We start from the raw sequence: 57671 nt of genomic DNA on the forward strand, positions 1-57671 counted from the left end.
CAAAACTTGAGGCACTTCCGGAGGAGTGCGAACAAAGCTTGAACAATTTCAGTCAGACCTCTTGGGATTACCGGGCAATCAGGTCACACTTCTCCGTTAGAGAATCAGGCTGATCTGACCAATGTCCAATCTTTCCATTTCCGACATGGCGCGCCCGGCGCCGCCCTCGCCCTATCTTGACGGGCTGAATGCCGAACAGCGTGAAGCGGTGGAGGCGATGGACGGTCCCGTTCTGGTCCTGGCCGGAGCGGGCACCGGCAAGACCCGGGTTCTGACCACGCGCCTGGCCCATATCCTGGCGACCGGGCGGGCGCGGCCGTGGGAAATCCTTTCGGTGACCTTCACCAACAAAGCGGCCCGGGAAATGAAGGAACGCGTCGGCAAGATCATCGGAGAGGCCGTCGAAGGCGTTCCATGGCTGGGAACCTTCCACTCGATTTCCGCGCAGATCCTGCGCCGCCATGCCGAATTGGTGGAACTCAAATCGAATTTCACCATTCTCGACACGGATGATCAGCTGCGCCTGATGAAGCAGATCCTCCAGGCCGAAGGTGTTGACGAAAAACGCTGGACCCCGCGCCTGCTCGCCGGCCTGATCGATGGCTGGAAAAATCGCGGCCTGCTACCCGAGCAATTGGGCGAAGAGGACAAATGGGCGTTCGCCGACGGGCTGGGCGGCAAGCTCTACACCCTGTATCAAGAACGTCTGCGCACGCTTAATTGCTGCGATTTTGGCGACCTCCTGCTGCACACCCTGCACATTTTCAAGAACCATGCAGATGTCCTCGCCGAATACCATCGCAAATTCCGTTACATCCTGGTCGACGAGTATCAGGACACCAACGTCTCGCAGTATCTGTGGCTGCGCCTTCTGGCCCAGGGCACAGGCAATATTTGTTGTGTGGGCGATGACGACCAGTCGATCTATGGCTGGCGCGGCGCCGAGGTCGACAATATCCTGCGCTTCGAAAAAGACTTTCCCGGCGCCCACGTCGTCCGCCTGGAACGCAATTACCGCTCGACAGAACACATACTCGCCGCAGCCTCCGGTCTGATCGCGGCCAATCGCTCGCGCCTGGGCAAGACCCTGTGGACCGAGGATAGTGGCGGCGAGAAAGTCCGTGTCAGCGGGATCTGGGATGGCGAGGCCGAGGCCCGCTTCATCGCCGAGGAGGCCGAGAACTGGGCCTCCAAGGGCCGCGAGTATGCCGATATCGCAATCCTGGTCCGTGCCGCCTGGCAGATGCGTGCGTTTGAGGACCGCTTCATCATGCTAGGCCTTCCCTACAAGGTGATTGGAGGCCCGCGCTTCTTCGAACGCGCAGAGATTCGCGATGCTCACGCCTATCTGCGGCTCGTCCGCTCACCGGAGGACGATCTGGCCTTTGAGCGGATTGTGAACACGCCCAAACGCGGAATTGGCGATACCACTGTCCAGAAAATCGCAATCACGGCACGGGATATGGGCGTTCCCATGACCGAGGCCGTACGGGTCATGCTGGGTACGGACGAGATACGCGGCAAGGCCAAAACCGGATTGCAGGTATTCCTGCGCGATCTGGAACGCTGGCGCGACCAGTCCAATCATTCCCGCCTCGATGAGCTCGCCGAGGTCGTGCTGGATGAAAGCGGCTACACGGCCATGTGGCGCGAGGACAAGACGCCCCAGGCTGCCGGGCGACTGGAGAACCTCAAGGAACTCGTCCGCGCCATGGGTGAGTGGGATACCCTGGAATCCTATCTGGAACACGTTGCGCTAGTCACCGATGCCGATCGCGCCTCCGACGATGGCAGCGAGATTTCACTGATGACGCTGCACGCCGCCAAGGGTCTGGAATTCCCGCTTGTCTTCCTGCCCGGCTGGGAAGAGACGGTCTTTCCTTCCCAGCGCTCCCTGGACGAAGGCGGCACACGCTCGCTGGAAGAGGAGCGGCGCCTGGCCTATGTGGGCATCACCCGGGCGCGCGAACAGGCCGTGATCACCTTTACCGCTAACCGAATGATCTATGGACGCTGGCAGTCGGTCATTCCCAGTCGCTTCATCGATGAGCTTCCGGCCGAACATGTCGAGGCCAAGTCGGAGACGGGTTATTATGATGGCGGCCCTGGACGCGAGAGTTTTGTCGCCCAGGCCGATCCAATGGACTCGACCTATTCCTCACCGGGCTGGAAACGCTATCAGGCCAACAGCCAAGGCGGTCGGCGCAGCGAGCCTCCGACCATCAACGCCAAGGCCACGCTGATCCAGTCCGGCGGTGGCGACAAGCAGGGGCAATACGCCTCCGGCGACCAAGTGTTTCACGACAAATTCGGCCCCGGTGTTGTGATGAAAGCGGATGGCGAGAAACTGACTGTGGCCTTTAAAAAGGCCGGCACCAAAAAAGTCGTGGCAAGCTTCCTCAAGGCTATGCCCTAGCCCCATCTCAAACGACACCTCTTGAGCGGAAGGCATGGTTTTCCCGGTTCGCCCCTTGACGCGCGAAAGCAAACCGTCACGCTCTGCATCCCGTGTCCGTGGAGGGATGCCCCACCGCTGCCGCGCGACCCAACCGGACTGGCTCAACGCCCTTGTGCACTCTGATCCTGCGAGTTTGACACTGTGCTCCTCTCCCTGATTGCTGCTGTCACCCTGGCGTCTGACACGCCGTATTCGGATCCGCATGCAGACGCCCGCCCGATCAGCTGGTCTGATCTGCTGGATCGACCGCGCGAAAACGCCAATGTTCGCATCCCCTATGGCGGGGGCGAGCATGAGTTCGGCGAGCTCTGGCTACCCGACGGCGAAGGGCCCTTCCCGCTGGTTGTCATGATCCATGGCGGGTGCTGGCTGTCGCAGATCCCGGGTACAATCTTGCAGGATTATCTGGCTGCCGATTTGCGGGCTCGGGGCGTTGCGGTGTGGAACCTGGAATACGCCCGGATCGGCCATGACACCGGTGCCTATCCCGGAACCTTCCTGGATGTCGCTGCAGGTGTCGACCATGTGCGGGAACTGGCCCAAGCCTTTCCGCTCAAGACCGACAACATCGTGTTCACAGGACATTCCGCCGGAGGGCATCTGGCCTTGTGGGCCGCCGCCCGGGAAACACTGCCTGACGATCATCCCTTCCATTCCGATGATCCGGTGGGGGCGAGCACGGTGATCACACTGGCCGGGATCAATGATCTGGAGGATTATCGGGACAACGGCCCCGGGCGCTGCGGCGAACCGGCCACGGTGGATAATCTGATGGGCGGCCAGTTTAATCCGGCTCTCCTGTCCCAGATCTCACCGGCGCATATGCCACTTGTCAGCGCTGAGCTGATTGTCATCTCCGGTGAACTTGACCCGATCGTTCCCCCTGAGTTTGGCGAACGCTTTGGAGAGCATGTCCGCAGCCAATCGGGTGAAGCACGGACCCTCACCCTGGACGGCGCCGGCCATTTTGAACTCATCGACCCGACCTCCCCGGCCTGGCAGACGATCGTCGACCACCTGCTGGATGCTCTCTCTGTCGACACGCCTGCAGGGGATAACTTGCCTTAGAGCACGTTCGGCGTCATTGCTGCGCCCCACCCCACGGCCGCAAACCGTCACCGCCTTGAAGACAGGACAGACCCATGACAACCCTCTGGCGCGCCACCGCGTTTGGTACCTTTGCCGACCTGGCTACGGCCACTGAAACGCTCGATGCCGTGGGCCTGGCCATGTCTTGGTCACTCTTCGACGATAGCGATCCGGCCCGTCTGGACATGTATTTCGACATCAAACCGGATCCCGTCGGACTGCGCGATGTGCTGGCCCTGTCCGCGGTGCCCGATCTGATCCCCGTGCCTGACGAAGACTGGGTGCGTCTGTCACTGGAAGGCCTGCAACCCGTGGCGGCAGGACGTTTCAAATTGTTTGGTGCCCATAATGCAGACGGCCTGTCGCTTGAGCCCGGAGAGATCGGCCTCGAGATCGAAGCCGGTCCGGCATTTGGCACAGGCCATCACGGCACCACGCGCGGCTGCCTGATGGCGTTTGATGCGTTGCTGAGTGCAGGTGTGCGTCCGGATACCGTGTTTGATCTGGGCTGTGGCACGGCGGCGCTAGCGATTGCGGCCGCAAAAACTCTGCCCGACGCGCATATCCTCGCCTCCGACATCGATCCGGAGGCCGTTAGCGAAAGTCAGGCCAATTGCGAGAAGAACGGCACGCCTGATATCGAGTGCTTTGTCGCGGATGGTCTCGACCATGCCAAGCTGGCCGGACGAGAGTTTGACCTAGTCTTTGCTAACATCCTGGCGGGACCGCTGGTCTCCCTGGCCGAGGGCATTGCCACCTTGCTGGCACCGGGCGGACGGGTCATCCTGTCCGGATTGCTGACCGAACAGGAAAGCTGGGTGCGTGAGGCCTATGAAAAGGCCGGTCTGAGCGTAGCGCGGCAGACACCGATCGAGGGCTGGGAAACGCTCGTCGCGTCCAGACCCTGATTAACTTCGCTCACGAAGCTTTAAACAGCAATGCCGCCCTTGAAGCCCAGCTTGGCCCACAAAGCCGACCAGTTGATCTTGCGTGCGGGCATATTGCGCGCCTTCTCCGCTTGCTGGCGGGTGGGCAGAAACACAACATAACCGCTGTTAAAGCGCGGGAAATCATCCATCGAGTACATGGCTTGCCTCCATCTTTCGCAAGTGTAATACCACCCGGATTATGTTAGCGCTATCATGATTTTCGCATTTCAGCTTTGCGCTTTTGCATGGACGATGTGGCACAAGCGCTCTGAATGATTGCAACCGTCATGTCGCAGGCCTAGTGTCGCGCCATGACCCAGATGATTGCCCAGACCTTTGACGTGAAGGGCGGCCCGCACATGGGCCGAGACAACCTTCCCAAGCTGCGCGAGGCCTTGAAGGCCCTGTCGCTCGACGGTTTTCTTGTTCCCCACGAGGACGAGTACGACAATGAATACCTGCCCGATTGCAATGAGCGCCTGCTCTGGTTGACCGGCTTCTCCGGTTCCGCAGGGGCGGCCATTGTCATGCAGGACCGGGCCGCAGTGTTTGTGGACGGGCGTTACACCTTCCAGGTCCGGGACCAGGTGGATGGTGATCTGTTTGCCTATGAAAGCCTGATCGAGAATGCAGGCGCCGCAGGCTGGCTGGAGCGTAATGGACGCTCGGGCGAACGTGTCGGTTATGACCCGCGCCTGCACAGTCCCGATGCCATGGACCGTTTCCAACTGGCTGCAAGTCGCGCCGGTGTGGAGCTGGTCGCCGTTGACCAGAACCCCATTGATCACGCCTGGACTGACCGTCCGGCCGCTCCCACGGCGCAAATCATCCCGCATCCCGACTATTTGTCGGGAGAAGCTCATACCTCCAAACGCGAACGCATCGGGATTGCCCTGCAAAAGGGACGAGCCGATGCGGCCGTCATCACGGCTCCGCCCTCGATCGCCTGGTTGTTCAATATTCGCGGCGGGGACGTCTCCCGTTCACCGCTGCCCCTGTCCTCTGCCATCTTGAATGCAGACGGAACGGCGACCTTGTTTGTCGCGCCGGAGAAGATCTCCGACGAAACCCGTGCCCATCTGGGCAATGAGGTCTCCCTGCGACCGGAAAGCGAATTCGCCGCCGGGCTCGCCGAATATGCGGACAAGACCGTTCGTGTGGATCCCGCATCGGCCTCGGCCTGGGTGTTCGACACTTTGACTGCGGGCGGCGCGCGGATTCAGAAACTGGATGACCCTGTTCTTCTGCCCAAGGCCGCCAAGAATACCACCGAGGTCGAAGGAGCCCGTCAGGCTCACATTCGCGACGGAGCGGCCATTGTCCGCTTCCTGCACTGGCTCGATACCGAAGCCCAGTCCGGCGAGATTGACGAGATCCAGGCCGCACAGAAACTGGAGAGTTTGCGCCGCGACCTGCCGGAACTGCGTGATCTGTCTTTCGACACGATTTCCGGCGCCCAAGGGAATGCGGCCTTCGCTCATTATCGCGTCTCCGAGGCAAGCAATCTGAAACTGGCGCGCGGCTCGCTCTTCCTGGTGGATAGTGGCGGCCAGTATCCAGACGGCACGACAGATATCACGCGTACCATTCCCATCGGGGATCCGACATCAGAGATGGTGACGCAATTCACCCGGGTTCTGAAAGGCTATATGGCGTTGGCGCGTGTGCGTTTTCCCAAAGGCACCACAGGCACCCAGCTGGATATCCTGGCGCGCTACCCGCTCTGGCAGGCCGGTTTCGATTACGACCATGGTACCGGACATGGCGTGGGCAGTTTCCTGGGCGTGCATGAAGGCCCGCAACGCATCGGCAAGGCCCCCAACAGCGTCGCCCTGGAGCCGGGCATGATCGTGTCCAACGAGCCGGGATATTATAAGCGCGATGGATTTGGCATCCGCACGGAAAACCTCCAGGTCGTCTCCGAGGCCACCCCTATCGCCGGTGGTGAGCGCGATATGCTGGGCTTTGAGACACTCACGCTTGCGCCCATCCATCGGGGCCTGATCGATGTCACCTTGCTCTCGCCGGACGAGCTGGCCTGGCTGGATGCCTATCATCTCGATGTACGCACCAAGCTGACCCCGCTTCTGGACGACATCACCGCAGAATGGCTGCGCAAGGCCACGGAGCCGCTCTACGGAGCGACACCCTGATTCATGGCACGCCTGGCTGTTCTTCTGGCCTGCCTGTGTCTGGCGGGATGTTTTTACTCGGACGATCCGCTGATTGGTCGCTTCCAGGTCGATCTCCCGCTGGAGCCCGGTGTCTATTCGCACACCCCTTATGACGAAACCGGAGCGCCCTGGCCCCGACCGACCTGGGAAGGGAGAATTCAGCGCCGAGGCGGCCGTTATGTGTCCGATGTACCGGACTTCCCACACAACGCTGTTCGCCTGCGGGAAATTGCGGACGGCACCTATGCGGCCATGGCCATGTCTGAAAGCGCGGATGGTCGCACCGAGTATGGTTATGGCCTGGTCTTCCTGTATCCGGGCAATATTGCGACCTATCACAATCCCGACTGCAGCGCGCTAAGCGCGGATGATCGCTCGACCTGGTCCATCACCCGGGATGAAGAGGGGTTCTGCAAGGTCGAGAGCTGGGCCTCACTGGAAGCCGCTTTGGTGCTCTATCTTCGAGATCATGGCGACAACCTGCGGATCGATGGCGTTTATCGCCGGATCGCCGACTAAAACCAGTCAATTCGCCTGTCCAGACAGGGCTTGGGCTCATACAATATGAGCGCCATGCATGCCATATTCATTCCCCTAATGCGTGAATTCGCCGAAAACGCCTGCACTCAACCTGTGCGGACAATCCTTCTCGATGCGAGACATGCCTCTGACCCCGTGGATTTCCCCGGCGGACAATGTTGCCGACGGGCGACGAGTCCCTGAACAATCCATCGCCTATTCGCGCTATGTCCATCACCCGGACGGTCGCCTCGAAGAGATGGGAGCCTGTGTGCTGACCATCAGCCGGGCTGTACGCCAGGGCCAGGCCCTGTTGCGCCGCGAACGCATCTACACGCACCGGACCGGTGAAACGGAAGTGCGGTTTGATGAAGCCCAGCTTTGCAATCTCCAGCCTGTCTCCACGGCTGTGGACCATGACAACAACCCGGTCATTCGCACAGAATATGATGGCCGCGTGATCCATTCAGCGCATCCGGTCTGGCCGGCCGGACCTGAAGAAACAGAGACGCGCCTGACGTTGGAAAGCACGCTCTCCGCTCCGCGCCCGGTCTTTGAAGGCTCATCCCTGGGCATGATCATTGCCGCCCTCCCCCTCGCGGTCGGCTATTCCACGCGTCTTTTGACCTTCATGGCTGATCTTAAACCGGGCGCGCAATTCCTCTTCGCCGATGTCACGGTGATCGGCGAGGAGACCTGCACCACGCGCGAAAACGAGCCCCTGCCGTGCTGGCTCGTCCGCGTGGATGCCGACCGGCGCTGGACCTTCTGGATCAACCAGTCTGACGCCGCGATCAGCCTGGTTCGTGTGTGTGAAGATCTGCCGGATGGCAGCGAAGACATCTATCAGGCCTGATCCCCGATCAGCTGGAACCACGCTTTTTCCGTGAGCGTCTCCACACCCAAATCTGCCGCCTTGCGGGCTTTCGACCCCGCACCGGGGCCAGCCACCAGATAATCCGTGTTTTTCGACACCGATCCCGCCACTTTTGCGCCCAGGGCCTGGGCCCGAGCCTTGGCCTCATCGCGGGTCATGCGTTCAAGTGTCCCGGTAAACACCACGGTCTTGCCAGCCACCGGCGAATCCGACGCCACCTGTTCGGCATCACGCGGATCGATCTGAGCGATCAGATGATCGAGCATGTCGCGATTATGAGGCTCGCTGAAATACTGCTCCAGCGCCTCGACCGCCGCTCCGCCAATCCCGTCAATGCCCATCATCTCCTCGCGAACCGCTGGCTCGGAGAGTGTTTCACAGGCCGAACGGAACGCTGTCCAACTGCCATAGGTCCGCGCCATAAGTGCCGCCGTATTCTCCCCCACATGGCGAATACCCAAGGCATTGATCAAACGCGCGAGAGCGATGGCGCGGCGTCCCTCGATGGCCGAGAAGAGATTGGCCACAGATGTCTCCCCCCACCCCTCGCGGTCCTGCAGGGGCGGACGAACCGCCCCTGCAGCATTGCGCTTGGCCAGTGTGAAGATGTCAGCCGGCGCGGTCACCAGCCCCTCTTCACTAAAAGCTTCAATCTGTTTCGCGCCCAAGCCCTCGATATCAAAACCCTTGCGGGCCACAAAATGCTTGAGCCCTTCCACACGCTGTGCCGCACAGATCAGCCCCCCGGTACAACGGCGGACCACATCCAGCTTGCCGGTCTTTTCGTCGTGCTCACGCACGGCCTGGCTGTTGCAGATCGGGCAGACATGGGGAAATTCGAAGGCCGGACCGCGATCAACCCGATCGGGATCCACAACGCGCACGATTTGCGGGATCACATCACCGGCACGCTGGACAATCACCCTATCCCCCACACGCACATCCTTGCGGAGAATCTCGTCCTCATTGTGAAGTGTCGCATTGGACACCACGACACCCCCGACCGTGACGGGTTTCAGGCGAGCCACCGGCGTGAGGGAGCCGGTTCGTCCCACCTGGATATCAATTCCCTCCAGGATCGTGCTGGCCTGCTCGGCCGGGAATTTATGCGCCACAGCCCATCGGGGTTTGCGACTGTCAAAACCCAGACGCTCTTGCCAGTCCAGACGGTTCGCCTTGTATACGACACCATCAATATCATAGCCCAGCTGGGCACGATCGGCTTCAATACCGCGATAGACGGCCAGCAGATCGTCCACACTCGAACAGAGCGCCGTTCGCTGATTGATCACAAACCCCCACCCGGCCAGTCTTTGTACACTCTCATACTGGGTCGGGGCCAGCGGCGCCGAAACCTCACCCCAGGCATAGGCGAAAAAGCGCAAAGGCCGGTCTTTTGTTTTGGCCGGGTCGATCTGGCGCAGGGATCCGGCAGCGGCATTACGGGGGTTCTTGTACTCTGGCTTGCCGACGTCACGCTGGCGCGTGTTCAGGTCAGCAAAATCCGCGTGGCTCATATAGACCTCGCCGCGCACCTCAAGCACCTCCGGCCAGTCCGAACCGGGCAAACGCCGGGGCACATCATCCAGCGTCAGGAGATTGGCGGTTACATCCTCACCCGTCACGCCATCCCCGCGCGTCGCACCGGACACCAGCACGCCGTTTTCGTAGCGCAAACTGGCCGATAATCCGTCGATCTTGGGCTCCGCGGTCAGCTCGACCCTGTCCTCGGCGTTCAATCCGAGAAAACGCCGGATCCGCTCAACAAAATCAGCGACATCCTCATCCTTGAACGCATTGCCCAGCGAGAGCATCGGTACTGCATGTGTGATCTCGCCAAACTTCCCTGACGGTGCCGTGCCCACACGCTGGGTCGGACTGCTGGACGTCACCAGATCGGGAAAACGGGCCTCGATCACCTCAAGCCGCTGGCGCAAGCTGTCATAAACCGCATCGGAGATCTTTGGCGCATCGTCCTGATAATACGCCTTGTCGTGTTTCGAGATCTCGCGAACGAGCCGGGCATGTTCGCTGCCAGCTTCAGCCTCGCTGAGGGCGGACACATCTTTCAGGGCGGCGCTCATCACACTCTCCAGAATCACCACAGATCACGCGCTGCGGATATTGGGTCAGCGCACGCAAGAGGTCGAGAGAGGAGATACAGGTGCCGGGCTAGAGCAATTGCCCGGAACCGACAGACAGCAGCGCATCGGCCTGGGCCCGGGCGGCATCCGTAATGTCTGCACCCGACAGCATGCGCGCCACTTCTTCACGCCGATGATCGCCCTCGAGCCGGACAAGCGTGGTTCGGGTCTGACCGTCCTTGCCGTCGGTCTTCTGGATCTTCCAGTGATGGTCCGCCAACGCGGCCACTTGCGGCGAGTGGGTCACGACGAGGATCTGGGCCTGGTCGGACAGGCGCTTCAGACGGCGCCCCACGGCATCCGCCACAGCGCCGCCAACACCCTGGTCCACCTCGTCAAAAATCATCACGCCCGGTTCGTCTTCACCCGCCAGAGCGACTTTCAGCGCCAGGCTGAATCGGGAAAGCTCACCCCCGGATGCAATCTTGTCGAGCGGGCCAAAGGCTGATCCAGGATTGGTTGAAATCTCGAACCGCACACTGTCAACACCGCCCGGTCCGGGTTTTGTCGTCTCGAAACTCACCTGAAAGCGCGCCTTGTCGAGCTTGAGGTCGGGCAGCTCATCCATCACCCGTTTGACGAGCCCCTTCGCGGCTTTCTTGCGCGATGCCGTCAACGCATTGGACGCCGCCTCATAGCCGTCACGGGCGGCACGCAAGGCGTTCTCCGCCTCCGACACACGCTGCTCGGAATGATCAATCGCATCAAGCTGGGTCGCAAACCGCTCACGCAAAGCCTCCAGCGCCTCGACTTCCACACCGTGTTTGCGCGCCAGTGCACGCAAGGCGAAGAGGCGTTCCTCGACTTCGTTCAATCGTCCCGGCTCAACGTCAAACGCGCGCGAAGCCTCGCCCAGAGCCTCATTAGCCTCTTCAAACTCGATAAGCGCGCGGTCAATGGCACCGGCAGCCCGGTTCAACGCCTCGCCGGCCGCGCCGCCAGAGTTTCCGATATGCTCGCGCACACGCTCCAATCCCCGCAGTGCTGTTGTCAGACGCTGTTCCAGACCCTCGCCGTCACCGGACAAGGCCTGTTCCGCCTCCTGCAAATCCGTCAGAGCACGTTCGGCATGCATCAGGAACTGGCGCTCGGTCGACAGCTCGGTGTCTTCTCCCGGCTGCGGGTCGAGCGTGTCGATCTCCTCGAGCGCATGGCGCAGAAAATCTTCCTCCTCCGCAGAGGACTGGCTGGCTGCCAGCAGGGTATCATATCGCTCCTGGGCCGAGCTCAGAGCCTTCCAGGCTTGTTTGACCGTGTTGATCCGGGTGTCATGACGGGCGAAGCGATCAAGCAGACCAAGATGGGTTCGAACATCCATCAAACCCCGACCATCATGCTGGCCGTGGATCTCGACCAGGCGCTCACCGACCTGCCGCATCAGCGTGATCGAGGCGGATTGATCATTGATATAGGCCCGGCTCTTGCCATCGGCCGTCAGGCGACGCCGCAGGATCAGCGGATCTTCATCGGACACATCGACACCGGCATCCAAAAGCGGAGCAAGGGCAGGATGCTGAGACGGTAGATCAAATTCGGCAACGGCGCTGGCTTCATCCGCGCCGGTCCGCACCTGGCCGCGATCCGCACGTTGGCCCAGAGCCAGCCCCAGTGCGCCCAGTAGTATGGATTTACCCGCGCCGGTTTCACCGGTCAGAGCACATAGTCCAGCACCGAAACCCGCATCGAGCGTGTCAATCAGAACGACATTCCGGATCGACAGGGTGTTGAGCATTAAAGGTCGCGCTCTCCCGCCGATCAACCGAACAGACGCTGCCAGGCACGACGCCAGTAAGCCGGATCATCCTGATCCACACTGTCTTCAAGGGTGATACCTTCGCGGGTCAGAAGATCATAGCTGTCTTCATACCACTCGCTGCCCGGGAAATTGTGACCGAGAACCGAAGCGACCTGTCGGGCTTCCTCATCAATACCCAGAGCGACATAGCTTTCCGTCAGCCGGTGCAGGGCTTCCGGCACATGCGAGGTCGTGCCGTAATCCTCAAGGACATTCTGGAAACGGTTGATCGCAGCGAGATGGAAATTGCGGCGCAGATACCAGCGGCCCACTTCCATTTCCTTGCCGGCGAGCTGATCACGCGCCATGTCAATCTTGAGGCGTGCGTCCGTGGCATAACGCGAATTGGGATAGCGACGCACCACTTGTTCCAGAGCGGCGAGTGCACTTTGCGTGCCTTGCTGATCCCGGCCGACATCCATGATCTGTTCAAAATTACAGATCGCGATTAGGTAATACGCGTAAGCCGCATTGCGATTACCCGGATGCAGCGCGATGAAACGCTCGGCATCGGAAACCGCTTCCTCATAGGAGTTCGACTGATAATTGGCATAGGCTGCCATCAACATGGAGCGGCGCGCCCATTCCGAATAAGGATGTTGACGCTCCACCTCATCGAACATGGCAGCAGCCAGACGATACTGGCGCCTTCCCAGGGTCTCATAGGCTTCCAGATAGATCGTCTCGGCCGGACGCTCGACATAAGCCAGATCCGCTTGCGGACGATTGGCGCAAGCGGCCAGAGCCAGCGGAACCAGAAGCGCAATTACGGGGCGCAGGGACATCTTCATGAACGCGACTCTCATACTGAACGGCGAATTGCCGGGTCGTTGGGAGGAGTTGTAGCGGATGCCTGCGCCTTGCAAAAGAGCTGCGACAGCAATCTCTCACATTTTCAAGGAAAAGGCAGGGATTTAGCGGCTGACCTGAAGGCGAGCTTCGGCTTCCATCTCACCCAGGCTGATCATGGTCCAGGCCGTCGGATCGTCCAGAAGGGCGCGCACAGCCTCGTTATTAATAGCATGGCCCGGGCGACTGGCGATGTAGCGACCGAGAATCGGCGCACCGGCGAGATAAATATCACCCAGAGCATCGAGTGCTTTGTGACGGACAAATTCATCATCGAAACGCAGACCGTCCGGATTAGCCACGCCGGTTTCATCGAGAACGATCGCATTGTCCATCGAGCCACCGCGCGCGAGACCCGCAGCAAGCAGGGCATCAAAATCTTTCTTGAAGCCGAATGTGCGAGCGGCTGCGATCTGTTCCGAGAAGATCCGGTCCGTCACTTCGAATGCGTAGGACTGACGCCCCACCGCCTGGTGTTCAAAATCAATATCGACTTCGATCACGGACGAGAGTGACGGCATGAAACGCGCCTGGCGCCCTTCCGTACCGACAACAATCGGTTTGAGAACCTGGATGGCACGACGCGCAATGCCATGAGATGTGAGACCGACATGCCGGATAAGCTCGACAAACACAGCCGAGGATCCGTCCATGACCGGGACTTCCGGACCATCAATATCAATCAGAACGTCATCCACGCCCAGACCCGCCAGTGCGGCCAGCAGGTGTTCCACCGTCGCCACGGAGGCACCATCGGAATTGGAGATCGTGGTGCCCAGACGCACACCGGTGACATGATGAGCCTTGGCTTCAACGATCGGGTCACGATCCGTGAGGTCAGAACGCTTGAAGACGATGCCGTGACCGGCAGGAGCAGGTTGCAGGACCAGACGCACACGCTCGCCGCTGTGGAGCCCCACGCCCGCGCACACAACAGGTGCTGCCAATGTTTGCCGGTAAGTCACGATACTCACACTATTCCCAGTCAGCCTTTGGACAGATGCTCTGACCTGTCCGGCCCCGTTAACCAACCCCAAGACTACGGCCTGAGCCGTCCCTTGCGTGCACAAGACGACAGGCCGGTCCACATCACAATTAAAGCTTTGTTGCGCTTTGTTACGTGCGCAAAGAAAAAGGCCCGTGATACGCGATCACGGGCCGTTTCTGTTCGCCTAGGAGGCGATTAATTGGCCTGACGTCGCAGGAAAGCGGGAATTTCCAGATCACCCTGGTCCAGTGAGTCACCAAACAGATCACCGCTGACCGGTCCGTTGGGCTTCGGCGTTTCCTCAACCGGGCGAGCCTGGGTCGTCGGGGCCGCTTTCGGAGCCGGGTCCATCGGCTTGCGGCGGCGACCAAAGAAAGAAAATCCGCCCTTGCGCTCATCATCCTTTGGCGCTGCGGCCTGTTGGGCAGACGGAGCCGAGCTGCGAGGCGCCTCGGACTGACGACGCGCTTCATAGCGAGAATTCAGAGCCGCGGCTTCCTCAGCCAGTCGCGCCTGGTCCTGAACAACTTGCGGCGCTTCGGCCGTTACAGGCGCAGGCTCTGCTGCGGGTGTCGACACAATGCTTTCCGTACGGTCCGCCTGTTGTTCGGCAGCCGTCGGACGCAGGATATCCGCGCGGACCATGCCACTCATGTGCTCCGCACCGGCGGCTTGACGCATCGGCTCGCTGTGGGCCTCGACCTCATGCGTCTCAGGCTCGCTGGGGGCCGGTTGGGGCTCACGCCCGGCACTGGTCTCCGTGTCAGCCTGCATGCGCGCACGCTCGGCCATGACACGGCCCGGCCGGTCATTGTTTTCACGCTTCCACGGCAGGATGTGATCATTCTGCCCGCGCTCAGACGCCTGCTGGACAGGTGTTGAAGCCGGTGTCCGGGCCAGCGGGGCGCCTACACGCGAGCGCGGATCCTGGACTTGGACTTCAGCATCAATGCCGGTTGCCACAACAGACACCCGCATTTTGCCATCCATGGTCTCGTCAAACGCCGAACCCACAATGATATTGGCATCTGGATCGACTTCGGCGCGGATTTCCGTCGCTGCTTCATCGACCTCGTAGAGGGTCATGTCGTAACCACCGGTGATGTTGATGAGCACGCCCGTGGCGCCCTTCATCGAGACATCATCAAGCAGCGGATTCGAAATCGCAGCCTGGGCGGCTTCGATGGCGCGTTTCTCGCCCTCGGCCTCGCCCGTTCCCATCATGGCCTTGCCCATCTCATTCATCACGGACCGCACATCAGCGAAATCCAGATTGATCAGGCCGGGCATGACCATCAGATCGGTAATACCACGCACGCCGGAGTGCAGCACTTCGTCGGCCATGGAGAAGGCTTCGGCAAAGGTTGTCTTCTCGGTCGCGATGCGGAACAGGTTCTGATTGGGGATAACAATCAGCGTGTCCACATGTTCCTGCAATTGCTCGATACCGGACTCGGCGAGCTTCATGCGGCGCGAACCTTCAAACTGGAAGGGCTTGGTGATCACACCAACCGTCAAAATACCCATCTCGCGGGCTTCGCGAGCAATGATCGGTGCCGCACCGGTCCCGGTACCTCCGCCCATACCGGCTGTGATGAAGACCATATGCGCACCAGCGAGGTGCTCACGGATCTCACCAATGGAGTCTTCGGCAGCCTGCTGTCCAACTTCCGGACGCGCACCCGCCCCCAGACCTTCGGTGATGGCCGCACCCATCTGAACTTGTTTATCCGTGCGCGCACGGGTGAGCGCCTGGGCATCTGTGTTGGCCACAACAAAATCGACGCCTTCCAGATCGGCTTCGATCATGTTGTTGACCGCATTGCCACCGGCACCGCCGACCCCAAAGACAACAATGCGCGGGCGCAGTTCAGTGGTTTCGGGCATGGAGAGATTGAGCGTCATGGCTGACCCCGTAAACGGTCGATCAAGGTTAATAGCGATTCAACCGACATGATCGCGCCAAGGCACTTAAGCGAGTGTTAAGCATGACCCGCTGAAACATTAATTTCTGTGTTAAACACACAAGCGTCTGCACAAGGCCCGTTACGCTCAGAAACTCTCGGCGAACCAGCGCAACATCCCGCCTGATGACGCTTTCTCAGGTGCTTCAGACACCGCGCCCTGTCGGGAAGACCCAACCTGAGGCGGGCCGGAAATGGCTTCGGCGGCACCGCGGGTTTCACGACGCACCACACCCGCAACGGCACTGAAGGCCGGACCGGACACGGCATCTCCCAAACCCGAAACTCCTCCGGGGCCCGCCGTGCGAACCTGTTTCGCGAACACACGCGCGGCGAGTTCTGCTGTGCCGGGCATTTGCGATGCACCGCCGGTCAGCACCATGCGCCGCCCGGCCAGATCAGACACACCCGCCGCGTCCAGACGATCGCGAATCAGTTCGAACGTCTCTTCCAGGCGAGGCCGGATAATGGAATTGAGCAGGCTGCGCGGTGCAGATCCGTAACCCTGATTGATCTCGCCACTCACCGGGGGAACCTCGATCATCTGCTGATCATCATCCGGACTGTCGAGTACAGACCCATAGAGTGATTTCAGGCGTTCGGCGGCAGACAGGGGCGTGGACAGCCCCCGCGCCACGTCCGACGTCACATGCGATCCGCCGACCGGTACGCTGTCAATATGCACCAGCGCACCCTCGGCGAAGACCGCCGCCGTCGTCGCACCCGCGCCCATATCGATCAGCACAGCGCCGAGCTGCACCTCATCATCGCCCAGAGCCGACAGGCCGGACGCATAGGGCGTGGCCACGACGGATTTAAGATCCAGATGACAGCGCTCGACACAGGACAGAAGATTGCGCAACGGTCCAACGGCTGCCGTGATAATATGGACGTCCACACCGAGACGATGCCCGAACATGCCGCGCGGATCGCGAACACCGCGATGATCATCGACGGACCAGGCCAACGGGATAGCGTGCAATATTACCCGGTCCTGCGCATCGAACTGGGCCAGCGCGCCGTTCAGCAGGCGACGCAGATCCCGGTCGGTGACCTGACCTTTGGAAAGCTCGATCTCGGCTGCCACACGTGAACTTGTCGGCTGTCCGGACGAGAGGGTGACGGAGACAGAGGACACCGCCAGGCCGGCCATTCGCTCAGCTTGCACGACCGCGTCGCGCATAGCTTCCGCGGCAGCCTCCATATCAACGACGGCACCCGCCCGTACGCCCTTGCTGGACTGATGCCCCACCCCCACAACGCGCGGGCGCGGACCGGCAATGGTCTGGTCCGTCCGGGAAATGAAACAGGCGATCTTGGACGTGCCCACATCCAGCGCGGCGCAGACACCGGGCTTGCCCTGGGCCGTATTGGCAGACGAGGACGAGCGGAAAAAGCCGAACAAACTCATGCGTCACGCTCCCGTCCTACCGTGTCACGATCCGGCAGGGCACGCACGACGAGATCTCCCTCGCCGCGCAGATCAAAACTTTCGGCCGCCAGACGCAGAATTCCGCGCTCGGCCTGGAGATTGGCCAGAATGGCCAGGCTGGCTGCCACATCCCCCTCGGGCAGGCGCACATCCGCACCGCTCTTGAGGCGCAGATTCCAGCGACGCTCACCCACCCGGATCGCGCCAACCACGCGCTCGCTGATGATCGGATGACGGCGCAGAGCCTCGACAATTTCCGGTGCGGCGGTGTTTGCCCCCGTATCGACAACCAGCGGCAGGTTTGGCGGATTGGACATATCCGCCTGGGCCATCACCGCTCCATCCTGGTCGATCACATGCAGGGCGCCATCCATCTGCCACAGGGCATAGGCCTCGCGCATCTCGACAAGGATCGACACCCGATTGGGCCATAGCCGCGCGACCGACGCCTTGCGCACCGGCGGCAGAGCCTCCACACGCACACGCACCTGGTCGGGATTAACCGCAAAGATCGACTCACCGGCCAGAACGCCCGAGGCGGCCGCAATCTCGTCTGCGTCGAGACGGCCCGCACCGGCCACATCAATGACATCAACAGCGAAACCCGCATCCGCGAGACGGGTCTGCGCCTCGGCCACCAGGGCAAGACGCACATCCTGGGCCCGCCCGGTGGCAATCATCAAAACGGTCGACAGCGTCAGAATGCAGGCAAGCGCCAGGGCGCCGAGCCGCGCCGCATTGGCCAGCCGGTAGCGCGCACTGCGAAGCTGGGCATCCGCCCAGTTACGCAAACGCCGCGGTGCAGACACCGCGGCGGACCGACGATTTGCCCTGCGCCGGGTCGATGCTCCCGACCCCGCACGTTTTACCTTGGGCATGACGCATTCTCCGCCATCCACATGACGAGGTCTTCAAAACTCATCCCGTCATGGAGCGCCTGTTCTGGCGCGAGTGATGTAGGAGTCATGCCCGGCTGGGTGTTAATTTCGAGTAACCATAGCGGTGGATTTGCTGATTCGTCATAGCGGAAATCCGAACGCGTCAAGCCCTTGCACCCCAGCACCTGATGGGCCTTGAGTGCGAGTTCCTTCGCCATGATTTCAATGTCTTCCGGGATCTGAGCCGGAATGATGTGATCCGACCCGCCTGCCGAGTACTTGGCCTCATAGTCATAAAAGCGGGTGTTTGGAATAATTTCAGTGACAGCTAGGGCCCGGTCGTCCAGCACCGCGACAGTCAGTTCACGCCCAGCAATGTAACGTTCGACAAGGATCTCCTCGCCCAGCTGGTCTTCTTCTCCCGCCAAACCGGCCGGCGGACGATTGGCGCCCTCTAGAACGATATGCACACCCACTGATGACCCCTGCGCGTTGGGTTTGGCCACATAAGGCGGCGGCAGGACATGATTGGCCGCCGCTTCGCGCCGCTCCACGATCACGCCCTCCGGGCAGGCAATGCCCGCCGCACGCAGGACATCCTTGGTCATCTGCTTGTTCATCGCGAGTGAGGACGCCAATACACCGGAATGTGTATAGGGCTTGCCGAAATGTTCGAGCACACCCTGGACCCGGCCATCCTCGCCCCACTCGCCATGCAGGGCGTTGAACACGACGTCCGGATCCGCCTCGGCCAACTGGTCGAACAGATTCCGGCCGGCATCAATCTCGACGACGTCATACCCCTTGGCCCGCAACCCATCTGCGACGGCCTTGCCGGACACCAGTGAGACCTCCCGTTCCGGCGAAAGGCCGCCGAGAAGAACAGCGATACGTTTGCTCATGACGCGATGCCCTCACCGATGCGTTTCACTTCCCAGCGCAGATCAATATCGTGCTGGTGTTTGACCCGGGCCCGGATATCCTCGCCCACCTGTTCCAGATCGGCGGCGGACGCCGTTCCGTCGTTAATCAGGAAATTGCAATGCTGCTCGGAGAAATGGGCGCCTCCGACCCGATAACCGCGCCCGCCCACACTGTCGATCAACTGCCAGGACTTGCGGGGATTGGGTGTGCCCGGTGCATCGGGATTGGCAAATGTCGAGCCTGAGGTTTTCTCACGGATGGGCTGCGTGCTTTCCCGCCGTGCCGTAATCGCGTCCATGCGCGCACGAATGGCGTCCGGTGCATCCGCCTGCCCTTGAAACACGGCTTCGGTGAAGATCCAGTCCGCCGGAGCACCGCAATGGCGATACCCATAGGCCAGCTCGTCCGGCGTTGCGACGATCCGGCGTCCCAGCCGGTCCAGCGCCACCACTTCCACGACAATATCGGCCGTTTCCTGATCATAACAGCCCGCATTCATCCGCAGGGCTCCCCCGATTGTGCCCGGCACGCCCACCAGATATTCCAGCCCGGCAATCCCTGCATCGGCAGCGGATTTGGCCACCCGCTTGTCGAGGGCTCCGGCCCCCGCACGCAAGCGGTTATCGCCAAGCGCTTCGGTCTGCACAAAGGGGCCAGCGAGACGGATCACGACACCGCGCACACCGCCATCACGCACCAGCGTATTTGACCCCGCGCCGAGCACATGCACCGGCACATCTTCGGGCGTTTCGGCGAGAAAACGTGAGAGATCCGCTTCATCGGCGGGCACGTAGAGCACATCCGCCGGGCCGCCCACACGCAGCCAGGTCAGGTCTTTCAGCGGAGCCTGTTCGATATATTTCCCGCGAACGGTTGGGAGACGATCAACAAGGCTCATGCCAGCGCCTTCAGCTCGTCCGGTGCCGCATAGGCCCACTGGGTGATGTCGCCGGCGCCCAGGAAGATCACGACATCACCTGTGTCGGCGCGGCGGGCGATCTCGCTCATGACGCTGTCACGGTTCACACCGATTGTATCGCGATGACCGTGTGCCGCGAGGCTGTCCACCAGATGATCGCGATCAATGCCCTCGATGGGGTCTTCGCCGGCGGCGAAGACATCGGTGATCATCACACTGTCGGCGTCGTTGAAACAGGTCGAGAAGTCTTCAAACAGGTCGGCCAGACGCGAATACCGGTGCGGCTGCATGATGGCGATCACCTTGCCGGTCGAGGCCTGGCGTGCTGCCTTGAGCACCGCCGAGATTTCCACCGGATGATGGCCGTAATCATCAATGATACTGGCGCCGTTAAACTCACCGGTCTTGGTGAAACGACGTTTCACACCGCCAAATCCGGCCAGCGCCGATCTTGCCGCTGCTTCCGTCAGCCCGAGCTCTCGTGCCGTGACAAGCGAGGCCAGCGTATTGAGCACATTGTGTTCACCCACCATCGGCAGATGGATATCGGTCCAGACCACCGCATCCTGGCCGCGCAGGCGGAATTCCACATCAAACAGGGTGCCATCCGGTCCGGTGCGCAGGTTCACACCGCGAACATCCGCCTGAGGGTTGAAACCGTAGGTGATGACCCGTCGATCCTCAATCTTGCTGGCCAAGGCCTGGACCTCGACATGATCGGTACACAGGACGGCAAAGCCATAAAATGGCAGGTTTTCGACAAACTGGTAGAAGGCGGCGCGCAGCGTGTCGAAATCGCCGTAATGCTCCATGTGCTCCGGGTCGATATTGGTCACGATCGCGACCGTTGCCCGCAGTTTGAGAAAGGAGCCGTCACTTTCATCCGCTTCAACCGCCATCCAGTCGCCCAGCCCCACTTTCGCATTGGAACCATAGGCCGAGATGATCCCGCCATTGATAACGGTGGGGTCGACCCCTGCCGCATCCATCAACACCGAGACCAGCGAAGTCGTTGTCGTCTTGCCATGCGTACCACCCACGGCGACGGCGAATTTGAGACGCATCAGCTCAGCCAGCATTTCCGCCCGACGCACCACCGGAATTTTCGCTGCGCGCGCCGCGACCAGTTCGGGATTGTCCGGCCGGATCGCCGAAGACACGACGATCGCACCGGCGCCCGCCACATTCTCCCCGTCATGACCGATCATCACGCGCGCGCCCTTCGAGCGCAGACGTTCGACATTGGCGCTGGCCTTGATATCAGAGCCCTGCACCTCATAGCCGATATTCAGCATGACCTCGGCAATACCGCTCATACCGATACCGCCAATACCGACGAAATGAATGGGGCCTACAGGGAAAGGCAGGGCGGAAAACTTCATACTACAGCTCCACGCATCAGGCCGTTGACGGCCTTGGCAAAGGTCTCTGCCGCATCAGGACGTCCCAGCGACCGGGCAGCGCGGGCGCGCTCGGCGAGATCATCCGGATCGGACAGGCGGGTTTCCAGAAGTTCGGCCACAGCATCCACCGTGAACCGGGCTTCCGGCAGGCAATCCGCCGCCAGCGCCTGGACCAGGCCCTCGGCATTGGCGCTCTGGTGGTCATCCGTGGCGATACCGAGCGGGCAGAACAGGGCCGGACGCCCCACACCCGCAATCTCGGAGACGGACGAGGCCCCGGCCCGTGAGATCACAAAATGCGCATCCGCATACAAATCCCCTACCTTCTCGAAGAAGGGTTCACACACGGCCCGCACACCGGCCTCGCTATAGATTTCCCGCGCCATGGGGAGGGATTCCTCACGGGTCTGTTGGACGACATCAAGGCGAGAACGCAGCGATTCCGGGAGTTTTGCGACCGCTTGCGGCACGGTTTCAGACAGGAGGCGGGCGCCCAGAGATCCACCCAGCACCAGAAGACGCACAGCCTCGCCTGTTGCAGGCGGTGTGTATCCTGTCTGCCGGGCCTCCACGATGGGTGCGCGCAGAGGATTGCCGGTGACCAGGCGTTTGGCCTTGTCGGACACTCGGTCGAGACGATCAAAACCGGACGCCACGAAGGCGGCCTGCCCGGCAAAGACCCGGTTCACCCGGCCCAGCACGGCGTTTTGTTCGTGGATGGCAAAGGGAATACGCATGGATTGCGCCGCCGCCAGGGCCGGAAAGGCCGGATATCCGCCAAATCCAGCCACGACATCGGGACGCCAGTCCATCATGATCTTGCGGGTCTGGGCGACACCACCGGTCAATTCGAGGGCCGCCTTGACCAGTTTGATCGGATTTTTTGTCGACGGGCTCGCCGCCCGGATCACATCCACGGCCACAGCAGGAAAGCCGTCCGTATGGCGCTGGCCCCGCGCATCGGTGATCAGACGCACCTCCCAGCCCAGTGCGATAAGCGTCTCAGCGGTGGCCCGGGCGGGAAACAAATGCCCGCCAGTGCCTCCGGCAGCAATTAAACAACGGCGTGGTGTCATAAGGTCAAACTGCGGAATAAGCGCCGGGACGGCGTTGGGTGAAGGCGAGCATCAGACCAGCCCCGAACGCCAGAGCCAACATGGACGACCCGCCATAGGAAACGAATGGCAAAGTCATGCCCTTTGGCGGGATCAGGTGCAAGTTCACGGCGATGTTGATCAGCGCTTGCAACCCGAATTGCAGGGCCAGTCCGGAGACGGCCAGCTGTACAAAATGATCATTGAGCCGCATGGCCTGGGTCCAGGCGCGCGCCAGCAGGATAGAAAACAGCCCGATAATGGAGAGCGAGGCGAGCAGTCCAAACTCTTCGGCCGCAACCGAGAAGATGAAATCCGTGTGTGCGTCGGGCAAGACATGTTTCACCTCACCCTCGCCCGGGCCGACACCCGCAATCCCGCCGCGCGAAATGGCCTCCACCGCGCGATCAGTCTGGGTGGGCCCGTCGGAGGACGGATTGAAAAAGCCCTGCACACGGTCAGTGATGTGCGGAAATGTGAAATAGGCACCCACCGCGCCCACGATCGACACGCTGCCAAACCCCACGACCCACAGCCAGGGCAGGCCTGAGGCGAAAAATAGACCGCCAAAACACGCCGTGATCAGCAAGGTTTGACCGAAATCAGGCTGGCGCATCAGCAAGATCACACAGACCAGATAAACCAGTACCGCGATGAGCCGTCCGGGAACAGGGGCCCCGCGCTTTTCCTCCGCCAGCAACCAGGCAAACGTGACGATCAGACCCGGTTTGAGGAATTCCGATGGCTGAAGGCCAAAACTGCCCAGGCGAACCCAGCGTGTCGCCCCCTTCACCTCATACCCGATGAACGGCAAGAGGATCATCACCACCAGTGCGCCCAGCATGGCCAGCATGGCCAGACGCCGCGCATCCTTCACACTCAGCGCCGAAAGCCCCAAAACGACGAGGACGGACAATCCGGCAAACAGGCTCTGACGGTAGAGGAAATAGAAGGGGTCACTCAGGTTCAAACGATCAGCTGCCGCCGGACTGGCCGCCATGGCCAGGATCAGACCGGTCGCGATCAGCGCCAGCACCACAAACATCAAGGTCCGGTCCACACCGCGCCACCAAAGTGTCATGCGACGAACAGGTGTCATGCGGGTTCTCCCTGCCATGCAGCCAAGCGGTTGTGGACCGCTGTCCGGAATGCGTCACCGCGCGCTTCAAAACTCGAGTATTGATCAAAACTCGCCGCAGCCGGTGACAGGAGCACAACTCCGCCCTCGCCATCGGCCCGCGCGGCGGCGATGGCCTTGTCGAGCGCCTCATCCAACGTGGCACTGATATCCGCCTCGACCCGCCCGATCAGGGCTGTCGCGAAACTCGGGCCGGCTTCACCGAACAGGAAGGCCTGTTGCACCCCGTCCAGATGATCCAGCGTGCTCTCCAAACCATCTGTTTTCGCCTGTCCGCCCGCCAGCCAATAGATGCGCGGATAACAGGTCAGAGCCTGAACAGCTGCCTCGCCATTGGTCGCCTTGCTGTCATTGACAAAGACCACACCATCGCGTTCGCCGACACGTTCCTGACGGTGGGCCAGACCGGGAAAGGTTTTCATGGCCGCCACAGCCGTCTGCGGGCTCAGGCCCAGATGTCGCACGACTGCCAGAGCCGCTGCGGCGTTTTGGGCGTTATGCCGACCGGGCAGAGCGGGTGCATCCTCGAGCGTCATAACGGGCTGGGATACGCCGCCCATGGCATCATAGAGCGTGCCGGAGAGTGCGTAGACGCCATGGCTGAACACCCGTCCGGACGCGATCGGGGTCACCCAGTCACGGGCTCTCGACCGGGTAAGCCCGGTCATCATCGCCTGGCAGTGCGGATCATCGACACCGATCACCGCCTTGCCGGTGGTGGATTGCATCGAGAAGATCCGGGCCTTCGCTGCCGCATAACCTTCAAAACCACCATGACGATCGAGATGATCCGGCGACAGATTGAGACAGACCGCAACATCACAGGCCAGGGTGTGGGTCAGATCGAGCTGATAGGACGACAATTCGATCACATAAACCGTGCCTGGGCGGGGCGGATCCAGCGAGAGGATGGCGGTCCCGATATTGCCGCCGACCTGAACCCGTCGACCCGCTTCGGCCAGGATATGTGCAACCAGGGCAGTGGTCGTCGACTTGCCATTGGTGCCGGTAATGCCGACAATTTGCGGACGTTTCTTCTCCGGCAAGGCCGCGATGGCCTGGGCGAAGAGTTCCGTGTCTCCGATGACCGGAATATCCACTGCCCGTGCCAGTTCGACAACGGGATGTGGCGCAGGATGGGTCAGCGGCACGCCCGGCGACAGGATCAGGGCGGAGATATCACCCCAATCCCGGCGCCGCAGATCGACCAGTGTGAGCCCGGCCTGTTCCGCTGCAGACCGTCCTGCTGCACCATCATCCCAGGCAATCACATCGGCGCCGGACGCCTGCAAGGCCCGGGCGGTCGCGATGCCGGTCCGTCCCAGACCGAAAATCGCCACCCGACGTCCTTCATATCCTGGGATACGGATCATGCGGGTCCTATCTCAGCTTCAGTGTGGCAAGGCCGATCAGTGCAAGCACCACAGCGATGATCCAGAAACGGATCACGATCGTGGGTTCGGCCCAGCCCTTCTTTTCGAAATGGTGGTGGATCGGCGCCATGCGGAAGACGCGCTTGCCGGTGAGTTTGAAACTGGCCACCTGGACCATCACCGAGACGGCTTCCAGCACGAATAATCCACCCACAATGCCCAGAACGATCTCGTGCTTGATGGAGACCGCGATCGCACCGAGCGCTCCGCCCAGAGAAAGGGAGCCGGTATCCCCCATGAAAATCATGGCGGGCGGCGCATTCCACCACAGGAAGCCCAGCCCAGCACCGATGAGCGCCGCACAGAACACAAGCAGCTCCCCGGTCCCCGGCGTGTAGTGGATCTGGAGATATTCGGTGAAATCGACCCGCCCGACCACATAGGCGATCACGCCAAAGGTCGCGGCAGCGATCATGACCGGCACAATCGCCAGTCCATCAAGCCCGTCTGTCAGGTTGACGGCATTGCCGGCCCCGACAATGACCAGACAGCCAAAGATGTAGAAGAGCGGACCCAGATTCAGCAGAAGATCCTTGAAGAAGGGGAAGGCCAAAGACGTGTCGACGCCCGGCTCGACCCCGTAGGACCGAGCCGCATGGGTCGACCAGACCACGGCAATCAGGGCAATGCCGAACTCGCCCATCAGCTTGATCTTGCCGCCCAGTCCGTCCGTCGTCTGCTTGGTCACCTTGCGGTAGTCATCGATGAAACCGATGGCGCCATAACCCGCCGTCACGAACATGACGATCCAGATATAGGTATTGCTCAGATCCCCCCAGAGCAGGGTGCCGACACTGACGCCCAGCAAGATCATGAAACCGCCCATCGTCGGCGTTCCGGCCTTGCTGATAATGTGGCTTTCGGGACCATCGGCGCGGATCGGCTGCCCCTTGCCCTGTTTGCGACGCAGCCAGCCGATCATGGGTTCACCAAACAGGAAAACCAGGACCAGGGCGGTCATCAAGGCACCGCCGGAGCGGAAGGAAATATATCGGAACAGATTGGTGAGCTGCCACTCACCGAAAAAGGACTCAAGCAGGAGATACAACATGCCGGTTAGGCCTCCGTCACAGTGAATGCGGATCCATCAGCCAAAACCGAGGCAATCTTGTGGAGACCGGATGCATTTGAGCCTTTCAGCATCACTACATCGCCCTCCCGGATCGCCGTTTTGATCTGCTCCAGCCCCTCGCCCGCATCATGCGAATAGCCCGCTCGCAAGGCGTCCGGCAAGGCATCATATAACGCACGCATCAGCGCGCCACACGTGTACACCTGATCAATACCCGCTTCAGTAAGAGGCGCAACCAGATCAGCATGAAGTTGCGCACTTTTCGGGCCGAGCTCAAACATATCGCCCAGCATGGCAATCCGGCGTCCACCCGGACCGGGCGCAACGGATCCCAGCGCGGAAATCGCTGCCCGCATGGAGACCGGATTGGCATTGTAGGAATCATCCAGCAGGGTGAACGCGCCCTTTCCAGGCAGGGTCACACGCACGGCTTGCCCGCGTCCGCGTTCCGCATCCACATCGGCCAGCGCATCCGCTACGTCACGCGCATCCAGACCCGCACCCGCACATGCGGCAAAGATTGCGCCGGCATTCCACGCCCAGTGCGCGCCAGAAGCCGCCAGGCGAAAATCGATCTGCGCGCCCAGAACATCCACCCGGCCGCGCGATCCCTCCACGCCCGTTTCAAAATCGAGAATCCGAACGGCGGCGTTCTTGCCCGTTCCGAAATCAAGCATGAACGCCGCGACCGACTGGCGGATATGTGACGCAAGACGCGGCGCGAGTTCGTCATCGGAAGGATAGATCGCCACGCCATCCTGTTCGAGACCTTCGAAAATCTCCGACTTGGCATCGGCGATAGCCTCGATCGATCCCAGATTTTCCAAATGAGCCGGTGCAATCCGGGTGATCAGCGCCACATGTGGTTTGACGAGGTCGGACAAATCCCGGATCTCGCCGGCATGGTTCATGCCCATTTCGAACACGGCCCGCTGGGTCTCGCGCGGCATGCGCGCCAGGGTCAGCGGCACACCCCAATGATTATTGTAGGACTTCACACTCCAGTGAGCCGGACCATGGGCCCGAAACACCGCCGCGATCGCTTCCTTCACACTGGTCTTGCCCACACTCCCTGTCACAGCCACACGAATAGCGTCGCTGCGACTGCGCGCTGCCGCGGCCAGAAGGCGCAAACCATCCAGTGTATCGGTGACCTGCAGATGGGGCTCGGGTCCACAATCACCACGACTGACCAGGCTGGCAGTCGCGCCACGCGCCTTGGCGTCCACAACAAAATCATGCCCGTCACGCACATCCTGGAGCGCCACGAACAGATCACCGGGCTGGATGGTGCGCGTATCAATCGAAATTCCTGTGACGGCCCAGTCTGTCGGACCGATCAACTGACCGCCCGTCGCGGCCAGAGCTTCCATGGCTGTCCAGAGCGGCACACCGGCAGGCTTAAAGGACATGACTGCCCTCCCTGAGATGCAGGGCCTTGCGGCCCTCCTCACGATCATCAAAGGGATGCACCACACCGGCCACCGTCTGACCCGTTTCATGTCCCTTGCCCGCGATCAATAGGCAGTCCCCGGCCCGCAGGAGATCGACACCACGAGCGATTGCAGTCGTTCGGTCCGCGATTTCCTCGGCTCCGGGACACCCTTCCAGTACGGCCTGGCGGATGAGAGCCGGGTTTTCGGAACGGGGATTGTCATCCGTCACAATGGTGATGTCGGCTTCGCGTGCGGCGATCTCGCCCATCAGCCGGCGTTTGGACGCATCCCGATCCCCACCGCAGCCGAAGACAACGATCACCCGGCCCTGTGTATGAGGACGGGCGGCTCGAAGCAGCTTGTCCAGGCCGTCGGGGGTATGCGCATAATCCACCAGTACGGGGGCCCTGTCGGCCGTCTCTCCGACTTTCTCAAGACGGCCCGCCACGCCGGTCAGACGGGGCAAGCTGTCCAGGATGACGTCCTGCGAAATGCCACTGGCCCAGGCCATGGCCGCCGCGCACAAGGCATTGAGAACCTGAAACTCTCCGACCAGCGGGATATCAATCCGGAAATCCTGTCCACGCCATGAGAAGGCGACATCCTGGCTGGCCGGGCGCGGTGTGATCTCGTGGATCTGAAGATCCTGCCCCCGCCAGCCCAGGGTGAAGACAATATGACCCGTCTCACGGGAAAGCTCGGCCATGCGTTCACCCCATGGCGAGTCGATATTGATGACCGACGGACAGCCCTTGGGCAGTCGCTCGGTAAACAACCGGGCCTTCGCATTGAAGTAATCGTCGAAGTCGGGGTGATAATCGAGATGGTCCTGGGTGAGATTGGTAAACGCTGCCAGGCTGAGCGTAACGCTCTCCATCCGGCGCTGTTTGAGACCATGGCTCGACGCTTCCATCGCCAGATGGGTCACACCCTCGCGGGCCAGGCGGTCCAGCGCCTTGTGCAGAGCCACGCTATCGGGCGTTGTGTACCCTGTTGTCTCGACACTCTGACCGCGCGCGACACCCAAAGTGCCCAGACTGGCCGCATCAAACCCGGCCGCATGCCAGATCTGACGCAGGAATTCGACGGTCGATGATTTGCCGTTCGTGCCCGTAATGGCCACCACATGACCCGGCTGCTTCGGATAGAAATTCGCGGCTAGGCGCGCCAGTTCGGCCGGGGCATCCTCGGCCACAAGCACCGGGACCGGACAATCGGGCACGGGCGCATCCGTCAGGATCGCGGCAGCGCCCGCTTCGACCGCCTGGGCGATAAAGCGCCGACCATGCACCGCCACACCCGCCAGAGCCGCGAACACAAAGCCGGGTTCGACCTTGCGACTATCCAGGGTCAGACCTGTAATTTCGAGGGTCTCCTTGCCCGCGGGCACGGCCTGTGGTTGGAGGAGGTCAGCCAGTTTCACTCTTCGAACTCCGGCATCAAGGCCGCACGGATCATTTCCGCCCGGCCGGTCTGATCCACTTCACACCGCCCCACACCCAGAATGGGAGCGATACGACGAATGATTTCACCCGTTGCCGGAGCCGCCGTCCAGCCACCGGTCGCATATCCATAGGTGGATTCATTGCCATGGGGCTCATCCACCAGAACAAGAACGGCATATTGCGGGTCATCCGCAGGAAAGACCGCGGAGAAGGACGAGATCAACCGATTGCGGTCATACCCGCCCCGTCCCGGCTTTTCTGCTGTTCCGGTCTTGCCCGCCACACAATATCCAGGCGCAGCCGCATTTCGGCCCGTGCCGTCCATGACATTATCGCGCATCAACTGCATCACATCGCTCGCCGTCTGTGACGACATGACCCGCGAGCCGGCAATACTCTCTCCAAACGCCACGGGCTGGAAAGTGGGCGGCACATAGACGCCGTCATTGGCGATGGCCGCGAAGGCCGCAATCGTCGCGATCGGGCTCACGGCAATGCCATGGCCATAGGAAATCGTAGCGGTTTCCGTCGGACCCCAGTTGGACGGCAGAATGGGAGACGCACTCTCTACCAGCTCCACGGGAGCAGCCTCCAGCAGCCGCAATTGACGCAGCCAATCCTCCTGAACCTCCCGCCCGGCCTCCAGCGCGATCCGGGACGTACCGATATTGGAGGAATGCGTGAAGATCTCCGACATCGTCAGCCAGCGGGACTGGGCATGGTAGTCGTGAATGACATGCCCGCCAATCCGCAAGGGCTGAGTCGCATCATACCCGCTCTCGAGTGTCGCAGTGCCGTGCTCGAGCGCCATAGCCACGGTAAAGGCCTTGAAGGTCGACCCCATTTCATATCGTGCCGCTGCGGCCCGGTTGGTGCGCCCGTTCTGGCTCGTATCCATGGGACGGTTGGGATCATAATCCGGCAGGGAGACCATGCCCACGATCTCGCCCGTACGCACATTCATCACCACGCCCACGGCCGCATCCGCCTCGAACTCGGCCATGGTGGCGCGCAGGACTTCATCCATGTGAAACTGCACACCCATATCGATGGACAGGGCGACAGGCCGCCCATCACCATGCGACAGGGCCGCATCAAACGCCCGCTCGGCTCCGGCCAGACCCGCCAGATCGCGATCTGTATACCCCACCACGTGCGAGGCCAGACGACCGCGCGGATACACGCGTCGCGGCTCGTCCTGGAAATAGAGTCCCGGCATGCCCAGACCAAACACAGCCTGACGCTGGCGCGGGGTCAGATTGCGCCGCACCCACACAAAACGGCCACGTGCGGATAGACGCCGGGTTAGCGCCTCCACATCCACATTCGGCAAAACGGTGGCCAGGGCTTCAGCGGTCTCTGCGGCATCCCAGATCTGGCTCGGATCTGCCCACAAGGAGGGCGTCTCAAGCGTCGTTGCGAGAACCTGGCCGGTGCGATCATAAAGATCCCCACGCGGCCCGGGGCCTTCCGCAATCTGGGCCTGGGCACCACTGCCATCCTCACCGGTGATCGCCAGCTCGACCGCCCGCACCGAGAGAATGCAGAACGCCACAGCCAGAAAGAAGCCCATTATGCTCAGACGCCGACGCGCCTCCGCGAGGGCCCGACCTTCATCGCTTTCCACCCGCAGCAGGCTGGACACATCAGCGGGCGCCGCCTCAACAACCGGCGGCAGACTTCCTCCGCGTGTCTCGGTCGAGACACGTTTGCGACCGAAGGGCCAAAGCCCCCTCATTGGGGACCTCCGCCCAGATCGCTGTCTCCTGAATCGCTCACAACCAGGAGACCTCCCGGACGCTCGACCTCGCGCGGCTCCTGGGCATCCATCAGCATGGGCAGATCAGACAGGGCGACTTCACGGTTCGGGTCGAGCGGCTCGAAACCCAGATACCGACGCGCCAGAGCCCGCAGACGATCGGGCTCTTCCAGATGCGCAATCTCGACAGTCAGAACACTGATCTGGCGGCGTTCTTCGGCGAGCTCTGCCTGCAGATGTTCAAGCCGTTCCTGCGCGCCCTTCGCCTCGGTCTTGGCGAGATAAAGCGCAACAGCCAGCGAAACAGCGACAAGAAACGCGATTGCGTTCAACAGCCGGATCATAACGCGGACTCCAGACGTTCCAGACCAATAACATTCCGACTGAGGGCGATACGATCATCCCAGGCCGGAGCGGATGTGCGAACAGCCGCACGAAGTTTTGCAGAGCGGGCGCGTGGATTGAGCTCCAGCTCGTCAGGCGCCGCACTGACCGCGCGCCGCGTCACAAGCTCGAATGACGCAGCCGGACCGGCATCTACCCGCGGCGCGTGACGCGACCCGCCGCCTCCTGCTTGACCCGACCGGGACCGCAAGAAGCTCTTAACCATGCGGTCTTCCAGTGAATGGAAAGTAACCACGACCAGCCGCCCACCCGGCACCAGAGCGCGCTCGGCCGCCTCCAGCGCACGCGCCAGTTCGCCCAGCTCGTCATTGATAAAAATGCGCAAAGCCTGAAAGACCCGCGTGGCAGGATGAATAGCTGAATGTTTTCCACCGATTGCGCGCTGAACAACCTCTGCAAGGCGATCTGTCGTGGTAATCGGCGCCTCGCCCCGCGCGTCAATGATGAACTTGGCCGCACGGCGCGAACGACGCTCCTCACCGTACACATAAAATATATCTGCCAATTCCTGCTCGCTGAGCAGGTTCACCGCATCGGCCGCCGTGGGACCATCGACGGACATGCGCATATCGAGCGGCCCGGACTTTTGGAATGAGAAGCCGCGCTCAGCCTGGTCGATCTGCATGGAGGAAACACCGATATCGAGCACAAAACCGTCGAGCGTCGCTTCACCGAGATCCTGCAACACGGTTTCCACTTGCGAGAACGTGCCTGCGGCAAAACGAAAACGCCCGGAAAACTCAGCTTCCAGCGCTTGCCCGGCGGACAGGGCATTGGGATCGCGGTCAATCCCGATCACCCGACACGGGGCGGCCGTCAGCAAGCCGCGCGTATAACCGCCCGCCCCGAATGTCCCGTCGACATACAGGCCATCGGGTTTGGGGGCCAAACCTTCAATCACTTCGCGCAGCAGAACCGGGACGTGGCTCATGACAGGCCTCCCGGGCGCGGCGTCAGACGCAGCGAGCGTTTGTTCTCGCGCGCGAACTGTCGGGCCTCGGCTTGATGTGCTTCGTATTGCTCCGGCGACCAAATCTCGAAGCGGGAGCCCAGACCGACAAAGGTCGCCTTTCCCTCAAGCCCCGCATGATCCGCTAATTCCTTGGGAAGCGTTACACGGCCATTGGAGTCAAAGGAGAGCGGTCGTGCTGCACCGAAGATCGCACGCTCAAAGGCGATGCGCGCCTCGTCATAGGGATCCATTTCCTCGATCAGCGCCTGGTAGCGCTCGAGCAAGGCCTGGCCACCCCCTTCCAGAAAGGGACCGTCAAATGACGGCCAGACGACAATTCCGTCAAAGGGGCTGGCCTTCACCACCGCGCGAAAATCCGCAGGAACGGAAACCCGCCCCTTCGCATCGACGCCATTTGTGGTGGTTGACAGAAACACGCGCCCAAACTCCCCGGCCTTAACATCGTGATCACGATGGTTAACCATGGGATAACATGGGACACTATGGGAAACAACGACGAAACGCGCCGAACGGCGTGATTTCTTGCCTCCGGACAGTCCAGATCGACCCTCCCAAGCATTGATCCCCGGAACACAAGTAGAACATTAAGTTAATTTCCACAGGCCGTGGAGAACCGTCGCGGTAATGACGTGGAGGTTAATTTGCCAGACGGCCTGTAAGCCGGGTTCTGTTCCCCTTGCGGGGCGACGACCATTCATCTGCGGCCTGCCTTGCAGCAGACCTGGTGCGACCTACCCGGATGGCATGCGGAGACGCATGTACAGCGCAAGGCTGAGCCCATCTCTATTCGGTCTTGCTCCAGGTGGGGTTTACCGAGCCCTCGCCCTTGCGGTTGAGGCGGTGCGCTCTTACCGCACCGTTTCACCCTTACCCATCCCTCAGGATGGGCGGTCTATTCTCTGTGGCACTTTCCCTGGGGTTCCCCCCGCCGAACTCTGTCCGGCACCTTGCCTCCGTGGAGCCCGGACTTTCCTCGACACCCCTGTTTCCAGATCGAGTGCCGCGGCCGTCCAGCCGCCTGGCGCGCCCTGATTGCGCTCCGAACTGCCAAACGTCAAGAAACGACCTCAGAGCACGAATAATTGCATCATACAACTTGTTCTTAAGCGCAACTTTTTGTGAATTTTTTTATTCCACCCCAGGTAGAGTCGCGCAGAAATAGCGCAGCCTCGCTCATTACAGAGCAATTACAAGACCAATACGCGATATTGGATACAATAATATTCCCCTAATTAACTTGGGGTGCCACCGCTTAGATGAAATTCGCTAATAGATTGATTTAATATGATTTAATTGATAACTCAAAATCAATACCAAGCAATACCCCTCAGTCCGATTTTGCCCGATTCACCGAAGCGATTCACATTTGTGTCATTGACTCTCACTTTCTCGTAATCTTTGATGACGATCGATCACTTTTCGAGGTGATCGTTTTCGGGGGAGCACACGTTTTACGTTTAGCGTTTTTGCAAATTTTGCGATGCAACTAAGTGTCATTCGTATTGCGTAGGCGCGGCCGACTTCGGTAGCTGCGTCCTGTTCCCGTTTGCCAGATTTGGGCCATGCCCACTCGGAGGGATGAATGAAAATCTTGAAACAAGCGATGTTGGGGACATCTGCTTCAGTCGGATTAGCCTTGGCGACCGCGGCATTGTCCGCGACTGCCCTGACGCCGGCTGCGTTTGCCCAGTCCTACACAACCGGTGCTGTCACAGGTAGCGTGTCGGACCAAATGGGTCAGCCTCTCGCTGGCGCCACCGTGACGGTCGTCTCGACTGCCCGGGGCACCACGCGGAGCATTGTGACCGGTGCAGACGGTGAATTTGTTATGGGCCGTCTGCCCTTGGGTGAGTTCACCATCACGGTGGAAAGCCCCGGATTCCAGACGATCAGCGATGACAGTCTTGTCGTCCGTGTCGGCACAACTGCCGAAGTCAATTTCGTCATGGAGAGCGGTGAAACAACTGAAGTCATCACCGTGACCGGTTCTGCCATCCAGTCGAACGTCTTTGCCGTGGGTGAGACGGGTCTGACGATCGATGTGGATGAAATTTTCGAACAAGTTCCGGTCGGGCGGGACATCACCTCTTTGACGCTTCTGGCACCGGGCACGACCCGCGCCGACTCCGCCTTTGGCGGCACGTCGATTGCTGGCTCGTCTGCAGGTGAGAATGTTTTCTACATCAATGGTCTGAACGTCACCAACTTCCGGAACTTCGTGGGTGCATCCACGATCCCGTTCGAATTCTATGAAACGGTCGAAGTTAAAACCGGTGGCTACCAGGCTGAATTCGGTCGCTCCACCGGCGGTGTGATCAATGCCGTGACCCGGTCCGGTTCCAACGAGCTGGAATACGGGTTTAACATCTTTTACGCACCCGACGAACTGCGTGACGATGTGCCCGATACCACCACATCCGCAAACTATCTGGACCAGAGCACGTCCACGGATATGGATTTCTACGTCTCTGGCCCGCTCGTGAATGACCGGGTGTTCTTCTACGGTCTCTACAGCCCGCGCTTCCGCGAAACCGTCAATGTCGGAAGCCAGTCCGAGCGCATGTCCGTCTATCGCGACGACAGCCCGTTCTGGGGTGTGCAGCTCGACGCCAACCTGTTCGAAGGGCACACGCTGGCCTTCACAGCGTTCTCTGACAAGCGTGAAGGTGTCACCACCACATATGATGTCACGTTCGACGAAGACGGCGGTATCGCATCACAATTCAACCCGCGTGAAGCCACGAGCTATCGCGGTGGTGATGTCTACATCCTGAACTACACCGGTGCGCTGACCGACTGGTTGACGATGTCTGTCACAGCCGGTTCTCAGAGCTTCGACCAGACCTCGCTGAGTTCGGCCGACGAATTGCCGGCGGTGTACAACTATACCACGGGTGTTGGCTTCACACCTGTGGGCGACTGGGCGAGCTTCAGCATTCAGGAAGGCTCTGACCAGCGCGAACTGATCCGGGTCGACTTCGACACCAATTTCAGCTTCTTCGGCGATCACTCCGTCCGCTTCGGTGTTGACCGTGAAGACCTGACCGCCAGCGCCTTCACCATCAACTCGGGTGGTGCCTACTACCTCTATGCGGACGCTCCATACTGTGAAAACGCTGGTGGTCCTACTGGAGAAGCCTGTGTTCGCTGGCGTGACTACAGCTCGGGCGGCGATTTCAATACGATCCAGACCGCGTTCTACATTCAGGACGCCTGGCAGGTCACCGACCAGCTCACCCTGAACCTGGGTCTGCGTCGTGAGACGTTCGACAACCGCAACGCCGAAGGTGAAACCTTCGTCGAGATTGCCGATCAGCTCGCACCTCGCATCGCCGCGTCCTATGACGTCTTTGGTGATGGTGAACTGGAAGTCTACGGTTCCTGGGGCCGCTACCACCTCCCGGTGGCGACCAACACCAATATCCGTATGGCTGGCGCTGAGACCTATATTCACCGCTACTACGAGTATGATGGTCGCAGCGACACGTATGTCCCCAACACCGTGGGTGAACCCTGGCGGACCTCCGTCCTTGGCGACGGAACCGTACCGGACACCCGCTCCCTGATCGGTACCGATCTGGACCCGATGTATTCCGACGAACTCATCCTGGGTACGCGCTGGAATCGCTGGGACAACTGGGATCTGGGCATCTCCTTCACCTATCGTGAACTGGCATCCACGCTCGAAGATGTGGCCATCGATGCGGCGGTTATCGCCTATTGTGAAGCCAACAACATCACGACCGGTGACGGCACCCCGTGTGCAGACGAATGGACCGGGTTCCACCAGTACGTGCTGACGAATCCGGGTCAGGATCTGACCACTTTCCTGCCGGAACTCGGTGAGAATGGTGAGTTTGTCACCCTGGCTGCCGAGGATCTGGGTTATCCGGAAGTCGAGCGGACCTATACGGCCCTCGACATCAATGTCGCTCACTGGGGCGATAACTACCGGATCAATGGTTCCTGGACGATCTCTGAATCGCAAGGCAACTATGAGGGATCGGTGAAGTCGGACAACGGTCAGGACGATGCCGGCATCACGCAGGACTTTGACCAGCCGGGTCTGGTTGACGGTTCTGACGGTCTGCTGCCGAACCACCGGGCTCACCGGATCAAGGTTTGGGGTTCCTACAATGTCACCGACGAATTCATCATCGGTGCGAACCTCCAGGTGACGTCTCCGCGTAAATTCGGTTGTATCGGTTACCACCCCACCGACGCGTTCGCCTATGAATACGGCGCGTCGTCTTGGTACTGTGGTGGCGAGCTGACCGAGCGCGGTTCCGTGATGGAAACCGACTGGATCACCAATCTGGACATGAGCTTCGTCTATTCGCCGACTGACCTGCCCTACCCGGGCACGCCGACCTTCCGTATGGACGTGTTCAACGTTCTGGGTGCGGACGGCGCAACCGATCTCTACGAGACCGGTGACAGCTCCGCTCCGGCTCCGGGCGCCAATTACGACGCCAATGACGTTGTCGCCGACCCGCGCTTTGGTGAAGAGATTGGCTTCCAGTCTCCACGCTATGTGCGCTTCGGCGTGTCCTGGGACTTCTAATTCCCAAGACACCCTTCGAGAGTACCCGACCTTGAGGGCGGGAGCTGCGGCTCCCGCCCTTTTTCTTTCTTCAGAAGTGTGGAACCGGGCCCTTTGCCCATACAGCCAATCTAGTGAGCGAAAAGCGACAGGCAGCGCCGTGTCTCGGCATCAAGCTCGCCGGACACCCGTTCGGGCAGCCAGCGGCGTTGAAATGCCTTCACACACGCGGAGAGTTTGGCCTGCGGATCATATCCGAGTGAGGTCAGAACGCTCCGCACATCAAACGTTTCCGCCCCACGGCCCTTGGGCAAGGCACGCGCCGCACCCGCCCGGGCCAGCCGCTCCCAGGGAAAATGCTCTCCCGGATCATCCTTGCGTTCAGGGGCGATATCGCTGTGTCCGATCACCCGTTCGACCCCGATCCCATGCCGTCCCATAAGGTCACGCACGAGGGCGATCACGGCTTCGATCTGGGTATCGGGATAAGGCGGAAGACCAAAATCATGCCCGCCATTGACGATCTCAATGCCGATCGAGGCAGAATTTATGTCACGCTCGGCGTGCCAATACCCCAAACCTGCATGCCAGGCCCGTTTGCGCTCATCGACCATCTGGATCACGTCACCGGCTTCCAGCACCACATAATGGGCCGACACCTGGGCCTCGCGATCACACAGGCGTTCAAGGGCCACTTCGGCGTTTTCCATGCCGGTATAGTGAAGAATGATCGTATCCAGCGGGGTGCGCCGATCGTTGAAATTGGCAGATCTTACCCATCGCGAAACGAGCGAGCTGGACAGCGGAGCCTCGCTCACAGGCTCTTCTCCCGCGCCAACCCCGCATTCGGTAGTTTCCGGTTTTGCCGCAGAGCGATCACACCCACCCCGCCCAGTGTCAGCACGGTGCCTGCGATCAACCGCCAGCCGATCGGATCGCCAGTGATCAAGATACCCGACAGCACACCGACCAGCGGGGCCATCAGCGTCAGCGGCGCAATGAGATTGGCTTCATAGCGCTGGAGCAGGCTGTAGAACACGCCATGACCAAAGATATTCACCAGCACAACGGTGAAGATAAGCGCCACCAGGAAGGGCCATCCCCCCGCCAGGGTCTGCTCGATCTGCGCACTCTCGGTCAGCAGCGACAACACCAGCAAGGGTGGCCACGACATGACGCCGATCCAGGCCTGCATACGTATGGAATCCAGGGGAACCCGCTTGACCAGGATCATACCCATCGCCCCCGCGAAGGCGGCACCCAGCCCGAAGACCAGCCCCAGCGACAGGTCCAGCTCAGCCGGATTGGCCACTACAAGAGCGACCCCGGCAAACGCAACGACCATGCCGGTGATACGCGGAACCCCCACCGTCTCTTTCAACATCAGGACAGACAGAATTGTGGCGAAGGGGACACCGGTCTGCAGGATGATTGCCATGGTGGACGGGGTCGCCCACTGAAGCCCAATGAAAATCAGGGCGTACTGCACCGCTCCCATACACATCGCGAGGCCAAACAGGGTTTTGAGGTCCTGTGGCCGGGGCCTTAGCCAGGGCAGAAGGAAGGCACTGAGCAGGGCGAACCGCAAAAAGGCGAAAAAAATCGGCGGCGCGCCCTCAAAACCGGGCACCCAGCCCGGGGCGCCCGTGACAGAGAATTTCGCGACGACGAAGTTAAGGCCCCAGACGAGACAGACCGCCATCAGGGCGAGCAGGTCCTTGATACGCATGGACGAAGTGATGAGCCTGTTTTACCGGTGCGGCAAGCAAATAGTCCGAATTCAAGAATCCGCCGCTAACGCTCATCCATGAAATGCGCGTCGAGAAAGGCGAGAAATCCGGTCCAGTCATTCCCGTTCACACCATGCAGGCCATTGCGCATGGTGATCGCGATATCTCCGGACGGATCAAAATCCCCCAGACCGGATTGGCGCAGGCCCTGCGACCCGTAAAGCGCGTAGACCGGATTGGCACCCCGCGCAGCCTGATAGCTGCCCATCGGATCAGACCAGCGATCACGCCAGGCCCCGCCAATCAACAGGGGACGCGGCGCAAGAAGAGCGATCAACTGGTGCTGATCCACCGGTATTTCCGCCTCCCGGTCGCTATAGCCCGCATAAGCCTCGTTGAACCAGTGCGGATAGCCGTCTGTGATCTGGGCGACTGATTCACCATTGTAGGAGCGTGTAAGTGTGGTGCCGCCGGTGCCCGACTGGTGAGAAATCACCAGGTCGATGCGCGGATCAAATGCACCGGCCAGAAGCGCTGATTTGCCATTGCGTGAATGCCCCCACACGGCCATGCGCTCGTTATCATATTCCGGACGGGTTTCCAGCACATCGATGGCCTTGGAATAGGCATAAGCCCATGTCGCGATCGCACCGCTCCGACCTTGCGGGCTGTAGGCGGCCAGCGGCGCCATGGCGGAGGACCGATTGTCCGGCACGAGGTCACCGGGATAAATCAGGGCCACAGCATATCCGCGATCCAGGATCATCTCGAACGGCGGCTCTGCAATATATTCCCCGAAAATCGACGTCATGATAGCGCGTTGCCAGGCCGGCCCGCCCATGCAATCAGGCGCACCGCTGGCCGCATTCGGCCCCATCACACCGTCCATACCGCGCAGGGCCGCCAGATTGCCGCAGAAGGTCTGCAAGACAATCACAGGCACCGGTCCTTCGGCATTCATCGGCCGGACGGTCACCAGAGGGGTCTGCCATTCAGCCTCATTGACCTCAAGGCGCAGCTGGAACTGCTCGACAATGGCGCGGCCGCCAAAGGCGCCTTCCTGCATGATGTCATGGCTTTCGATCTCGGCCATCTCACCGAGCAGTACCGGACCGTAGACCTCATCCTGAAAAGCCTGGCGCAAGGCGGGAGCCTGTTCGCTTTCCCAGACAGCGCGAGTCAACTCACCATCGGCATTGAGCACCGGGCGCGCCGTTTCGCCGGTCACGCGATCATTGACGCGTGGCAGGGCCATGGACACACAGCCCACCAGGGCGAGCGGAAAGAGAATGATCAGGGCGACCAGAAAAGCCTTGCGCATCACACACGTGCCTCAAACAGGAAGAAGTTTGAGCGCACGCTATCAGGCTCAGCGAACCGGCCCAGTCAAAAGAATGTGAGAGATGAAATTCCGGTTAGAAACGGGATCAGGAATGATTGCCCGGCGGCACACCATCCACGGTCCAGCCCTTGGGCCCGCGCGTGGCGACCAGCACTTCCGGTCCGTCCGAGCCGCGCTTGCCGCGCACTTTCGACCAGATCCAGAAGACTGCAGCGGCCAGCAGGCCCAGACCCGCGAAGACGAGGACTGCGGCCCAGAGCATCGCCGCCAGGAAGACCACCAGACCGGCAAAGGCCAGGGCGAACACGCCTGCGATGAGCGCGCGCAACCAGCGCTGCGCCGTCTTGGACGCAGACGGAGAGAAAAAGGCAGTCGAACGGCGATCCGTCTCGGTCATTTTATTATCCTCTTCAAACCCTCACCCTCATCATGTTGGCACGATGTGGGCAAAGGTCAAACCCCTACACCTGCCAGGCGCGCTCTTTCGTCGCAAATCCGGGCATAGGCGATATTAATCGCTGCCATTTTGTCCACAGCAAGGCGCTGCATCTCGGGCGGAACACCGCGTGATACCAGTCGATCAGGATGGTTTTGGGCCGCAATACGGCGATAGGCCCGCTTGAGACCATCTTCGCTGATGTCCGGCTCCACCCCCAGGATCAGATAAGGATCGTCTTCAGCGGCTCCCAGGTGAACATTGCGAATGCGCCGATATTCCAGATCCGAGAAGCCGAAGATATCCGCCACCCGGTCCAGAAAATCGCGCTCTGCTCGGCTGACGACACCATCCGCCTTTGCAATATGGAACAAACCGTCGAGCACGTCTTCCAGAATGGCCGGGTGAGCGCGGAAGCGCCGGGCCAGACGGCGTGCATAACCGTCAAATCCCAGCGTGGTCTGTTTGGCGAGATCAAAGGCCCGACGCAGTGGTTCCGCGCCTTCCTCGGGCAGTTTGAACACCTGGGTAAAGGCCTCGACCTCGTTTCGGGTGACGATTCCGTCCGCTTTGGCCATTTTGGCACCCAGGCCGATCAGCGCCATGGCGAAATCGGCATCATCCACACGCCGACCCGGCTCGCAATCCTCCCCCTCGCACTCAAGGAAGCATGAGCGACCGCGAATTCTCTCGGCAATGGCGCGCCAGAAACCCATAAACGTCCCGTGTACACCGGCCAAAGGTTCCTAGGAACACGATCAGGGCCGGAATGGTCATATAGGTATCGATATCGAGTCGCGCGAGGCGTGGCCCGTCGATCCTGCTGTTTCAGCCTAAACCCGTTGCACACGGGCTGACCATGGCTAACCTCCGCACATCAGTTATGCAATTTTGGTCGCAAGCGAAGGACCTGGACATATGAGCACAGGGGCGTGGGAGTTCTGGATCGATCGCGGCGGCACATTCACCGATGTTATTGGTCGTGCACCGGATGGCCGCCTTCATCCGCTGAAACTGCTCTCGGAAAGCCCCGACTATGCCGATGCCGCCAGCGAAGGCGTCCGCCGTCTGGCCGGTCGACAGGCCGTCCATGCGGTCAAAATGGGAACGACAGTCGCAACCAATGCGTTGCTCGAACGCAAGGGCGCAAAAACCCTGTTTCTGGTCACGCGCGGGTTTGCCGACCTGTTGCGGATCGGTGATCAGTCCCGACCGGATATCTTTGCGCTCGACATCCAGCGCCCCGATCCCCTGCATGACCGCGTGGTGGAGGTGGATGAGCGGCTCTCGGTCCACGGGGAGGTCCTTGTCCCGCTGGAAGAGGCCGGTCTCGACCCCATTCTCCGCCAGGCCCGCGCAGACGGTTTTGACAGTGTCGCCATCGCCCTGATGCACGGCTTCGCCTATCCGGCCCACGAAGAGCGCCTTGCCCGATTGTGTGAGGCCCATGATTTCCCGGTCGTCATCACCTCACACGCGGCCAGCCCTCTCATCAAGCTTGCCCCGCGAGCGTCGACCACCCTTCTGGACGCTTATCTCCAACCGGTCCTGACAGACTATGTCGACCGGGTCGGCCAAGGCCTGGGCGAGATACCGCTCTTCTTCATGCAGTCCTCCGGCGGTCTGGCCGCAGCGGGTCATTTCCACGCGCGCAATGCCGTGCTCTCCGGTCCGGCGGGCGGTGTTGTTGGCATGGCCAAGACAGCACAAAAGGCCAGCTGGTCGAAAGTTATCGGTTTTGACATGGGCGGCACCTCGACCGATGTCTCGCGATTTGACGGTGACCAGTATGACCGGGCCGACGAGACGCTCGTTGCCGGCCAGCGTTTGCGTGCACCGATGATGGCGATCCACACCGTGGCCGCAGGCGGCGGTTCTGTCCTATTCTTCGACGGTGAACGCGCCCGGGTCGGTCCTCAGAGCGCGGGCGCCATGCCCGGCCCTGCCGGTTATGGTCGGGGCGGTCCTGCCACGGTCACGGACGCCAATATTGTGCTGGGACGTATCCAAGCCGACTTCTTCCCGCATGTGTTCGGCAAGGAGTCCGACGCCCCACTGGATGTCGAGGCCAGCCGAAAAGCCCTCGCCCAACTGGCCAGCGAGATGGGGCTTGATACTCCTGAAGCGGCTGCCGAGGGGTTTTTGACCGTCGCCATCGAAAGCATGGCCCAGGCAATCAAACAGATCTCTATCGGGCAGGGCGTCAATCCGGATCAGTACGCCCTGGCGGCCTTTGGTGGCGCCGGCGCGCAACATGCCTGTCGGGTGGCAGACACTCTGGGCATGCGCGATGTGCTGGTTCACCCCATGGCCGGGCTTTTGTCTGCCCTTGGAATTGGTCTCGCCGACATCCGCGCCACCCGTGAAGCCTCGATCGAACACAGCCTGTCCGCCCAGGCACTCACAATGGCCGACATCAGCCTTGCCCGACTGGAAGACGAGGCCCGAACAGCTCTGACCGAGCAGGGGCTGGACACCGGCATCACCGTACATCGCGCGGTGCGCCTGCGCGCCAAGGGTGCCGACACGGCTCTGACGATTGCGGCGTCACCCGATGAGGCCACGCTGCGCGACGCATTCAACAAGGCGCACAAACGCCTGTTCGGCTTTGAAGTGAGTGGCGAGTTGATCCTGGAAAGCGTCAATGTGGATGTCGAGGCCGCGCCACCGGGTGCCGGGGGCTGGTCTCTGGATGTGCCGACGGCGCAGAAAACAGCGCCTTCCGCCTCTGCCACGGCGCCGCTCTTTGATGAGGGAGTGTGGGTCGACAGTCCCGTCATACGGCTCGAGACACTGGGCCCCGGTCCGACTGTCACGGGTCCGGCTTTGATCATCGATCCCAATTCAACCATCCTCGTCGACAGGGGCTGGACAGCCCAAAGGCTCACCGACGGGACCCTTCATCTGAGCCGAACCGAGGCCGTGACGTCGGAAACAGGAAGCACAGCCCTCGACCCGGTGCGATTGGAGCTCTTCAACCAGCGCTTTATGTCGGTCGCCGAACAGATGGGTGTCACGCTGGAGCGCACCGCCCACTCGGTGAACATGAAAGAAAGGCTCGACTTCTCGTGCGCCGTGTTTGATGCACAAGGAGGGCTTGTCGCCAACGCACCGCACATGCCGGTACATCTGGGGTCCATGTCCGCCAGTGTGCGCGCGGCCGCAGCGGCCCACCCAGATCTGGGTCCCGGGGATGCCGTTGCGGTGAACGCCCCCTATGACGGCGGCACCCATCTGCCCGACATCACGCTTGTGACCCCCATCCACGATGAAGAGACCGGGCAGCGCCTGTTCTACGTCGCGGCACGCGGTCATCATGCCGACATTGGCGGGATCGCACCGGGGTCCATGCCGCCCTTCTCGCGCACGATTGAGGAGGAAGGCGTTCAGTTCGCCAATGTAAAAATCATGAGCGATGGGCATTTTCTCGAAGACCGGGTCCGCGAGGTTCTCGCCTCCAAGCCCTGGCCAGCTCGCAACCCTGACCAGAATATCGCGGACCTCAAGGCCCAGCTGGCCGCGTGCGCTCGCGGTGCTGAAGAACTCCATCGCCTGGTCCGTGATAATGGCCTGAACGTCGTCAGCGCCTATATGGGGCACGTCCAGAACAATGCCGAACGGGCCGTGCGCCGAGTGATCGGAGCGCTCCAGGATGGAGAACACACCGTTCACCTCGATGACGGGTCCCGGATCCAGGTCGCGATCCGGGTTGATCATGACAGCCGCAGCGCTGTGGTCGATTTCACCGGCACGTCCGCGCAGCGCGACAGCAATTTCAACGCCCCGGCCTCGGTCGCGCGAGCGGCAGTTCTTTACGTATTTCGCTGTCTGGTCGGGGATCAGATCCCGCTCAATGAAGGCTGCCTGATCCCGATCGAGATCATTTTACCCGAAGCCTGCCTGCTCAACCCCGTCGCGCCCGCTGCCGTTGTCGCCGGGAATGTGGAAACCAGCCAGCTGGTGGTGGATGCCCTGTTTGGCGCCACCGGCCGTCTGGCTTCCGGACAGGGCACAATGAATAATCTCACCTTCGGCAATGCCCGCCACCAGTATTACGAGACGATCTGTGGTGGTGCGGGTGCGGGCATCGATCATGAGGGTCAGCTCTTTGCCGGTGCGGATGCCGTGCACATCCACATGACCAACTCACGGATGACAGACCCGGAAGTCCTTGAAACCCGCTTTCCCGTCCGGGTTGATACCCATGAGATCCGTCACGGCTCCGGCGGATCCGGTCGCGCGCGTGGTGGAGACGGAAGCGTTCGCCGCCTCACCTTTCTTGAACCCATGGAAGTTGCCCTCCTCTCCTCTCGCCGCCTGCAATCGGGCTTCGGTCTGAACGGCGGACAAAGCGGGGCGTGCGGCGAGCAATACCGGGTCAGAGCGGACGGCACACGCGACGCGCTTGAAGGCTTGTTCCAGATCCAGGTCGAGGCAGGGGACAGCATCGAGATTGCCACGCCGGGCGGAGGCGGGGTCGGACCAGGCTAACCCCGTCCGGTTAAACTTTGGCAATATTGGGATCCATCCGGGATGGCGGGCCGTAATCTCTCACGTCCCATGCATGAGACGCCCTGATGAACCGGTGCCGGGCCCGCACCGACCCTGACCCAGCCAAAGGAACACCCTTATGCGTCTCATTTCAATTGCCCTTCTGGGCTCCGCCCTGATCGCTGCTCCCGCTCTGGCCGAGGGCCATCACAGCCCCAAGAGCAATCCGCACCACGCACGCCAACAAACAGCGGACATTGTTGATACCGCCGTTGCGGCCGGCCAGTTCAACACGCTTGTCGCCGCTGTTCAGGCCGCCGGCCTGGTGGCTACCCTCAAGGGTGATGGTCCGTTCACGGTCTTCGCACCCGTCGACAGCGCCTTTGCCAACCTGCCGCATGGCGAGGTGGACCGCCTGCTGCAGCCGGAAAACCGTCATGAATTGGTCGACCTGCTGACCTTCCACGTCGTGCCAGGTGCGGTGACCTCGGACCAGCTGGCAGGTCAGATCCTGCAGGTGGAAACCGTGGAGGGCTCAGAAGTCCTGATCGATGCGACCAATGGTGTGCGCGTCGGCAATGCCCAGGTCGTGCAGGCCGACATCCGCACGAGCAATGGCATTATCCATGTCGTGGACCGGGTCATCATCCCGGCCGGCTAAACACATCGGACAGAGCGGCCCGGGGCCTAGCTCCGGGCTCGCCGTGTCGAGGTTTTCACAATGGGGCGCACATGGGTCTCGATGTATTCGACGATCAATCCCGCCACATCCTTGCCCGAGGTGCGCTCCACCCCTTCCAGCCCGGGCGAGGAATTGACCTCAAGAATTTTCGGACCGGTGCTGGAGCGCAGCATATCGACCCCCGCCACCGACAGCCCCATGGCCTTGGCCGCTCTGACAGCTGCGGTTCGCTCTTCCTTACTGATACGAACGCGTTTGGCAGATCCGCCCCGGTGGAGGTTGGACCGAAAATCGCCGTCCTCGGCCTGACGCATCATGGCGGCCATGACCCGCCCGCCGACGACAAAACAGCGAATGTCCGCGCCCTCGGCTTCCTTGACAAAATCCTGGACGATAAAATTCGCATCGAGCCCTCGAAAGGCGTCAATCACACTTTCCGCAGCCTTGCGGGTCTCAGCCAGAACCACGCCCCGGCCCTGGGTACTCTGCAGGAGTTTCACCACGAGCGGCGCTGTGCCGACATGATCGATCAGATTCTTGGTGTCCTTGGGTGAGTGGGCAAAGGCGGTCAGCGGCATGGCGATCCCGGCACGCGCCAGGATCTGGTGTGCATACAGCTTGTCGCGTGACGCCCCGATCGCCTCGGCCGTATTGAGACAATACGTGCCCATAATCGAAAACTGGCGCAGAACAGCCATGCCATAGGCCGTCATGCTGGCGCCGATCCGAGGGATGATCACGTCATAGACGGGCAGAGGCTGTCCGTCGTAATAGACTTTCGGCTTGTTGGCATCGATGGCCAGCGTACATCGGGCCGTATTGATCATCTCCACCACATGGCCTCGGGTTTCCGCCGCCGATTTCAGCCGTTGCGAAGAATAGTTTGATGGCTCACGCGTCAAGATGGCGATCCGCAAAGGACGTTTCACCGGGCGACGGCGAGGAAAATCCTTGTACAGCTCATAGCTGAGTTCACCCTGGGCGCATGACTGGGTCGGGTTGACCACCATGTCCTCGAGAATGGCCTGTCGGCCCAGCAACATGCGATAGGCCATGGTTTCGCGATTGGTCAGGGTCAGCTCGATCGGCCAGGTCTTCTCGCCCACCTGCACCGGGGTCTCGATCACCCAGCGCATCTCGCTCTCGCCGTTTGACGAGGTGATTTCACGCTGTCCCAGCGCCGGAGCGGAACAGATGACTTCGATGTCAGGCTTTTCGGGAATGGGGTGGAGAATAAAGCGGATCTGGGGATTGGTGACCGGTCCGAACGGCTCAACCGACACCGCGTGCAGGGCCGAGGTGCGCGCACCTGTATCGACCTTCGCCTTGACAGCGGGCAGTCCGAGCCCGGGAAAAGCAGCCCATTCTTCCCAACCCAACACAAATGGTTCGTTCATCTATACCTGAGCCCCAGCAAAATAGCGCGAGGGCGCCCGGGTATAGGCATAATTATGCCTGGTCCAGAAAAATCTGCTCTTGTGTCCTAGCGCAGCCGCGTCAGTCTCCGATCCAGAAACCCAAGGTGACATCGGAGACGGTGACCTCACCCACCGTCACCTCGGCGATCAACAGCGTGTCCATCGCATCGGGATCGCTTTGCCAGACGGCCAATTGTCCCTCGGCATAGGAGCCGATGAGCTCAAAGGCTCCGCGCGCCTCGTGATGCGCCCGGATATGGATGCCAGCCGGCGTGATGGCGAACGCACTGACCGTGAAATCATAGGTCTGAAAAACTGGGCCGTACTCGCTCTCGCCCAATTGCTCCGAAGGGTCCTCAAGGTGCACACGAACCCAGGCCGCTTCGCCGCAATCGGGCATGGGCGGGGAGATCTCGATTGATCCGACCCGCAGTCCATTGATCACGGCGTCGCCTGATTGCAGCAGATAACCATGTCCTGGCCCACTCACCGTGTGGACAAACTCGCTCTTGCCCAATGCCACACCGTCCTCAAAGACCGGGTCCGGCAAGGACAGGTAATCGCCCATGGCCGCATCCGACGACCCGAAATATGCGCCTGTGCCAATGGCTGCAAGAACAACCACGCTGGCCAAATTCATCAACTGGCTCATTTCGCCCCCCAGTCCGATGATGTCTGTACACGCCTTACTCTACACACAAGCTGTGACGGGATGAAGCATACTTGCCGAGAAATCCGCCTAAACCGACGGTTCTGCCAGCCAAATCTTCATCGTGAGGCGACCTTTGGGCTCTTCAGGGTGAAGATCGGTATGATCGACCAGTTTCAATCCGGCCCGCGCCAGCCACTCACTCATCTCCTCATCGGAAAAACCGAGACGACGGTGATAATGATCCTCGCGCAAGGCTTCGAGCTGGTGCGGCGCAAAATCAACCACGAGCAGACGGCCCTTGGGCTTGAGGACACGGGCACATTCCGCGATCGCCAGAACCGGGTCATCGAGATAGTGCAGCACCTGGTGTACGGTCACCAGATCGGCGATATCCGGATCAAAGGGCAAGGCCGCCACATCCGCATGACGCACGGAACAATGGCTCAACCCGGCCCGTTCCAGGTTCAGGCGCGCGACATTGAGCATGGAGTGGTTGATATCCACCCCGATCCCCTTGCTGACCCGGTCCGAGAGCAATTCGAGCACACGTCCGGTACCGACACCCACATCGATCATCAACTCGAACGGTCCGGGGCCTGCCATGCGACCGATCGCCGCTTCGACCTCCTGGTCTGACAGATGCAGTTTGCGGATCCGGTCCCAGTCATCGGCTACACGCTCGAAATAGGCCTGGGCGGCTTCGGCACGGGCATGTTTGATGGATTCCAGTCGTCCCGCATCACGATTGAGCACCGGGTCCCGCTCGGGCACCAGCTCACGAACCAGTTCAGACAATTGGCGTCCGCCCCCGCTTTCCGTCAGCCGGTAGAAAACATAGGCCCCTTCAGGCAATCGTTCGGCCAGGCCCGCTTCGGTAAGCAGTTTCAGATGGCGGCTGACCCGCGGCTGGCTCTGACCGAGAATTTGCACGAGCTCGGATACGGTGAGTTCGCCGCGCGCCAGAAGGGCGACAATTCTCAACCGGCTCGGTTCGGCTAGGGCTTTCAGCTGGGCAACAAGCGCGTCCATCAGGACCTTCAAATATGAAGCGAAACATTTACATGTGAGGTCTTGCTTTTATCCCTATCCCCGCGAAGGTCAAACCTCAGCCTGCAAGCGGTTGACCGATTCCACCCTGCCGCCCCGGCAATCCCAGTCGCGCTTATCGGAGTACCCTTCTGTGTCCGGCAAAGAGATCCTCATTATTGGCGCAGGCCTGGCAGGTGTCGCCACGGCATGGCAGCTTCATCAACGCGGCCACACCGTGACCGTGATGGATGCCCGCGACCAGGCAGCCATGGAAACCAGTTTCGCCAATGCCGGTGCGTTGACCCCCTCACAGCCAGAACCATGGAACGCGCCCGGGGTTCACATGGAACTGGCCAAGAGCCTGTTGGGGCAACACTCCGCGATGAAGCTGAACTGGCTGGCGCTGCCCGGTCTCATCGGCTGGGGATTGCGCTTTCTCGCCCATTCCGGACGCAAGCCATACACCGCCGCCACACAGGCCAATTTCGCCCTCTCGCGCTATTCCATCGACGAGACCCGTAAGGCCCGCGACACGCTGGGTCTGGCCTTCGACAATCTACGCAATGGCACGCTGAAACTGTGTCGGGACACGGCCAGTCTGGAGGCCACCATCCGCGCGGCGGCAACGCTGGGCGAACAGGACCTGTCGTACGAGGTTCTTGACCGCGACGGCCTGATCACAGCCGAACCGCAACTCGCGCCGATTGCCGATCAGTTGGTGGGCGCTGTGCGCTTTCCCGACGATGAGAGCGGCGATGCCCATGCCTTCACCCAGGCACTGGCCAGAGAGGCCGAAGCCGCAGGTGTGCGGTTCGAATGGAATACCCGTATCGACGCCCTGATGGATCGGGCCGGCAAGATTGTCGGTGTCTACACGGCCGAGGAAGAGATCGAAGTCGACACGATTGTACTCGCCGGCGGCCATGCGGCCTGGCGTCTGCTCGCCCCGCATGGTTTGCACCTGCCCGTGCGCCCGGTGAAGGGCTATTCCCTGACACTGGATATGTCCGGTCTCAATGACCGGCCGCACATTCCTGTTGTCGACGAAAGCCTGCACACCATGATCACTCCCATGGGTGATCGCCTGCGTGTGGCCGGCACAGCCGAGATCACCGGCGAGAACACAGACCTGACCCCGGCCCGGATCGAGAATCTCAAACACCTGCTGGGAGAGTTGTATCCAGAGCTGGCCGAACGCCTGCTCACGGCGGACATCCAGCCCTGGGCGGGACTGCGTCCGGTGAGTGCGGATGGACGCCCCTTCATCGGCGAGACCCGCGCGCCGGGGCTGTGGCTCAATGTGGGGCACGGCCATCTGGGCTGGACCCAGGCGATGGGGTCCGGGGCTTTGCTCGCTGACCTCATCACGGGTAATGAAACCGTGATAGATCCATCGCCCTATGCGGCGAACCGGTTCTAGACCCATCATGAAAAAGGGCGGCCCGCTGGACCGCCCTGTTCACCAAGCCTATGGCGCGCAAATCTAACGCGCGAATTTCTGGAATTTGATGCGTTTGGGCATGTCCGCGTCGGGGCCGAGGCGGCGCTTCTTGTCTTCCATATAATCTTCGAAATTGCCTTCGAACCATTCCACATGGCTGTCGCCTTCAAAGGCGAGGATGTGGGTGGCCAGACGGTCGAGGAAGAAGCGGTCGTGCGAAATGACCACGGCGCAGCCCGGGTAATTCTCCAGCGCCTGTTCCAGAGCCGCCAGCGTCTCGACGTCCAGGTCGTTGGTCGGTTCATCGAGCAGCAAGAGATTGCCGCCGGTTTGCAGCATTTTGGCGAGGTGAACACGGTTACGCTCACCACCTGACAGCAGTCCGACCTTTTTCTGTTGATCGCCGCCCTTGAAGTTGAAGGTGCCGACATAGGCCCGCGACGGCACTTCCTTGCCGCCCAGCTCAATCATGTCATTGCCGCCGGAGATTTCCTCCCAGACGGTCTTCTTGTCATCCAGGGCGTCACGGGACTGATCCACATATCCCAGCTTCACAGTATCCCCAACCCGGATGGAGCCCTCGTCCGGGGTCTCCTGGCCGGTGATCATCTTGAACAAGGTCGACTTACCCGCACCATTCGGTCCGATAACACCGACAATACCGCCCGGCGGCAGTTTGAAGGAGAGGCCATCGACAAGAAGCTTGTCCTCGAAGCCCTTTTTCAGGCCCTCAACCTCGACCACGACACCGCCTAGGCGCGGGCCGGGCGGGATAGTGATCTGGGCCGTCGAGATTTCCTGACGATCCGCCGCATCCCGCATTTCCTCGTAAGACTTGATCCGCGCCTTGGACTTGGCCTGACGGGCTTTGGGAGAGGAGCGGATCCATTCGAGTTCGCGGGCCAGGGCTTTCTGCTTGGCGCCGGCTTCACGGCTTTCCTGGGCCAGGCGCTTGGCCTTCTGCTCCAGCCAGGCCGAATAATTGCCTTCCCACGGAACGCCCTTGCCGCGGTCCAACTCTAGTGTCCAAGTGGTGATGGTATCGAGGAAATAGCGGTCGTGGGTCACGACCAGGACCGCACCCTTGAACTCTTCCAGATAGTGCTGCAGCCACTGCACGCTTTCGGCGTCCAGGTGGTTGGTCGGTTCATCGAGCAGCAGCATGTGCGGTTCGGACAGGAGAAGGCGGCACAGCGCCACACGACGTCGCTCACCACCGGACAGATCCGTCACCGGCCAGTCAGACGGCGGGCAGCGCAGCGCATCCATAGCCATCTCGATCTTGCTGTCGATATCCCAGGCGTCGGCCGCATCGATCTGTTCCTGCAGCTCGGTCATCTCCGCCATCAACTCATCGGAATAGTCTTCCGCCAGCTTGACGGAAACGGCGTTGAACTCATCAACAAGCGCCTTCAGTGCGGAGCCTTCAATGACGTTTTCCCAGACGGTCTTGCTCTCATCCAGCTGGGGTTCCTGCGGCAGGTAACCCACTTTGACGCCCTTCTCGGCCCAGGCCTCGCCGTTAAACTCCTTGTCGAGTCCCGCCATGATTTTCAGCAGGGTCGATTTACCCGCGCCGTTCACGCCCACCACGCCGATCTTGGCGTCTGGCAGGAAGTGCAGCGAAATACCGTCAAAGACCGGTTTGGCAGCACCCGGATAGGTCTTGGACAGCTTGTCCATGTGATAGACGTATTGATAGGCGGACATGGGCGTCTCGTGGCGTTGGGGGTGATCTGAAGAGCCGCCCCGTTTAACGGAGCCCGCGCCAAAGAGCAACGGCGGGGATATGCACACACGCCTCGCCTGACACAGGCCCACCTCGCCTATGCTTCCCTCCAGAGGCGAGCACAGGCAGATATTCCTGCAACAGCCCGCTAAAATCACTCCGACTTCACATCTTTTCGACTCCCCTGCTGCACGCGCGGCGTGTAGGGTTAAGGTATCTTACCGGCGAAACAGCCGGATGGATGTGTGGGTGTTGAGGGGGTATCGATGACATCTGAAGTGCTGATCATGAACCGGCAGAGCGTGGCTCTGGCCGCCGACAGCGCCGTAACGACGCGGTCCAGCTCCAGCCAGCTGGTCACCATGGAAGCGGAAAAACTCTTCCAGATCGGCGAAACGATCGCGCTGATGGTCTATAATCGCGGCGATCTGGTCGGCCGGTCCTGGGGGCAGATTGCCGAAGCCTTTGTGGCTCGCGAAGGCCTGAAGGACTATCCCACTGTCGGAGCCGCAGCCGAGGCCTTTCTCGACTTTGTCACCCATAATCCGGACCTCTTCCCCGCCAGTGAGGTGGAGATGGAGTTCCAGTCGATGTGTGCCTACATGTTCCACATCATCCTGGAGCATGCGCGCTACACCATGGCGGACGGCAATACCGAGATGCGCGATATCGGTGAGGCCATCGACACGGCTCTGGATGTCTATCTGCGCCACCTGTCCACGCTGAATGACGGCTCACCGCGCGGCGTGATCGCCAGTTTTGCCGAGCTCGACGAGGAAGGGTTTGCGGACGCCTATGGCCGGTTCGTGGAAACCGCCATCCAGGGCATGTTCAAGGGCCACGACTTGTCACCCCTGACACTGCTCAAACTCAAGCGCTATATCTATCTCTGCGTCACGCGCTCGACCTTTATCGAACCGTTCGCGGGCATGGTGTTCGCCGGCTTTGGTGCCAATGACACCTTCCCGACATCGGCCGTGCACTATTCATCCTTCCTGCTGCCCGGCGGCAAGTTCAAGCGCCTGGCCGGTGGCGAGACCACGATTTCCGCCATGAATGGTCCGCGCGGCATCGTGCAGACCTTTGCCCAGGCGGACATGACGCATACCTTTATCCGCGGCATCCATCCGGATCTGTTCGACCAGGTCGCAGATCTAGCGTATATTGCCGCAGAAGAGGCGGCGTCGCGCGCGCTGACCGAAGCCGGGGTGGACGACAATACCCGGGCCCGTGTTATGGAACGCATGCATGATCAGCACCTGCCGCAGATTGCGGACGAGTATGAGCGTTACATCGCCATGATCTCGCAGTCGCAATTTGTCGATCCGGTGCTGAACGTGGTTGAAGCCGCGGGCAAGAAACAGCTGGCCGAAATGGCGAAAGTCATGGTCGAGCTGAATGTGATCAAGACCGAACTCCACCAGAAACAAACCGGTGTGGGCGGTCATATCGATACGGCGATGATAACCCGCAAGCACGGGTTTGAATGGTTCGCCAACAAGAATGAGAGCTGAGGAGAAAGCTGATGTTTGGATTTTTCCGCCGGTCGAAGAAAAACGCCGCGCCGACCCTCGAGGCCCTGCCCGAAGCGCCGATCACGCAGAGTGTGACCGATCCCGGCGCCACGGCCGGCCCCGTTCCTGCCGGCATGCCGGCCACCGGATTTATGGCACCGCATCCTGATCGCGCTGTCTTCGTGACCGATCATGCTCGTCTGGCGGCCCGGCGCCAGATGGCCGTCGATTTCCAGCAGGCGCTGACCACCGGCGAAGCCCCGACCAAGAAGGCTGAAAAGCCGGCCATGTCCCGCAAGGGCCCGATGATGGCGGAACAGACCCACATGACACTGATGACAGCGAAGGGTCCAGGCGAGACCCCGCAAGCCCGCAAGGCGAAGCGCGGTATCTTCGCACTCTGATTTTGGATCATCTCCAGATGTAAAAAGCCGGGGCATCGCCCCGGCTTTTTTTGTATCTGCTGCGAGCTGAGTGCTGAATCAGCTGTCGCGTCGGTCAGCCTCGTCCGAACAGGCCTGGCCCTAGCGACGCACGATCGCGTCGGCGATAAACGCCGTGCCCCAGATCAGATTGACCTGGGCAGTGTAGTTGGAATGATCTTCCGTGCCCTGCCACACCGCGCCGGCCTCAATGCGACCATTCTCGCCGAGCGACCAGATACCGGTCGCTCCCAGTTGCGCGTAGTCTTCAAGCGTGTAGAGCGGGTCACCTCGGCGCGCGAGGTAATCGGATCCGTTGAAGTAGGAGGCATCGATACGCACCAGCGTCCCTTCGCTCGGGCGCAGATCCATCACGGCGCTGACTTCCCAGGCATCGCCATTGACCTGGTCGGTCTGTTTGGTGTCGTCAGAGCTATAAAAGGCCGCGGCACCAATGCGCAGATCGTCGATGAGATCGATATCCAGATCCTGAGCAAAACCCCAGGACATTCCCGCCATCACTGCCAGATTGTTTTCCACGCGCGGGCTGAGGCTGATCTGACCACCGGCATGGGCCCAGTGCAGTTGCCCGTCGAGGCGGAAACGATCCTCGAAGAAACGCAGCTGGGTCGCATTGCCCACCTCGAATTCCTCCGCATCGATCTCGCCTTCACGGATGCGCCAATTGATCCACGTATCCTGCTTCCAATTCTCGCGATCGACCCGCCATTGCAGGCCCTGTTCAGTCAGATCACGGAATTTCTGGACGTCATCATACAGCGCATCATGAGTCCAATGCGTCGGGATCAGCGTGCCGCCGATGATATGCATGTTGTCGGCCGGTTCGAAGGCGATCCGGATCAGGGCATTGATCTCGTCGAGGCTGTCCTCGTCACCAAAGTTCTGACCCAGCACAGCGCCCAGTTCGACGGTGACCGTCTCGCTGGCATAGTGGCGGAAGCGGACCGGAGCGAGGACACCGAAAAACGTCTCGCCCTCAATCTCGCCAAGGTTCAGCAATTCATGGTTCTTGAAAAACACTGCGAGCTCGGCCACGAAATCCGTGGTGCCTGTTTCACCTGTGTCCTGTCCCGGTGTTCCCGTGGGATACCCGAAATTCTGACCAATGACCGTGCTCTCGGAGAGAATGGACGCTTCCTGGGCCGTAGCCGGAGCGACGGCAAAACCTAGCGACATGGCGGCCAGAACGGCCGAGCGGAAAATAGTAGACATGAACGTATCCCCCTGTTCGTTCGCCGAGGAATAGGTAGAGATCTGTTAAGTGTAAACTGTGGTTTTGGCAAAATCGGGCTTTTTTGGAAAACCCGTGACCAAACTGCGCCGCCCCCTCCCGGGCGTGTCTCTCGTGTGGCATGCTCTGTTGAAACCATGAGGGGAGTTACCATCGTGATCCGCACCATTCTCTTGGGTTCCGCCATGAGCCTGGCTCTGAGCGCTTGCGCGCAGTCCAGTTTCAACCGGAGTGAACCCGCCACCCAGACCACCACTTCGGCCGCACGCGAGGCCGAACCGGCGTTGAGCATTGAGCGTCTTTACGCCAGCCCGTCCCTGACCGGACCGGCACCACGCGCCCTCACCTTTTCGCCCGATGGCGAGCGTCTGACTTTCCTGCGTGCCAAGCCGGATGATAACAGCGTGCTGGACCTGTGGGCCGTGAATGTAGAAGGCGGGGAGCCCTATATGCTGGTCGACAGCCAGGTCCTGGCGCCCGACGAGCGCGAACTCACGGAAGCCGAGCGCCAGCTGCGTGAACGCGCGCGCATCTCATCCACGGGTATTGTGCGCTATCAATGGGATAGCCAGGGCGACGCCATTCTCGTTCCACTGGACGGTGACATCTTCCATGTGGATGTGGAGACCAGTGAAGCCCGCCGGTTGATGACGACCGACGCGTATGAGACCGACGCCCGGATCTCACCGGACGGCAATTTTGTCTCCTTCATCCGCGATCAGAACCTGGTGATCCACAATCTGGAAACCGGTGAGGATACGGCACTGACGACAGAGGGCGGCGCGCTTATCTCGTGGGGCATGGCCGAATTCGTGTCACAGGAAGAACTGGACCGTCGTACCGGATACTGGTGGTCGCCGGATGAAGCCCACCTGGTCGTGGCGCGGGTGGATGAGAGCCCGGTCGATAATATCGAACGCCTAGAGATCTCCGGCGATGGCGAAGCACGTGTTGTGGACCAGCGCTATCCGCGGGCCGGTCGGACCAATGCCGACGTCACCCTGTATGTCATCCACCGGGAGAGCGGCGATCGCGTCCAGATCCCGCTGATGAGCGATGATGAATACTATCTGGCGCGGGTGAATTTCTCGACCGATAGCGAGACCGCCTATGTTCAGGTCCTCAATCGCGCCCAGAACCGTCTGGACATTCTGGCGGTCAATCTGGTCAGCGGCGAGACAACGCTCTGGCATCGGGAAACCAGCGAGACCTGGATCAACTTGACCGGCGATTTCCGGGCTCTGTCCGACGGTACGGTGTTGTGGACCTCGGAAGACACGCCTGGCGGTTTCCGCCACATACAGCACCGCGCCGCAGATGGAAGCCTGATCACCCAGGTCACCTCGGGGGATTGGCTGGTCAACGGGATCAACCATGTCGATCTGGACACCGGTCTCGTTCACTTCACCGGCTGGACCTCAAGCCCGCTCCAACGGCATCTGTATTCCGTGCCACTGGACGGGTCGGCTGCACCGACGCAGATCACCCAGGGCGAAGGCCGCTGGTCAGGTCGGTTCAACGCTGATGCGAGCGCCTTCATTGGTTCATATTCCGACCCCCAAACCCCGCCACAAACCGCGCTCTATGCCAGCGATGGCGAACGCGTGCGCTGGATCGAAGAGAATGCCCTCGACGAGACCCACCCCTACTTCCCTTACCTCGAGGACCATATTCTTCCCCAATACGGCACATTGACCGCAGAGGACGGCACACAGCTGCACTACCAACTCTTCTTGCCTGCCGATTTTGATCCCAGCCAAGACTATCCGGCCATCCAGTATGTCTATGGTGGGCCCCACGCCCAGGTCGTGCATCAGGGCTGGCAGAGTCTGCGCGCCCAGATGTTCGCCCAGCGCGGCTATGTCTATTTCTCAATCGATAATCGCGGGTCCTGGAACCGGGGTCGCGATTTCGAAGCCCCGCTGCATCTGGCCATGGGCACAGTAGAGGTCGAAGACCAGCTCATCGGTCTAGACTATCTCAAGTCCCTCGATTTTGTGGATGAGGACCGCGTCGGCCTGTGGGGCTGGTCCTATGGCGGCTATATGACACTGATGACCACGCTGCAGGCGCCCGGGGCGTATGCAGCCGGCGTCTCCGGTGCGCCGGTGACCGACTGGGCGCTCTATGACACCGCCTATACCGAGCGCTACATGTCCACACCGCAAGCCAATCCGGATGGATATGAGCAAGGCTCCGTCTTTGCCCATGTCGACAATTACGAAACGCCGCTCTTCTTGATCCACGGCATGGCCGACGACAATGTCATCTTTGCCAACTCGGTACGGCTGTACAACCAGCTCCAGGTCAATCGCGAGGATTTCGAGATGATGACCTATCCCGGGCAGCGCCACGGTATTCGCGGAGAAGACCGCAGCGTGCACCTCTGGACGGATGTGGTTGAGTTTTTCGACCGCAAACTCAAGGACGACTAAGTCGTCACACCGAAGTCCCGGGGCCACGCGCCCCGGGATCTCAACGTCTGATCAAGCCGCAATGGCCTGTTCGGGCCCGCCCCACGGTTCGGGATCTTATCGGCGCCCCGGGATCTCGCCACCAATGGGGATCCCCACCTGGAACATCACCGCCCAGGACGATCTGTCGATATCCGTCACCTCCACGCCCAGAACCTCCTGGTCGTCGTGGAAGTATTCGGTGTATTCCGCCTGGATATTATAGAGCAAACCATAGCCCAGATTGATCGGCAGCGGGATCTGCCCGCCGACCGTCAGACTTTCACCGTCGATATCAAACTCGGCCGGACCGCTCAGTTCGAGATCATCAATAAAATTGTATCGCACATAGACCGGCGCCCCCAGACCGCGCGGCGCACCTTCCGGCATGTCCATAAACCCGTCGAGCGGGATCATCGCCCCCACGACCGGGCCCACAC

The 57671-nt window shown here is 60.8% G+C and carries 45 protein-coding genes and 1 other RNA gene (1 of these 46 running past the window's edge); 13 read left to right on the top strand and 33 right to left on the bottom strand.

The window, feature by feature from the left end:
- The first annotated feature begins 121 nt into the window (after positions 1 to 121).
- The 3 genes from RMQ97_RS10510 (at position 122) to RMQ97_RS10520 (ending at position 4455) form a co-directional block, all read left to right on the top strand.
- Positions 122 to 2416: an ATP-dependent helicase gene (locus RMQ97_RS10510; RefSeq protein WP_413660831.1), complete on the top strand. Its 2295-nt coding sequence runs from the start codon at positions 122 to 124 to the stop codon at positions 2414 to 2416.
- 183 nt (positions 2417 to 2599) lie between these two features.
- Positions 2600 to 3526: an alpha/beta hydrolase family protein gene (locus RMQ97_RS10515; RefSeq protein WP_413660832.1), complete on the top strand. Its 927-nt coding sequence runs from the start codon at positions 2600 to 2602 to the stop codon at positions 3524 to 3526.
- Positions 3527 to 3600: 74 nt separating this feature from the next.
- Entirely contained in the window at positions 3601 to 4455 is an 855-nt protein-coding gene (locus tag RMQ97_RS10520; RefSeq protein WP_413660833.1) for a 50S ribosomal protein L11 methyltransferase, read from the top strand.
- Between the two features lie 20 nt (positions 4456 to 4475).
- Here RMQ97_RS10520 and RMQ97_RS10525 read toward each other — a convergent pair whose 3' ends face one another.
- Positions 4476 to 4634, bottom strand: a complete 159-nt coding sequence (locus RMQ97_RS10525) for a hypothetical protein (RefSeq protein ID WP_413660834.1) — start codon at positions 4632 to 4634, stop codon at positions 4476 to 4478.
- 153 nt (positions 4635 to 4787) lie between these two features.
- Between RMQ97_RS10525 and RMQ97_RS10530 the strand changes: the two genes are divergently transcribed.
- The 3 genes from RMQ97_RS10530 (at position 4788) to RMQ97_RS10540 (ending at position 8025) form a co-directional block, all read left to right on the top strand.
- Positions 4788 to 6629, top strand: coding sequence for an aminopeptidase P family protein (locus RMQ97_RS10530; protein WP_413660835.1), 1842 nt, complete (start codon positions 4788 to 4790; stop codon positions 6627 to 6629).
- Between the two features lie 3 nt (positions 6630 to 6632).
- Complete coding sequence (locus RMQ97_RS10535) at positions 6633 to 7169, top strand: hypothetical protein (RefSeq protein WP_413660836.1); 537 nt, start codon at positions 6633 to 6635, stop codon at positions 7167 to 7169.
- A 133-nt stretch (positions 7170 to 7302) separates the two neighbouring features.
- Positions 7303 to 8025, top strand: a complete 723-nt coding sequence (locus RMQ97_RS10540) for a hypothetical protein (protein WP_413660837.1) — start codon at positions 7303 to 7305, stop codon at positions 8023 to 8025.
- Here the strand turns inward: RMQ97_RS10540 and ligA are convergent.
- The 21 genes from ligA to rnpB form a co-directional block, all read right to left on the bottom strand.
- The gene (gene ligA / locus RMQ97_RS10545; RefSeq protein ID WP_413660838.1) at positions 8016 to 10130 is read right to left on the bottom strand and encodes an NAD-dependent DNA ligase LigA; all 2115 of its coding nucleotides are present in this window, start codon (positions 10128 to 10130) and stop codon (positions 8016 to 8018) included. The two genes, RMQ97_RS10540 and ligA, sit on opposite strands and share 10 nt — an antisense overlap.
- Positions 10131 to 10218: 88 nt before the next feature.
- Entirely contained in the window at positions 10219 to 11922 is a 1704-nt protein-coding gene (recN, locus tag RMQ97_RS10550) for a DNA repair protein RecN (RefSeq protein ID WP_413660839.1), read from the bottom strand.
- Positions 11923 to 11945: 23 nt separating this feature from the next.
- Positions 11946 to 12776 carry an outer membrane protein assembly factor BamD gene (locus RMQ97_RS10555; RefSeq protein ID WP_413660840.1) on the bottom strand — a complete coding sequence of 277 codons (831 nt, stop codon included), beginning with the start codon at positions 12774 to 12776 and terminating at the stop codon, positions 11946 to 11948.
- A gap of 123 nt (positions 12777 to 12899) precedes the next feature.
- On the bottom strand, positions 12900 to 13808 hold the full coding sequence (gene lpxC / locus RMQ97_RS10560) for a UDP-3-O-acyl-N-acetylglucosamine deacetylase (protein WP_413660841.1): 909 nt from the start codon (positions 13806 to 13808) through the stop codon (positions 12900 to 12902).
- 209 nt (positions 13809 to 14017) lie between these two features.
- Complete coding sequence (ftsZ, locus tag RMQ97_RS10565) at positions 14018 to 15727, bottom strand: cell division protein FtsZ (protein ID WP_413660842.1); 1710 nt, start codon at positions 15725 to 15727, stop codon at positions 14018 to 14020.
- Between the two features lie 147 nt (positions 15728 to 15874).
- On the bottom strand, positions 15875 to 17197 hold the full coding sequence (gene ftsA / locus RMQ97_RS10570) for a cell division protein FtsA (protein ID WP_413660843.1): 1323 nt from the start codon (positions 17195 to 17197) through the stop codon (positions 15875 to 15877).
- Entirely contained in the window at positions 17194 to 18096 is a 903-nt protein-coding gene (locus tag RMQ97_RS10575; RefSeq protein WP_413660844.1) for a cell division protein FtsQ/DivIB, read from the bottom strand. The genes ftsA and RMQ97_RS10575 overlap by 4 nt, the downstream gene beginning before the upstream one ends.
- The gene (locus tag RMQ97_RS10580) at positions 18084 to 18998 is read right to left on the bottom strand and encodes a D-alanine--D-alanine ligase (protein WP_413660845.1); all 915 of its coding nucleotides are present in this window, start codon (positions 18996 to 18998) and stop codon (positions 18084 to 18086) included. Before RMQ97_RS10580 ends, RMQ97_RS10575 begins: the two co-directional genes overlap by 13 nt.
- The gene (gene murB / locus RMQ97_RS10585; protein ID WP_413660846.1) at positions 18995 to 19918 is read right to left on the bottom strand and encodes a UDP-N-acetylmuramate dehydrogenase; all 924 of its coding nucleotides are present in this window, start codon (positions 19916 to 19918) and stop codon (positions 18995 to 18997) included. The genes RMQ97_RS10580 and murB overlap by 4 nt, the downstream gene beginning before the upstream one ends.
- Complete coding sequence (gene murC / locus RMQ97_RS10590; protein ID WP_413660847.1) at positions 19915 to 21321, bottom strand: UDP-N-acetylmuramate--L-alanine ligase; 1407 nt, start codon at positions 21319 to 21321, stop codon at positions 19915 to 19917. The genes murB and murC overlap by 4 nt, the downstream gene beginning before the upstream one ends.
- Positions 21318 to 22418: an undecaprenyldiphospho-muramoylpentapeptide beta-N-acetylglucosaminyltransferase gene (murG, locus tag RMQ97_RS10595; RefSeq protein ID WP_413660848.1), complete on the bottom strand. Its 1101-nt coding sequence runs from the start codon at positions 22416 to 22418 to the stop codon at positions 21318 to 21320. Before murG ends, murC begins: the two co-directional genes overlap by 4 nt.
- 4 nt (positions 22419 to 22422) lie before the next feature.
- Positions 22423 to 23535: a putative lipid II flippase FtsW gene (gene ftsW, locus RMQ97_RS10600; protein ID WP_413660849.1), complete on the bottom strand. Its 1113-nt coding sequence runs from the start codon at positions 23533 to 23535 to the stop codon at positions 22423 to 22425.
- Positions 23532 to 24947, bottom strand: coding sequence for a UDP-N-acetylmuramoyl-L-alanine--D-glutamate ligase (murD, locus tag RMQ97_RS10605; RefSeq protein ID WP_413660850.1), 1416 nt, complete (start codon positions 24945 to 24947; stop codon positions 23532 to 23534). Before murD ends, ftsW begins: the two co-directional genes overlap by 4 nt.
- 7 nt (positions 24948 to 24954) lie before the next feature.
- Positions 24955 to 26058 carry a phospho-N-acetylmuramoyl-pentapeptide-transferase gene (mraY, locus tag RMQ97_RS10610; RefSeq protein ID WP_413660851.1) on the bottom strand — a complete coding sequence of 368 codons (1104 nt, stop codon included), beginning with the start codon at positions 26056 to 26058 and terminating at the stop codon, positions 24955 to 24957.
- A gap of 5 nt (positions 26059 to 26063) precedes the next feature.
- A complete protein-coding gene (locus tag RMQ97_RS10615) occupies positions 26064 to 27491 on the bottom strand; it encodes a UDP-N-acetylmuramoyl-tripeptide--D-alanyl-D-alanine ligase (protein WP_413660852.1) in 1428 nt (475 codons plus the stop codon).
- A complete protein-coding gene (locus tag RMQ97_RS10620; RefSeq protein ID WP_413660853.1) occupies positions 27481 to 28938 on the bottom strand; it encodes a UDP-N-acetylmuramoyl-L-alanyl-D-glutamate--2,6-diaminopimelate ligase in 1458 nt (485 codons plus the stop codon). Before RMQ97_RS10620 ends, RMQ97_RS10615 begins: the two co-directional genes overlap by 11 nt.
- On the bottom strand, positions 28935 to 30698 hold the full coding sequence (locus tag RMQ97_RS10625; protein ID WP_413660854.1) for a peptidoglycan D,D-transpeptidase FtsI family protein: 1764 nt from the start codon (positions 30696 to 30698) through the stop codon (positions 28935 to 28937). Before RMQ97_RS10625 ends, RMQ97_RS10620 begins: the two co-directional genes overlap by 4 nt.
- A complete protein-coding gene (locus RMQ97_RS10630; RefSeq protein ID WP_413660855.1) occupies positions 30695 to 31063 on the bottom strand; it encodes a hypothetical protein in 369 nt (122 codons plus the stop codon). The genes RMQ97_RS10625 and RMQ97_RS10630 overlap by 4 nt, the downstream gene beginning before the upstream one ends.
- Positions 31060 to 32055, bottom strand: a complete 996-nt coding sequence (gene rsmH, locus RMQ97_RS10635; RefSeq protein ID WP_413660856.1) for a 16S rRNA (cytosine(1402)-N(4))-methyltransferase RsmH — start codon at positions 32053 to 32055, stop codon at positions 31060 to 31062. Before rsmH ends, RMQ97_RS10630 begins: the two co-directional genes overlap by 4 nt.
- Positions 32052 to 32513: a division/cell wall cluster transcriptional repressor MraZ gene (locus tag RMQ97_RS10640; RefSeq protein ID WP_413660857.1), complete on the bottom strand. Its 462-nt coding sequence runs from the start codon at positions 32511 to 32513 to the stop codon at positions 32052 to 32054. The genes rsmH and RMQ97_RS10640 overlap by 4 nt, the downstream gene beginning before the upstream one ends.
- A gap of 224 nt (positions 32514 to 32737) precedes the next feature.
- An RNA gene (gene rnpB, locus RMQ97_RS10645) (RNase P RNA component class A) lies at positions 32738 to 33119 on the bottom strand.
- Between the two features lie 560 nt (positions 33120 to 33679).
- Here rnpB and RMQ97_RS10650 point away from each other — a divergent pair.
- Positions 33680 to 36661 (top strand): carboxypeptidase regulatory-like domain-containing protein, encoded by a 2982-nt coding sequence (locus RMQ97_RS10650; protein ID WP_413660858.1) that lies wholly within the window; start codon positions 33680 to 33682, stop codon positions 36659 to 36661.
- Between the two features lie 110 nt (positions 36662 to 36771).
- Here RMQ97_RS10650 and RMQ97_RS10655 read toward each other — a convergent pair whose 3' ends face one another.
- The 5 genes from RMQ97_RS10655 to RMQ97_RS10675 form a co-directional block, all read right to left on the bottom strand.
- Complete coding sequence (locus RMQ97_RS10655; protein WP_413660859.1) at positions 36772 to 37458, bottom strand: N-acetylmuramoyl-L-alanine amidase; 687 nt, start codon at positions 37456 to 37458, stop codon at positions 36772 to 36774.
- Complete coding sequence (locus tag RMQ97_RS10660) at positions 37455 to 38369, bottom strand: DMT family transporter (RefSeq protein WP_413660860.1); 915 nt, start codon at positions 38367 to 38369, stop codon at positions 37455 to 37457. The genes RMQ97_RS10655 and RMQ97_RS10660 overlap by 4 nt, the downstream gene beginning before the upstream one ends.
- Positions 38370 to 38434: 65 nt before the next feature.
- Positions 38435 to 39691 (bottom strand): alpha/beta hydrolase, encoded by a 1257-nt coding sequence (locus tag RMQ97_RS10665; RefSeq protein ID WP_413660861.1) that lies wholly within the window; start codon positions 39689 to 39691, stop codon positions 38435 to 38437.
- Positions 39692 to 39797: 106 nt separating this feature from the next.
- On the bottom strand, positions 39798 to 40109 hold the full coding sequence (locus RMQ97_RS10670) for a hypothetical protein (protein ID WP_413660862.1): 312 nt from the start codon (positions 40107 to 40109) through the stop codon (positions 39798 to 39800).
- Between the two features lie 56 nt (positions 40110 to 40165).
- Entirely contained in the window at positions 40166 to 40864 is a 699-nt protein-coding gene (locus tag RMQ97_RS10675) for a TerB family tellurite resistance protein (RefSeq protein ID WP_413660863.1), read from the bottom strand.
- Positions 40865 to 41066: 202 nt separating this feature from the next.
- Between RMQ97_RS10675 and RMQ97_RS10680 the strand changes: the two genes are divergently transcribed.
- Both RMQ97_RS10680 and RMQ97_RS10685 read left to right on the top strand, forming a co-directional pair.
- A complete protein-coding gene (locus RMQ97_RS10680) occupies positions 41067 to 44639 on the top strand; it encodes a hydantoinase B/oxoprolinase family protein (protein ID WP_413660864.1) in 3573 nt (1190 codons plus the stop codon).
- Between the two features lie 139 nt (positions 44640 to 44778).
- The gene (locus RMQ97_RS10685) at positions 44779 to 45300 is read left to right on the top strand and encodes a fasciclin domain-containing protein (RefSeq protein ID WP_413660865.1); all 522 of its coding nucleotides are present in this window, start codon (positions 44779 to 44781) and stop codon (positions 45298 to 45300) included.
- Positions 45301 to 45326: 26 nt separating this feature from the next.
- On the opposite strand, the gene rimK is transcribed toward RMQ97_RS10685, so the two are convergent.
- The 3 genes from rimK to RMQ97_RS10700 form a co-directional block, all read right to left on the bottom strand.
- On the bottom strand, positions 45327 to 46718 hold the full coding sequence (rimK, locus tag RMQ97_RS10690; RefSeq protein WP_413660866.1) for a 30S ribosomal protein S6--L-glutamate ligase: 1392 nt from the start codon (positions 46716 to 46718) through the stop codon (positions 45327 to 45329).
- Between the two features lie 100 nt (positions 46719 to 46818).
- Positions 46819 to 47391, bottom strand: a complete 573-nt coding sequence (locus RMQ97_RS10695; RefSeq protein ID WP_413660867.1) for a hypothetical protein — start codon at positions 47389 to 47391, stop codon at positions 46819 to 46821.
- A gap of 87 nt (positions 47392 to 47478) precedes the next feature.
- Positions 47479 to 48420, bottom strand: a complete 942-nt coding sequence (locus RMQ97_RS10700; protein ID WP_413660868.1) for an ArsR/SmtB family transcription factor — start codon at positions 48418 to 48420, stop codon at positions 47479 to 47481.
- Positions 48421 to 48571: 151 nt separating this feature from the next.
- On the opposite strand from RMQ97_RS10700, the gene RMQ97_RS10705 reads away from it, so the two are divergent.
- A complete protein-coding gene (locus RMQ97_RS10705) occupies positions 48572 to 49840 on the top strand; it encodes a D-amino acid dehydrogenase (protein ID WP_413660869.1) in 1269 nt (422 codons plus the stop codon).
- Positions 49841 to 49903: 63 nt separating this feature from the next.
- Here the strand turns inward: RMQ97_RS10705 and ettA are convergent, their stop codons facing one another.
- The gene (gene ettA / locus RMQ97_RS10710) at positions 49904 to 51571 is read right to left on the bottom strand and encodes an energy-dependent translational throttle protein EttA (protein WP_413660870.1); all 1668 of its coding nucleotides are present in this window, start codon (positions 51569 to 51571) and stop codon (positions 49904 to 49906) included.
- Positions 51572 to 51856: 285 nt separating this feature from the next.
- Here ettA and RMQ97_RS10715 point away from each other — a divergent pair, with 285 nt between their 5' ends.
- Positions 51857 to 53104, top strand: coding sequence for a hypothetical protein (locus RMQ97_RS10715; RefSeq protein WP_413660871.1), 1248 nt, complete (start codon positions 51857 to 51859; stop codon positions 53102 to 53104).
- Positions 53105 to 53115: 11 nt separating this feature from the next.
- On the top strand, positions 53116 to 53508 hold the full coding sequence (locus RMQ97_RS10720; RefSeq protein WP_413660872.1) for a hypothetical protein: 393 nt from the start codon (positions 53116 to 53118) through the stop codon (positions 53506 to 53508).
- 120 nt (positions 53509 to 53628) lie between these two features.
- On the opposite strand, the gene RMQ97_RS10725 is transcribed toward RMQ97_RS10720, so the two are convergent.
- A complete protein-coding gene (locus RMQ97_RS10725; RefSeq protein ID WP_413660873.1) occupies positions 53629 to 54759 on the bottom strand; it encodes a hypothetical protein in 1131 nt (376 codons plus the stop codon).
- A 174-nt stretch (positions 54760 to 54933) separates the two neighbouring features.
- Between RMQ97_RS10725 and RMQ97_RS10730 the strand changes: the two genes are divergently transcribed.
- Positions 54934 to 57213 carry a DPP IV N-terminal domain-containing protein gene (locus RMQ97_RS10730; protein ID WP_413660874.1) on the top strand — a complete coding sequence of 760 codons (2280 nt, stop codon included), beginning with the start codon at positions 54934 to 54936 and terminating at the stop codon, positions 57211 to 57213.
- A 96-nt stretch (positions 57214 to 57309) separates the two neighbouring features.
- Here RMQ97_RS10730 and RMQ97_RS10735 read toward each other — a convergent pair whose 3' ends face one another.
- Positions 57310 to 57671, bottom strand: the 3' portion of a protein-coding gene (locus RMQ97_RS10735) for a hypothetical protein (protein WP_413660875.1). It continues 286 nt past the right edge of the window; 362 of the gene's 648 nt are visible here — the last part of the coding sequence; the start codon falls outside the window, past its right edge — the gene reads right to left on this strand; the stop codon is at positions 57310 to 57312.

Source organism: Maricaulis sp. D1M11 (assembly GCF_047308265.1).
In the GTDB taxonomy this organism is placed as follows: Bacteria; Pseudomonadota; Alphaproteobacteria; order Caulobacterales; family Maricaulaceae; genus Maricaulis.

What these genes read in the sequence shown, in the direction of transcription:
- RMQ97_RS10530 (WP_413660835.1), top strand. Translation starts at nt 4,788, where the DNA reads ATGACCCAGATGATTGCCCAGACCTTTGACGTGAAGGGCGGCCCGCAC.
- RMQ97_RS10625 (WP_413660854.1), bottom strand. Translation starts at nt 30,698, where the DNA reads ATGAGGGGGCTTTGGCCCTTCGGTCGCAAACGTGTCTCGACCGAGACA.
- RMQ97_RS10540 (WP_413660837.1), top strand. Translation starts at nt 7,303, where the DNA reads ATGCGAGACATGCCTCTGACCCCGTGGATTTCCCCGGCGGACAATGTT.
- mraY (WP_413660851.1), bottom strand. Translation starts at nt 26,058, where the DNA reads ATGTTGTATCTCCTGCTTGAGTCCTTTTTCGGTGAGTGGCAGCTCACC.
- RMQ97_RS10715 (WP_413660871.1), top strand. Translation starts at nt 51,857, where the DNA reads ATGACATCTGAAGTGCTGATCATGAACCGGCAGAGCGTGGCTCTGGCC.
- RMQ97_RS10685 (WP_413660865.1), top strand. Translation starts at nt 44,779, where the DNA reads ATGCGTCTCATTTCAATTGCCCTTCTGGGCTCCGCCCTGATCGCTGCT.
- ettA (WP_413660870.1), bottom strand. Translation starts at nt 51,571, where the DNA reads ATGTCCGCCTATCAATACGTCTATCACATGGACAAGCTGTCCAAGACC.
- ftsZ (WP_413660842.1), bottom strand. Translation starts at nt 15,727, where the DNA reads ATGACGCTCAATCTCTCCATGCCCGAAACCACTGAACTGCGCCCGCGC.
- RMQ97_RS10720 (WP_413660872.1), top strand. Translation starts at nt 53,116, where the DNA reads ATGTTTGGATTTTTCCGCCGGTCGAAGAAAAACGCCGCGCCGACCCTC.
- RMQ97_RS10700 (WP_413660868.1), bottom strand. Translation starts at nt 48,420, where the DNA reads ATGGACGCGCTTGTTGCCCAGCTGAAAGCCCTAGCCGAACCGAGCCGG.
- RMQ97_RS10575 (WP_413660844.1), bottom strand. Translation starts at nt 18,096, where the DNA reads ATGCCCAAGGTAAAACGTGCGGGGTCGGGAGCATCGACCCGGCGCAGG.
- RMQ97_RS10535 (WP_413660836.1), top strand. Translation starts at nt 6,633, where the DNA reads ATGGCACGCCTGGCTGTTCTTCTGGCCTGCCTGTGTCTGGCGGGATGT.
- RMQ97_RS10510 (WP_413660831.1), top strand. Translation starts at nt 122, where the DNA reads ATGTCCAATCTTTCCATTTCCGACATGGCGCGCCCGGCGCCGCCCTCG.
- murC (WP_413660847.1), bottom strand. Translation starts at nt 21,321, where the DNA reads ATGAAGTTTTCCGCCCTGCCTTTCCCTGTAGGCCCCATTCATTTCGTC.
- rimK (WP_413660866.1), bottom strand. Translation starts at nt 46,718, where the DNA reads ATGAACGAACCATTTGTGTTGGGTTGGGAAGAATGGGCTGCTTTTCCC.
- RMQ97_RS10615 (WP_413660852.1), bottom strand. Translation starts at nt 27,491, where the DNA reads ATGTCCTTTAAGCCTGCCGGTGTGCCGCTCTGGACAGCCATGGAAGCT.
- rsmH (WP_413660856.1), bottom strand. Translation starts at nt 32,055, where the DNA reads ATGAGCCACGTCCCGGTTCTGCTGCGCGAAGTGATTGAAGGTTTGGCC.
- murG (WP_413660848.1), bottom strand. Translation starts at nt 22,418, where the DNA reads ATGACACCACGCCGTTGTTTAATTGCTGCCGGAGGCACTGGCGGGCAT.
- ligA (WP_413660838.1), bottom strand. Translation starts at nt 10,130, where the DNA reads ATGAGCGCCGCCCTGAAAGATGTGTCCGCCCTCAGCGAGGCTGAAGCT.
- recN (WP_413660839.1), bottom strand. Translation starts at nt 11,922, where the DNA reads ATGCTCAACACCCTGTCGATCCGGAATGTCGTTCTGATTGACACGCTC.
- RMQ97_RS10520 (WP_413660833.1), top strand. Translation starts at nt 3,601, where the DNA reads ATGACAACCCTCTGGCGCGCCACCGCGTTTGGTACCTTTGCCGACCTG.
- RMQ97_RS10695 (WP_413660867.1), bottom strand. Translation starts at nt 47,391, where the DNA reads ATGAGCCAGTTGATGAATTTGGCCAGCGTGGTTGTTCTTGCAGCCATT.
- RMQ97_RS10525 (WP_413660834.1), bottom strand. Translation starts at nt 4,634, where the DNA reads ATGTACTCGATGGATGATTTCCCGCGCTTTAACAGCGGTTATGTTGTG.
- RMQ97_RS10675 (WP_413660863.1), bottom strand. Translation starts at nt 40,864, where the DNA reads ATGGGTTTCTGGCGCGCCATTGCCGAGAGAATTCGCGGTCGCTCATGC.
- RMQ97_RS10660 (WP_413660860.1), bottom strand. Translation starts at nt 38,369, where the DNA reads ATGCGTATCAAGGACCTGCTCGCCCTGATGGCGGTCTGTCTCGTCTGG.
- ftsW (WP_413660849.1), bottom strand. Translation starts at nt 23,535, where the DNA reads ATGACACCTGTTCGTCGCATGACACTTTGGTGGCGCGGTGTGGACCGG.
- RMQ97_RS10580 (WP_413660845.1), bottom strand. Translation starts at nt 18,998, where the DNA reads ATGAGCAAACGTATCGCTGTTCTTCTCGGCGGCCTTTCGCCGGAACGG.
- RMQ97_RS10630 (WP_413660855.1), bottom strand. Translation starts at nt 31,063, where the DNA reads ATGATCCGGCTGTTGAACGCAATCGCGTTTCTTGTCGCTGTTTCGCTG.
- RMQ97_RS10665 (WP_413660861.1), bottom strand. Translation starts at nt 39,691, where the DNA reads ATGCGCAAGGCTTTTCTGGTCGCCCTGATCATTCTCTTTCCGCTCGCC.
- RMQ97_RS10650 (WP_413660858.1), top strand. Translation starts at nt 33,680, where the DNA reads ATGAAAATCTTGAAACAAGCGATGTTGGGGACATCTGCTTCAGTCGGA.
- RMQ97_RS10555 (WP_413660840.1), bottom strand. Translation starts at nt 12,776, where the DNA reads ATGAAGATGTCCCTGCGCCCCGTAATTGCGCTTCTGGTTCCGCTGGCT.
- RMQ97_RS10725 (WP_413660873.1), bottom strand. Translation starts at nt 54,759, where the DNA reads ATGTCTACTATTTTCCGCTCGGCCGTTCTGGCCGCCATGTCGCTAGGT.
- ftsA (WP_413660843.1), bottom strand. Translation starts at nt 17,197, where the DNA reads ATGAGTTTGTTCGGCTTTTTCCGCTCGTCCTCGTCTGCCAATACGGCC.
- RMQ97_RS10680 (WP_413660864.1), top strand. Translation starts at nt 41,067, where the DNA reads ATGAGCACAGGGGCGTGGGAGTTCTGGATCGATCGCGGCGGCACATTC.
- RMQ97_RS10670 (WP_413660862.1), bottom strand. Translation starts at nt 40,109, where the DNA reads ATGACCGAGACGGATCGCCGTTCGACTGCCTTTTTCTCTCCGTCTGCG.
- murD (WP_413660850.1), bottom strand. Translation starts at nt 24,947, where the DNA reads ATGATCCGTATCCCAGGATATGAAGGACGTCGGGTGGCGATTTTCGGT.
- murB (WP_413660846.1), bottom strand. Translation starts at nt 19,918, where the DNA reads ATGAGCCTTGTTGATCGTCTCCCAACCGTTCGCGGGAAATATATCGAA.